Source organism: Chryseobacterium sp. 2VB, from assembly GCF_005503635.1.
In the GTDB taxonomy this organism is placed as follows: Bacteria; Bacteroidota; Bacteroidia; order Flavobacteriales; family Weeksellaceae; genus Chryseobacterium; species Chryseobacterium cupriresistens.
The window spans coordinates 115344-173014 of sequence record NZ_SCNC01000002.1 but is presented as its reverse complement, the minus strand read 5'-3'; the positions used below and the strand labels follow the sequence as shown (position 1 = coordinate 173014).

The window sequence follows — 57671 nt, the reverse complement described above, 5'->3', positions numbered from 1 at the left end:
AAGATCAATGAAACCAATTATGATACCATCAAAAAATATATTGATGCAAGAAACAGAGCAGAAATCCACAGCAGCCCTGATATTAAAATCAAAACGTCAAGTGACGGTATGAATTCTGAAGTGAAATTCTAATCGATATAAAATCTAATAGCCGGAGATCCGTAGTGTTATACTGCGGATCTTTTATGTTTGAAAAAAGTAAAAAATTTCGTATTTTCGTCTAATTATAGGCATGTGCACAAATGAGCTACGATTTAGAACAAGAGAATAAAGAGATCCTTGCCAGATATAAGGACCTGATCTCTAATACATACAGAACATTGGATGAGGAAAATAACAAGCTCATCCGAAAGGCATTCGATATCGCGCTGGATGCCCACAAGGATCAAAGGAGAAAATCCGGAGAACCTTACATCTACCACCCTATTGCCGTTGCTAAAATTGTAGCAACAGAGATTGGTCTGGGTGCTACTTCTATTGCATGTGCACTTCTGCACGATGTGATTGAAGATTCTGATTATACTTACGAAGACCTGAAAAAAATATTCGGAGAAAAGATTGCCAATATCGTGAATGGACTGACGAAAATCTCCATCATGAACCACCAGAATATCTCTGTGCAGTCTGAAAACTACAGAAAACTCTTACTGACTTTATCTGAGGATTTCAGAGTGATTCTAATTAAAATTGCAGACCGTCTCCATAATATGAGGACTCTGGAAAGCATGGCTCCGGATAAGCAGAAAAAAATTGCTTCGGAAACAGTGTATATCTATGCTCCGATGGCTCACCGTCTTGGATTGTATAATATCAAATCCGAGCTTGAAGATCTATCTTTAAAGTATAATAATCCGGAAGTCTATAACGAGATCACGGAGAAATTGGAACTGGCCAAGGAAAGCCGTGAAAGGTATATTGAAGAATTTAAGAAGGAAGTATCCGAAAGACTTCATGAAGAAGGCTTAAATTTTAAAATCAAAGGCCGCGCGAAAGCTATTTCTTCCATTTACAGGAAAATGCTGAAACAGGGAGTTTCCTTTGAAGAGGTTTTTGACAACTACGCCATCAGAATTATTTATAAATCGGATGCGAAAAATGAAAAATTCCTGGCCTGGAAAATTTACTCTATCGTTACGGATGTATACCACAGTAACCCTTCCAGAATGCGTGACTGGATTACCCAGCCCCGTTCTACAGGATATGAAAGTTTACATTTAACGGTTTTAGGTCCTGATAAAAAGTGGATTGAAGTACAGATCCGTTCCGAAAGAATGGATGAAATTGCTGAGAAAGGAGTTGCTGCACACTATAAATACAAAGAAGGTTACAAACAGAGTTCTGATGACAGAAATTTTGAAAAATGGGTAACTGAGATCCGTGAAGTACTGGAACAGCAGCAGAATCTTTCCACCTCGGAACTTCTGGATAATATTAAGCTTAACTTATATTCCAAAGAAGTATTTGTCTTTACGCCAAAAGGAGAAATTAAAATCCTTCCGACTAATGCTACCGCTCTGGATTTTGCTTTCTCTGTTCACTCCGATCTGGGAATGAAATGCTTAGGTGCCAAGATTAATGGAAAACTGGTTCCTATTTCCTACATCCTTCAAAACGGAGATCAGGTAGACATCCTGTCTTCTCAGAACCAGAAACCTAAATCAGACTGGCTGGAATTTGTTGTGACGTCTAAGGCCAAATCCAAGATTAAAAGTTATCTGAACTCTCAGAAAAACCAGCTGGTAGAAGAAGGAAAAGAAATTCTGCAGAGAAAACTTCGTCACGCGAAAATCAATTTTAATGATGATGAAATTAATAAACTTCAGAAGTTCTTTAATTTAAAATCTTCCCAGGAGCTCTTCCTTAAATTCCAAAGTAATGAACTGGATGTAAGCAGCCTGAGAAAATATATAGAAAGTAAAAACGTATTCAACAACTTACTTTCAAGATTCAGAAAATCACCCAATAAAAATCTGCATTTTGACGATCCGAAAGAGGAAAACCTTGATATGATTGTGTTTGGGAAGGACGAAGAGAAACTTAACTACACGTATGCAAAATGCTGCACAGTGATTCCGGGAGACAAAATCTTCGGATTCATTACAATTTCAGACGGGATTAAGGTACACAGTGACAACTGTCCGAATGCCATCAATCTGAGGGCACAGTACGATTACCGTGTTATTCCTGCCAAGTGGGTGAATGCGGAAAGCTTCAAAAACAGAGTAAAAATTGAAATTGAAGGGCTTGACAGAATGGGGATGATTAATGATATCACGACTGTCATCAGCGGAAGTATGGGGATGGATATGAAAAGTATGTCTATTGAATCCAACAATGGTGTTTTCACAGGAAATATCAACCTCGAAGTCAAAAATAAAGGTCAGTTGGAAGAGACCTTTAAAAAACTTAAAAATATTAATGGTGTTTCAAGAGTGAGACGGGTACAATCGTAAACATGAATTTATCTCTTTATTTTAAAAAATTTTTCAACAACAGTCAGTCCTCAGGAATTATTCTTATTTTCTGTGTACTTATTTCATTGCTTATTGCCAATTCGTCTGCTGCAGAGAACTTTCAGCATTTTTTAGACAAAGTGGTGGGAACGCATCTTTTTGGATTGGAATATCCTGTCAGCATCTGGATCAATGATGGTCTGATGGCAGTTTTCTTCCTTCTGGTTGGCCTTGAAATAAAACGGGAATTGGTAGAAGGTGAGCTTTCTTCTTTTAAAAATGCCTCCCTTCCTATTTTTGCAGCTGTAGGCGGAATGCTTATTCCCGCCGTTATCTACAGTATTTTCAATACAGGAACGGAATACAGCAATGGCTGGGGAATTCCTATGGCAACTGATATTGCATTTTCCCTGGCAATCATTTCGATGTTAGGTAAAAAAATCCCTAATTCTATCAAGATATTTTTGGCAGCATTAGCTATTGTAGATGACCTGGGAGCGATTCTCGTGATTGCGATTTTCTATACAGAGCAAATTCACTGGAGCTATCTCCTGCTATCCTTTGGGGTAACAGCTTTACTTTTTATTTTAAACTTTTTAAAAGTAACCAAAACAATATTTTATATCATTCCGGGACTGTTTTTATGGTATTTCCTTCATCATTCCGGAATTCATGCGACGATAGCAGGTGTTTTACTGGCATTTTCCATTCCTACCAATGCTTCGAATGTAGAAATCTCACCTTTGGAAAAACTGGAGCATCAGCTTCATATTCCGGTAAGTTTTCTAATTATGCCAATATTTGCTTTAACGAATACGAATATCACTTTTTCCAGTGAAATGGTGGCAGGAGTTACAAGTACTTTAGGACTGGGAATTATCTGTGGATTGGTTCTAGGTAAACTGATCGGGATCAATTTGTTTTCATTGATTGCTATTAAATTAAAACTCAGTTCCCTGCCTCAAAACAGTAACTGGCTTCAGATGATTGGTGTAGGATTGTTAGCCGGAATCGGGTTTACCATGTCTATTTTTATTGCATTGCTTTCTTTCAAAGGAGAAATTCCTATCCAGGACGAAGCGAAGTTTGCGATTCTTATTGCATCCTTTATTGCTGCTATTGCCGGATTTACCATACTGAGCATAAGCTCAAAAGAAAACCCTGAACTGGAAGAGAATTAATCTTTCTTCCGGTTCTCCAATTTTCTTTTGTGTTCCTCATCACTATCAAAGTCAGGTTCAGTAACCTGAGCATGATATTCTGAGGCTTCTTTCTTTATCTCATCAGACAGCAGCTTTTCTATTCTGAGTTTTCGGATCGCCATATTCAGCTCATTTCCGAATAACAGGAGATATACATTGACATTTACCCAAACCATCAGTAGAATCATACTGCCAATGGATCCGTAAAGAACATTATACCGGGCGATATCCTTTACATAAATGGCAAAAATATACGTTGTAACCACAAACAATACTGTAGTCAGAATAGCTCCCGGAACCGCTTGTCGGAATCTTGTAATCTTCACAGTGCCCAGCCAGTAAAATAAGGTCAGAAGTATAAAATAAAAAAGCGGAAAAGAAACAAATCCGATAATTTTAGAAAGGTTATCTACCAGCCAGGTTACATCATAAGCCGGCGTAAAAAGTTTCATCACGACCTCGGCATAATACACCCCGAACAGCGTTAAAAAAACGATGGTAATAAAGCCTATCGTAATAAAAAATGACAGGATAAACTCTTTTACGTCACTTAATTTTTCATCTGTATTTTCATTAAATCCATTGATCAGGGAAAATGTACCGTTCGTTGCAAAAACAAGAGCCAGAAGAATGGTCAGGTTACTGATTCCTTTCATATTTGGTATGATATTGCTTACAATGTATCCTTTCACGTCTCCTTCCATGTTGGATGGAAAAACATTATGCATCAGCACATCAAAAATATAGAACTGAAGTTCATCATACAGCGGCATATGAGGCAGTACAGAAAGCAAAAACAGAATAAACGGAAACAGACTTATGGTAAAACTCCACGAAATAGCCGCCGCTTTTCTCCCTATTTTGCCTTTAAAAATCCCGGAGATATAAATCTGAAACATCTGCCAAAGTGATATTCCCAAAACAGGAATATGGATGCTGTCAAAAAAATCTTGAATCTTTAAAATAAATTTAGGAACCTTTACACTCATCGATCTGTTTGTCTTTATACAAAGGTAGGGGAATTAAATTAAATGGGAAAAGATAGGTGGCAGATATTAGGTAGCAGGCATTAGGGATTAGGGATTTGAGAGTGGGAGAATTTGAGAGTTTAACGTTGAGAGTCAAAGGTTCATGATAACCCGCAACTAATATAACCTACAACTCGAATCCCGAAACCCGAAACAAATAACCTTGAATCCCGAAACTGCAACCCCAAAACCGGCAACAAATTAACCGGGAAACCCTATCTTTGCCCTCTGAAACTTCTTACAATGCGAATCAGCTTACTTTGTATCGGAAAAACAGATGATAAGGAAATTACCTCTTTAATCAATTATTATCTCAACCGTTTACCCAAACACTGGAATTTTGAAATTACAGAAATTCCGGATGTGAAAAATGCCAAAAACCTATCCCCAGACCTTCTTAAAAAGGAAGAAGCCAAATTATTCTTAAACCATATTGACAAAAACGATCTGGTGGTGATTCTTGATGAAAAAGGAAAACAGTTTACCAGCCGCGAGTTTTCACAGAAAATTGACACCTGGATGAATTCTTCTGTCAAGAAAGTACATATTCTGATCGGAGGCGCTTATGGCTTCGCCGAAGAAATCTACAGCAGAGCCAATGAAAAAATGTCTTTATCCAAAATGACTTTTACCCACCAGATGATCCGCCTGTTTATTGTAGAACAGCTTTATCGCGCTGATCAGATTTTGCAGGGCAAACCTTATCATAACGATTAAAACAAAAGGTATTATCTCAAAAGTCAAATAATTGTTTTTTGTCATTGACTACGTCGAATCTTCGATTTCTGACCAAGGAAGAATCTCATTGACAAACTGAAGCATGAGATTCTTCATTACATTTCATTCAGAATGACATTCCTGAAACAATCTCTTTTTTATTTCAGACTGATCTGCCTCTTGGCTTCACCCACCACAAAAGCAACGGAATTGGCAATATTAAAGCTCCTGATGAGTTTAGACATAGGAATGGTCAGATGATTTTCAAAACGGTCCAGAACCTCTTTACTCAATCCTACACTCTCCTTTCCGAAAACCAGCCAGTCTCCGTCCTGAAAATCAGTTTCAAGATATGACTTTTCGGCATGGGAGCTCATTAAAAAAACCCGTGACCTGTCAGGGATTGTACCGATCCATTCATCCACATCTGCATATTCAGAAACATCCAGATGCACCCAATAGTCTAATCCGGAACGCTTCAGGTTTTTATCATTAATGACAAATCCAAACGGATGAACAAGGTGTAATCTGCTTTCGGTTCCTACACACAATCTTCCGATATTTCCTGTATTATTGGGTATTTCGGGCTCTACAAGAACAATATTCAACATCTCTTTCTATCTCTTTATTTGTTTTAATGTGGATTTATTTTAATGATTTGGCAGAATATTTTTTTAAATTTATTTCTTTATACATTTAGCATAAGAATCACTGAGGATGGCTTTTTCATAGCCTAAAGCCACTGCTTTATCCAGGTTTTCACAGGCTTCCTTAAGTTTGGAAGTGTCCATCAGAATCATGGCTTTGCTTACATAAGACTGGGCAAATTTCGGATCTATGGAAATTGCTTTATTAGCATCTGCAAGCGCTTCCTTATATTTTTTCATTTTAAAATAGACGTCTGATCTTCCGTTATAAAGTAATGATTCCGGTTTTTCAGCAAGAAGTTGATTATAATCTTTCAACGCTCCATCCAGGTCACCATTATTTTTTTTCAGATTGGCAAGCCCTGTTTTTGCAAAAATGTTGTCCGGAGCGAAAGTGAGAATCTGATTAAGATCTTTAATGGCAAGATCTTTTTTCCCCTGGCTGTCGTATATTTTGGAACGGGTAAGATACAAATCTGCTGTTTCAGGATTTACTTTGAGTCCTTTCTCTACATATTCCAATGCCTTTACTTTGTTTCCTTTCTGGCTGTAAAGCGATGACAGATTCACATATACAGAAATTGACATAGGGTTTGCTTTTAAAGCAGAATCATAAGACTTAAAAGCCTGAGTCGTTTTTCCAAGTCTTCTCTGAGCTGTTCCGAGGTAATCGTAATATTCAGATTGAAATTTTTGGATCTGTTCTTTTTCTGCCAGTTTTAAATACTGTTCTTCTGCACACTTATAATCAGCTTTTTGGAAACATTCTTCCGCCAGTTTTTTATTCTGGGCATAGAAATGAAGAGCGAAAAAGAGGGAAATTACTGCTGGTAAAGTTTTTTTCATGAGTTTATAGTTTGTTTGTTGATCACTTTTTTGGCGAGTGCACCAAATATCACTCCCAATAAAGATCCAACAAACGCCCCCACCAAAATATCTATCGGGAAATGCACTCCTAAATATATCCGGCTGTAGGAAACCACCAGAGCCCATACAAATATAGCATATGGAAACCATTTAAGCTTATTTTTTAATAAAATACTTAAAAAGGATGCCAAAAAGAATGTATTGGAAGCATGAGCAGAATAAAAACCATATTGCCCACCGCATTTCACGATTCTCATATGATGTTCCAGTGTAGGGTCATGACAGGGTCTCAACCTTGCTACACCATATTTGAAAACACTGGCCAGCTGATCAGAAACCGTCGCACCGATGGCCAGAAATATAAGGATAAAAACTAATGATCTTAGTTGATGGTTTTTGTATAAAAAATAAAGAAATATAATATAGAGAGGTACCCAGATCCAGGTACTTGAAATCAGCATCCAAAACTGATCAAAAGATGAATCTCCCAAATTATTAAGGTAAAGAAATACCTTCTTATCTTCCTGAATGATTTCCTCCATGATTATCTGCTTACAGGTCCTTCATAAGTCTCATCATCTGCAGGCTTTGGTTTTGGCGGCTCATTGGAAGCAACAGAAGAAGAAGGTTCCGTCAGAATATCTTTTTGAATATCATTCATCGGATTGAAATCTTTTGCAGCATCTTTTACCTTCTCAATCTCACGTTTGATTTCAGAAACAGGATTATCTGTTTCTTTCATAATTTCAGTTTTAATATCTTCCACTGCTCCACGCATCTTTCTAACGCCTGCACCTAAGTCACGCGCAATCTGGGGCAGCTTATCCGGACCGAATAATACAACGATTGCAATGGCAATGAGTGCCATTTCTCCAATGCTTAATTCCATGGCGTAAAATTACGAAAGATTATTGCATTTATGGACTGTAAACTAAAAATTTAAACAAATTTTAAGATTTTATAATGAAGTTCAGGATTCAAAGTTCAAGGTTTAAGGTTTAATGTTTTTTAGACGGATTGCGGGTTTCGCGATTATTTTGGTGCAGGTTGCTTGGTAGCGAGTTTTTGGTGTTGTTACGAGGGCGAGTTGCGGGTTCTTTTTATTCCTGTTTACCCACAAACTTGAACTTAGAACTCTGAACCCTCAAACTCTTCCACTCTCAAACTCTCAAACGTAGCTCCTAACACCTGCAACCTCCACTTATTAATTAACAAATATTTAATTCAAAACAATGAGAATTAAATAATATTTATGTATATTTATAATACACAACCAAATCAATATTAATTATGAAAAAACTAGTAACTACTTTTAAAGTTTTTGCCGTGTTATCGGTAATGGTACTTCACAGCTGCCGGAATGAAAACAATGAGGTGAACCAGCAGGAAACCATTCAGGCTAAGGTAACCGTAGACGATCTGAAAAAAGAGATCACTCCTTCTTCTTCCCAGATGGTTCCTGAAGCAGTACAACATCAGTTGAATGAGTCCGGCAAAAATCTCGAAACCTATTTAAAAAATGATTTACAGATTACCGGAGTAACGGTGCTGGGAAAAATTTCAACCCAACAGGGTGTTGAACTTTCCAAAAGCCTTATTACGGATCAAAATCAGTTCATTGCTTCCGGGAACATAATGGATCCATCCTCTGTAAAAATCGGAAAAATCGGAGATTTGTATACCGGAGAGGATCTGACAACTGCACAACAAGGATTAAAAGAAGCCATCACCGAAGAAGTAAAACCGGGCACTCAGGTTATGGAAGTAACATGGAACGGAAAAAGCGGAAAATTTACCACATTGTGTTTTTATGGGGACTCAGGAATTATCTGGGACAATATCTTCGGAGGTCTTGTGATGATGGATACCCGGGGAAATTCAGAAACATCTGACAGCGAAGCTTCAAAAGTAGCTTCTACATGGTATAAACAGTGGTGGACAGCCAATTGGCTTTGGGGTTCTAAACGAGGTGAAGCCGGATATAAGATTACCATTTATTATTCAGGATCCACCGTTTCCAATGCAGATGTAAGTGATTGGGGATACATCAGCTTAGGAAAAGCGAAAAGTGAGAGTAAAATTATAAAAAGAACAGGTGCCTACGGACAATGCCGTTATGCCCTTGGACTTTGTACTCCTACAGGTTCTTTAAGCTTTAATTCCACTAATTTCTCTGTGTCATTCTCCGGATTGGGCAGCAATATTGTAAGTAACGGGACAAAATCCCTTTATCCATAGTTATTTTCATAAAAATCAGATTTTAATCAAAACGGGAAGCTCAGTGAGCTTCCCGTTTATTATATTTTATAAGTCTTACCAGATTTTGACTTTTGACTTTAGTGCTTCTATTGCATTTTCTTTAAGGCCGAAAGTATTCATCAGTATTTCATAAAGCTGTACATCATTTTCTATCGCTACAGCTTCTTTTTCACCATCGCCGGAGCGTATATTCAGCACGTGATCCGTATAGGTATAGCGGGCATTTTCATCTACTTTTGAAAGAATCAGTCTGTTTTTAAAATGGGAATCCGGATGGGTAGACAGATACCAGTTGGAAATATCCAGATCAATAAGTTCTACATGCTCAGGAATAAACCGGTACACCGGAAGCCACTGCTCTTTCGACATCCAGAGTGTATAGGTTTCTTCCTTGTGGGAAAGTTTAAATATTCCGTTGGGTGTTTGCTGCTGATCTTCTTTATTTAAAAGTATGGGTGAAGTAAGCGTAGCTGTTCCAAATCCGCAATCTACCACATATTGATCACCATCAAAATCCACAATAAGCAAGAGATGAGTCTGTGCCGCCATACTGTCTTCCTGCCTTCCCCACACTACCCTTCCAAGCTGAAGCTTTACATTGAAACCTAATGTTTTTAAAACTTCACTTAAAAGCAGATTTTGTTCATAGCAATATCCGCCTCTGGATTCGATCACCAGTTTTCTGAAAACATCATCTAACTTTAAAGAAGGAACCGTGCCTGTATAAGGATCAATATTCTCAAAGGGTATATGTTTCGGATGAAGCTGATGGATCCTTTTTAATGTTTCCATGCTCAATTCAGGAGTTCCGGAGAAATGAATCCGTTCCAAATACTTTTCCAGATCTGATGTATTCATAATTTGGTTTTTTGTTTCAAAATACATAAAAAAGACTTGTAAAATTATTGAAAGATAACCCGAAAATCAATTATAGCTCATCAATAGAACTATGACTTATGAAAATCCTTTTCCGAGGTTACATCAACTAAATTTTTATTTTTTTTCTGAAAAGCAGAATACGTAATCACAACACTTACTGCCATTAAAATAAAGGCTAAAAAGAAAGGTGCCCCTGAAAATTTGAATGGTGCTTCATCATGCGTGAAATAGTAAAACAAGTTCGTCATCATCGGAGGTCCGATAATGGATGTAGCACTCATTAAACTCGTTAATGCTCCCTGAAGTTCTCCCTGTTCGTTGGAAGGAACACTTTTCGTGATGACAGACTGTAAAGCCGGCCCACAGATTCCTCCCAGGCAGTAAGGCACCAGAAATACAAACATCATCCAGCCTTTTGAAGCAAACGCAAATAACAGCATTCCTACAGCATAGAAAGCCAGTCCGTAATAAATACTTTTCTGCTCTCCCAGCCTGGGCGTTGTATATCTGATAAGCCCGCCCTGTACAAGACCTACCAGCAAACCTACTACTCCCAATGAGATTCCTACCATTCTTTCTGTCCAGCTGAATTTATACATGGTAAAGAAGCTCCAGTTACTCTGTACAGCATGGCCTGCAATATAAATTAATATCAACGAAACAATAAGACCGGAAATTTCAGGATGTTTCCCCAGAAATTTAAATGAACCTATTGGATTAGCCCGTTTCCAGTCGAATTCTCTTCTTTTATCTTTATCCAAACTTTCAGGAAGGATGAAATATCCATACAAGAAGTTAAGCAGACACAGGCCTGCCGCAGCATAGAAAGGTACTCTTGCTCCGTAATGCCCAAGAACACCGCCCAGAACCGGGCCAATGATAAATCCAAGACCAAAGGCTGCCCCTATCAGTCCAAAATTCTTGGCACGGTCTTCATCAGTGGAAATATCGGCAATATAAGCACTGGCAGTAGTGACACTTGCTCCCGTAATCCCTGCAATGATTCTTCCTAAAAACAGCCACCAGATCGTGGGAGCCAGCGCAAGGAAAATATAATCTACTGCAAATCCGAAAAGAGAGATCAGAATGATGGGTCTTCGTCCGTATTTGTCACTGAGATTTCCGACTAACGGAGAGAATATAAATTGGGTAAATGCATAGGCAAATCCGAGCCAGCCACCATATTTTGCGGCTTCACTAATATCTGCATGAATAAGTTCCTCAATTAATTTGGGAACAACAGGAATGATGATCCCCCATCCTGTAATATCGATCAGTAAAGTAATAAATATGAAGCCTATAGCTGCTTTTTTCTTTGAATTTTCCATGATGGTGCAAAATTAATCAAATCTGAAAAATAATGATTCTAAATTATGATATGAATAGTTAATATGATTATTAAAAAAAAGTAAAGCCAACATGATCATGAATAGCTGCTCGTGATTTTTTGACTTTAACTTTAAAAAAAGGCCGTCTCTCTCGAAACGGCCCTTACTAATTTATTGTAGTTTGTATTACTTTGAAGCAAGCTCTTCTTTAGCAGAAGTGGACTTTCCATGTACCTCTTCTTCTTTTCCTGTTTTAAGGAAGTCGTAAGCAATTGCAGACGCAATAAAGATGGATGAGTAAGTACCGAATCCAATACCGATTAACATCGCAAACATGAATCCTCTCAAGTTATCTCCACCGAAAATGAAGATCGCAAGGATCACCAGAATCGTTGTAAATGAGGTGTTGAATGTTCTACCCAATGTACTTGAAATAGAGTCATCAAACAGACCTGCCAATGTTAAAGATTTTTTCTCTCTCAGGTATTCTCTAATTCTGTCGAAGATAATTACCGTATCGTTGATTGAGTAACCCAACACAGTAAGAATTGCAGCGATGAAATCCTGGTTGATCTCCATGTTGAACGGCATATATTTGTGAAGCAATGAATAGGCTCCTAAAATAATTACCGCATCGTGGAATAATGCAGCAACCGCTCCAAGAGAGAACTGCCATTTTCTAAATCTTACAAGAATATAGATGAAGATCATTGCTAATGCCGCTAATACTGCATAGATACCGTGAGTCTGGATATCATCAGCCACAGAAGGTCCTACTTTCTCAGAAGAAATGATTCCTGCGTGGTCTTTATCAGCAGATTTGAAATCTTTCAATGTCGTTCCTGCCGGTAAGTTTGATTTTAAACCTTCGAATAATTTCTGTTCGATAATCTGGTCAGCCTTTAAAGATTCATCTTCGATAAGGTAATCTGTAGAGATCTTTAATTGTTTGTTGTTTCCGAAAGTTTTAGCTTCTACAGAAGAGTTTTTACCATCTTCAGTTTTGAATAATGCTACTAATTTTTCTTCAACATCTTCAGCTTTTACATCTTTATCAAATCTAACGACATAGTTTCTACCACCGGTAAAGTCGATACCGTATTTGAAACCGTGTGTTGCGATAGAAATAATACATACAACTGTAAGAACAGCAGAAACGATGTAAGCATATTTTCTCTTTCCGATGAAATCGATCCATGTATTTCTGAACAGGTTCTTCGTTGCCGGAGTCCATACAGAAAGTCCTTTTCCTTTATTTAATCTTGAGAAGATCATTACTCTTGAAAGCAATACAGACGTGAATAATGTCATTAAGATACCGATCATCAACGTCAATGCAAAACCTTTAATAGGCCCTGTTCCGAAGAAGAACAATACAACTGCCGTTAGGAAAGTCGTAGTGTGGCCGTCAATAATCGCGTTTAATGCATGTTTGAAACCATCTTTGTAAGCTTCAAGAATACTTTTCCCGGCGAATAATTCTTCTTTGGTTCTTTCGTAAATGATAACGTTCGTATCGACCGCCACTGCCATCGTAAGAACGATACCTGCGATACCTGGAAGCGTAAGCGTAAAGTCTCCCGAATCCATAATACCGAAAATATAGAATAAGTTGATCACCATCGCAATTACCGCGTAAACCCCAGCTCCACCGTAGTAGAAAATGATATAAACAATGATAATCGCAAATGCAATGATGAACGACATTAAACCAGAATCAATAGCCTCTTGTCCTAAAGATGGACCTACAACCGTAGCCTGAACTACTTTTGCACCTGCAGGTAATTTACCGGCACCTAACACGTCTACCAGTTCTTTAGCTTCTTCCTGAGAGAAGTTACCAGAGATCTGGGTTCTACCGTTAGGGATAGCATTAACAACGTTAGGAGCTGTGTATACTCTGTTATCAAGAGTTACAGCAACTGGTTTTCCAACGTTTTTCTCGGTTAATGTTTTCCATTCTTTTGCTCCTTTAGAGTCCATCTGCATATCTACCACTACTCTGCTTAGTTCATCGTAGCTGATGTTTGCAGTTTCAACAGCACCGTCTACCGGAGCTTTTTGGTTGATGTTACCTCTGATCGCATACAATACTAAACTTTCAGTATCGGTAGCTTCAGGCTTGTAACCCCACATGAACTGTGTATATTTAATGTTAGCCGGACGTAAAGACTGACCTACTTTGCTGTTTAAGATTTTGTTTACAACAGCAGTATCGGATAATTTTACATTGGCAACACCATTTGTTCTTAATTTGTCAAGCTGTAAAAGGCTCATGAAGTTCACATTCTTTGCAACTCCCATAGAATCTCCTTTTGTAGCAACCATAGTTGTCAAAGTCTGGAAATAAGGTGCAATTTCAGGAACCTGCTGTACTTCCCAGAACTGAAGTTTTGCAGAAGTCTGAAGCATTTTCTTCACTTTATCGATGTCCTTCATACCAGGCATTTCTACAGAAATTCTCGCAGTACCAGGTACTCTCTGAACGTTTGGCTGGATCGCTCCAAGCTTATCAATTCTCGTTCTGATTACCTCGAAAGCGGTTCCTACAGATGCATCGATTTTTCTTTTAACAATGCTTTTCACCTGATCATCAGGTGTATTGTACTTCACTTCAGTAAGCGTTGTGTTTCCGAAAATTTCGGGATCTGCCAACTTCAGGTTGGTACCTTTAGCTTTGTTAATTACATCGAACTGCTCGAAGAAGTTGTCGATGTAAGGTTTGGTAGAATTCTTCTGTGCTTCATCAGTTTTGTTTAAAGCCTCAATAAGAACAGGATTTGTAGAATAATTAGTTAAATCATTCACAAGATCTCTTTGGTTAATTTCCAAAAGAACGTTGATCCCTCCTTTCAGGTCAAGACCAAGTTTCATTTCCTTGTCTTTGGCTTTAGTGTAATAAAGTTTTGTGAATCCTAAGTTCAAAGTATCCTTAGAAAGTCTTGCGATTTCTTTCTGATACTTCTCCGGATTGTCTCCTGCAAAAGCAGTCGCCTGCTTTTCAATTTTGCTGGCGTACCATGTTGGTAATAGCTCGTTTAAGCAAATCAACCCTAGTACAATAGCGACAATTGTAATAAGTCCTTTTCCTTGCATTTTGTTATAACTACGTTAAATTAAGTCGGCAAATATAATGATTTTCTTGTATTTTATGAATTTTTAACAACAGAAATGGTTTATTTCCAGATATATTGGTGTGGTGATTTCTATTTAAGATTTAACAATTTTTTCATGCTATCATAATGAAGTCTTCAAAATCGATTGGTATAAAATTTTCATTTACTTTTCCAACACACTAACTCTCAAAATATTATGAAAAAATTACTTTTTTGCATCAGTATTTTTTCTTCCTTAATTGTTAATTCTCAAAGCATTAATTTGGAAGAATTTGCCACAGGACTGACGAGTCCTGTAGAGATTACGAACGCCAATGACAGCCGTCTTTTTGTGGTTCAGCAGAACGGTATCATTAAAATCATTCAACCCAATGGGACAATCAACGCTACCAATTTCCTCAATATCGGAACAAAGATTGTTTTTGGCGGCGAAAGAGGCCTTCTTGGTCTTGCATTTCATCCTCAATACTCTGCTAACGGGTATTTTTTTGTGTACTACAACAACCCTTCTGGGAATATTATTGTTGCAAGATACAGCGTAAGTTCAACAAATCCGGATGTAGCTGATCCCGCTTCGGAAAAAATTCTGCTGAACATTCCCAAGCCATTCGACAATCACAATGGGGGAAGCATCCATTTTGCCCCTGACGGAAAACTCTGGATCATAACCGGAGACGGAGGAAGTGGCGGTGACCCGAATAACAATGCTCAAAACAAAAATTCACTGCTGGGGAAAATGTTGAGAATAGATGTAGATGCTACAGGCCCCTATAACATTCCTCCTGACAATCCTTTTGCAGGAGCCGGAGTGGATGGTGCAGACGAGATCTGGGCATACGGACTCAGAAATGCCTGGAAGTTTTCGTTTGATCTGACAACAGGAAACGCCATGATTGCAGATGTTGGCCAGGGAGCCATAGAAGAAATCAACAAAATGCCCATTACTACAGCCGGATTAAATTATGGCTGGCGATGTTATGAAGGGAATAATGCGTACAATACTGCAGGATGTGCCGCACAGTCCACCATGACCTTCCCTGTTGCCGTATACGACCATTCCGGTGGCAAATGTTCCATCACGGGCGGGTATGTCTACAGAGGAACGCAGTACCCGTCACTTCAGGGAAAATATTTTTTTGCCGATTACTGCTCTACCCAGATCGGAATTCTGGATAGCAATAATGCCATCACATGGACAACTCCTTATTCCGGAAATAACTTTTCCACTTTCGGAGAAGATTACCAAAAAGGATTGTACGTAGCTGCCGTAAACAGTGGAAAGATTTTTAAAATAACCACAGGTACTTTGGGAACCCAGGAAAGTAGTCCGGGAACCATAAAAGTTTATCCAAATCCGGCTTCCAAAGAAGTTTTCATTGATGGGGTGAAAGATAAAAAAGCAACCCTGGAAATCATCAGTGCAGAGGGAAGAAAAGTGATGGAAACGGATCAGATTATTAATGGCAAAGGAATTAATATTTCAGGGATTCCTGCCGGAGTGTATTATATTAATCTGAAATCCGGGGAACTGAAATCATATAGTCAGAAATTGATTATCAAATAGTAATAGCAGGTTTTAAGCGCAGACGAAACGCTAAGGTTTTTACATTCTATGAAAAAGGATCGCAAAGGCTTTTCACTAAGCAAAAAGCATTGGATATTTCATAAACCATTAAGAAGGATTAAGCAGTAAAGCATCGTTAAGTTAAGATAAATCATTCTGATTTTTAAGCTTAAAGCGAAGCTCATCTTAATACTCTAAACACCTTACTACAATCTTAATGTTTCAAAAAAGTTTAAACAAGTTCAAAATAAGCCCACGGGTCAATAAAAAAGCGGTTCAGAACTGAACCGCTTTTCCTTATATTGTCATGGAGAAAATCCTTGTTTCAGGTTTATTTCTCATCATTCTCAGGTCAAAAACCATGGCTACATTCCTTGTGAATGCTCTTCCGGCTTCTGTGATTTTAACTTCAGTTCCATTGATCTCAACCAAACCGTCATTTTCCATCTCTTTCAGCATTTCCAGTGCATTTTCAAGCTCAGGGAAAGAGTTGTTGATATCAAAAGTGGTTTCAAGCTGGCACATCAGATTCAGAATATGCCTTCTTACCGTAAGATCCTCTTCGCTCAGAACATGTCCTTTTACTACAGGAATTTCACCTTCTTCAACCATTTTCTGGTATTCTTCCACTGTTTTTATATTCTGGACAAAAGCATACCATGAATCCGAAATAGCAGACATTCCAAGTCCTACCATCAGCTGGGTTTTGCTTGATGTATATCCCATGAAATTTCTGTGAAGTTTTTTATGAATCAGAGACTGATACAGATCATCATGCTCAAGAGAGAAGTGATCCATCCCAACCTCAATATATCCTAAATCCTGAAGAAGCTTTTTCCCATCTTCATACAAACGGCGTTTTTCTTCACCGCTTGGAAGATCATTTTCATCAAATCCTCTTTGTCCGACACCTTTCACCCATGGAACGTGGGCGTAAGAATAAAATGCAAGTCTATCCGGCTTCAGTTCCATTGTTTTTCTGATGGTATGTTCCATTGCTTCCCAATTCTGGTGTGGCAATCCGAAAACCAGATCATGGCTGATTCCTCTGTACCCTATTTCCTTTGCCCATTCCGTAACATTTTTCACATTTTCAAAAGGCTGGATTCTGTTGATTGCTTTCTGAACTTTAGGATCATAATCCTGAACTCCAAAGCTCACTCTTCTGAAACCAAGGTCGTATAAAGTCTGAAGATGTTCTTTCGTTGTATTGTTTGGATGTCCCTCGAAAGAAAATTCAGGATGCTCTGCAATATCCACTGATGAAAAGATCCCTTCCAGCAATGTTCTTAAATTTTCAGGTGAGAAGAACGTGGGTGTTCCTCCTCCAAGGTGCAATTCTTTCAGTTTAGGTCTTTCAGTGAAAAGATCAAGATATAATTTCCATTCTTTTAAAACACTTTCAAGATAAGGAACTTCAACACTGTGCTGTTTGGTGATACGCTTATGGCATGCACAAAACGTACACAATGCCTCACAAAAAGGCAAATGGATATAAATAGAAATTCCCTCCTCTGCATTGCTTTCATGAAAAGACCTGATTACGGTTTCCTTCCATTTTTCCGGTGAAAATGTTGATTCATCCCAATACGGAACGGTAGGATAAGAAGTGTAACGCGGTCCGGGAATATTATACTTATCTATTAAAGAGTTCATTGTGAAAATTAAATTTTATAAGGGTATGAAATTTAACATAATTAAAATTCATCTTACAAAATTAACCATTAGTTATGAATTTTAACCTATGAATTATATTAGGTTCTATTTTATAATGAGTCTAAATACGTATGATCAGGCTTTTGGCCAATAGTGATAAATTCTATTCCTGATATTTAAAATTTTAATTTCATCACCGCAATTTTGCTATTTCCTGCAAGAACCACTTTATTAGCATCAATCCACTGGCAGACAAAGAATCCTTTTTCGTCAGAAATCTTTTTCCAGGTCTTCCCAAAATCTGAAGAATAGCTGATATGTTTATCTCCTACGGCAATGATTTCTTTTCCTTTTGATCCCGGTTTAATTTTCACACAGGTTGTATATCCTGCGTTCTGCCCTGAAGCCTGAATCTGCCAGGTCTCGCCGGCATCAGTTGTGGTTGCGATATTATTGATATTAGCATCCTGTTTGGTATAATCTCCTCCTACTGCTATTCCGAAACGGTCTTCATAAAAATCGATGGAATACATTCCCTGAGAAGATTCTCCTTGTATGATTGGGGTATTGAACACTTCTATTTTATCATCTTTCAGGTTCATTCTTAAGATTCTTGAAGCTTTTCCTCCAGTCGCAATCCATAAGTATTTTTTAGAGGATGAAATATTGGTATTGCTGGCGGCAAAAGCAGCTTCGCCATCATTTAACGTTACATTATTTTTAAACATGTTCCATTTCCCATCCTTATATACTGCCAGTTTCAGCAGGTGATCTTTATCTGCGTCACTGAAGGTATAGGCAAGTTTATCATTCACAAAATGCAAAGCATCATAAAACGCTGTTTTTGCAGTATCTTTAAAAATCACCTGTGATTTCAGATCTTTTTTATCAATTTTGAAAAAACGTGCCGGACTTTCAATATTGATTGCATAGAAAGAAGTTTTATTCTGTCCTAGTGTTCTGAACTGAAGTTTTTCTTCAGATAGCCTGATCTGTTTCTGGTTTTTATAGTCTTTAAGATCTACAAACCCGAATTTGGAATCCGTACCGCTGTACCAGACCTTGTTATCATATAATTCCAGCGCTCTGATACTGATTTTATCGTTAAGAATGGTTTCAAGGCTTTCCACCTGCTGGGAAAACGCGGTAAGACCTACGGATAGGAATACAATGGAAAAAAGTTTTTTCATATACTGATATTGGGACAAAAAAAACCGCCGAAGCGGTTTATATTATTATTAATCCTGATTCTGATATTTTTCAGGGTTGTTAAGTTTACTGTTTGATTTTCCGTAAAGGAAGTATACCAAACCTCCTAAGAATAACCATACTGCAGAAAGTTCCAATGCATGGGCACTTAGGTTAAAAATCAAATATAGGTTGATAATTACTCCTAATGCCACTACGATTTTATAAGCAGGAACTTTGAAAGGTCTGATCAGGTTAGGTTCTTTCTTTCTCATTACCCAAACTGCGATACAAACCAGTGTAAATGCAAACAGGGTTCCGAAACTTGTCATATCTGCCAATGTAGAAATTGGTGTAAATGCAGCGATTAAAGCTACTACAATTCCTAACAGGATAATTCCTTTGTAAGGTGTTTTTGTTTTTGGATGAAGCTGTCCGAAGAATTTAGGAATCAACCCGTCTTTTGCCATACCGATGAAGATTCTGGACTGCCCCATCATCATTACCATTACAACAGAAATCAACCCTACGGTAGCAGCAATCGTTACGATATTACTCGCCCAGTGCTTTCCTGCAATTTCAAAAGCATACGCAACAGGTGCTTTGATGGCATCCGGATATCTTCCTTCAGGATTAAAGTCTGTATAATGCATCATCCCTGTCAATACAAGAGATACATAGATATACAATGCTGTACAGATCAATAGTGAAGCGATGATGGCGAAAGGTACATCTTTTTTAGGGTTAATAGCTTCTCCAGCCTGTGTAGAAACAGCATCAAAACCGATATAAGCAAAGAAAATAGCTGCTGCTCCGGAAATGATCCCTTTAATACCATATGCCGAGACCATATCACCCTCGGAATTCTTGATCTTTATCGGATCCGGAATAAAAGGCTTCCAGTTTTTAACCCCATCTACAGCGTTATAAAGATCTGTATTAGAGAAGATGATATATACTCCGGCGATAATTACAAAGATAACCGCTGAAGTTTTCATTAAAACGATCAGGTTATTCGCTCCTGCTGCCTCTTTAGTTCCTTTTACCAATAATGCAGTAATCAAAAGAACAAGAATAAATGCAGGCAGGTTCATTGAAAATCCGTCTCCGGTATAACTTGCGGGATCTGAAGTCAGATAGGCAGGCAAATGAATATTAAAAATCTTCAAAAATTTATTAAAATATCCGGACCAGCTCACGGAAACGGCCATACTGGCCATGGCATACTCGAGGATGAGACACCATCCCATGGCCCATGCAAAAATTTCCCCTACAGTTCCGTATGCGTAGGCATATGCTGAACCCTCTACAGGAATAATAGATGCAAACTCTGCATAGCATAATGCAGCAAAAACGCAGGCGATCCCTGCGATGATAAAGGAAATTGCAAGTGCTGGCCCTGCATGATAATAGGCTCCTGTTCCGGTCAGAACAAAGATTCCACCACCGATGATAGCACCTACTCCAATTGCTGTTAAACTCCATTTACCAAGGACTTTTTTCAGCTCACTTTTCTTCATATCTGCCTCATAGGCACTTAGTGGCTTTTTAACCCAAATTTTCGACATGTTTTTTTATTTATTAAGGATTTACGAAAATATAAAAAATTTAGAAACTCTCACGTTAATCGTTAAACTTTCCTCATTTATTTTACATTAAAGGTTTAAAAACCTGAACAACACATTATATAATCCATTTTATAAAGTCCATATTTTTGCTTATTTTTGATTGCATGAATTTATATGATCTTTTTGTAAAGCCTTATGAAAGCTATGATTCTTTACAAATTATGTTGGAAGCATCAGGTGCAGTTTTCGGAATACTGAGCGTATTTTTTTCCATAAAGAAAAATATATGGGTGTATCCTACCGGCATTATTTCAACGCTGATCTATGTATATCTTCTTTTCAATGCCGGGCTGCTGGGAGACTGTATGATTAACATCTATTATACTGTCATGAGTATTTATGGATGGGTTCTATGGGCAAGAAATTCTGAAGATCATATTCATGTAGATGTTACCTGGGCTTTCAAAAAAGAGTGGATTTACGCCAGCCTGCTTTTTATACTGAGTCTGGCTCTTGTTACCCTTATCTATTATTATAAACCTTATATTGATAATCAGTTTTCGATGGAAGGAACCAGTTTTGGATTGTATCATCTGGATTGGGCCAACTGGATGGATGTTTTTACAACTTCAATATTTTTAGTGGGCATGTGGTTGATGGCCAAACAGCGCATTGAAAGCTGGATTTTCTGGATTATCGGAGATTTGATTTGCATCCCTATGATGATTTTTAAGGGACTTGGAATCACTTCGGTTCAATATTTGGTATTTACTATAATGGCGATCTTAGGATACGTCAATTGGAAAAAAAGTTTTAAAGAAAAAAAAGTACAATAAAGTCATGAAAAATTTATTTAAAATAGCATTCAGTATTTTTGCTATTACCAGTTTAACCTCTTGTTTAGCATATACCGACGGATACGGAAGCAACGGAAGCTATGGGTATGGAGATCCGTATTATAACAACGGGTATTACTATGCTCCGTCAGGATATTACGGAAGTGGCGGATATTGGGGTAATGATGGCTACTATTATAGAAACAATATTAATTATTACTATGATAATGGTATTCCTTATTACTATGATAGCTATAATAACTCCAGAAGAAAAGTATACGTAGAAAGAAGATCTTCTTCATCTTCGAGACCTGAAAACGGATTCCAGAATACGCGTACAACTAACAGTAACGGTTCATACAACAATAACGGAGGATTTAATAACAACAGAAACTCCAACAGCAACAGCGGATTCAGAAACCAGAATAATGGTAATCAAAACAATCAGGGTAACCAAAATAACAGCGGGTTCAGAAATTCCAATGGTAACAGCGGATTCAGAAACCAAAACAATGGTAATCAGAACAGCCAGAGAAACCAGAATAACAGCGGGTTCAGAAACTCCAATGGTAACAGCGGCAGATCAGAATCTTCCGGCGGTGGATTCAGGAATAGTTCAGGCAGCCAAAGCAGCAGTTCAAACAGACAGCAGAGCAGCGGAGGCGGCTTTAGATAAAACGATTATAAATAAGAAAACGAACAGCTAACACTGTTCGTTTTTTATTTTAAATATAGTAATTTTGCTTCTTCATTTAACAAAAAAATATGGAATTTTATAAATATCAGGGAACAGGGAATGATTTTGTAATGGTAGATAACCGGGATCTGCAGTTTACCAAAGATAAAGACAGTATTGAAAAATTATGCGACCGACGTTTCGGAATAGGTGCTGACGGTCTTATTCTTTTGGAAAACGATCCTCATTATGACTTCAAAATGGTGTACTACAATTCTGATGGCGGAGAAAGTACGATGTGTGGAAACGGAGGAAGATGCCTTGTCGCTTTTGCTTTTTTCCTTGACATCTTTGAAGACAAATGCAAATTCATTGCGACAGATGGTGAACATGAAGCTGAAATCCATAACGGAATCATCAAATTAAAAATGATTAATGTAGACACCGTTTCACAGGACGGAAATGACTTTGTGCTGAATACCGGATCTCCACACTACGTAAAATATGTAGACAATCTGAAAGATTACGACGTTTATGACGAAGGATATGGCATCAGAAATTCTGAAAAATATAAAGAAAAAGGAATCAATGTGAACTTTGTAGAAAAAATTTCAGATAATGAAATTTTTGTAAGAACCTATGAACGAGGCGTTGAGGACGAAACTTACAGTTGTGGAACAGGAGTTACAGCTTCCGCTTTAACTTTTCTGCAAAAACATAATCTAACCTCTGTAAAAGTTAAAACTTTAGGCGGAAACCTTAAGGTATATGCTGAAAAAAGCGGTGATGCATTCCAGAATATTTGGCTGGAAGGTCCTGCAAAGCAAGTTTTTAGAGGTAAAACAGATCTTCTTTAAAACAAAAAACTTTTAATCAACATTTAAGAATGAAAAAAGCTATTCTCATTATCATTCTGCTGGTTTTTGTAGTGGCAGGATTTTTTGGTTTGAGATTTTATAATAAATATTTAGGAAACAACGTAGAAAAAGATGGTTATGTTCTGATTCCTCATAGAGCAGGTTTTAAACAGATCCTGGATTCTATTGCTCCTTATATTAAAGACAGGGAATCTTTTGAAGCTGTGGCTAAAGAAAAAGGTCTTGATACCAATTTTAAAGCAGGACGTTATCACATCCAGAGCGGAACAGGCAATAAAAACCTTGTCAATATGATCAAAGCAGGTAACCAGACAGCCAACTCTTACAGAATCGGGGATTTTGGAGATATGTATCAGATGATTGGTAAGGTGACCAAAAAAACGGAAATTGATTCATTACATTTTGTGAATGATCTGGATGCCGTGGCACAAGAGAAAGGCTATAAAAATGTTGAAGATTTAAAAAAATATTTTTTCATCGATACGTATAATTTTTTCTGGACAGTAAGTCCGAGAGAATTTTTTGCGAAGTTCGAAAATCAGTATAATGATTTCTGGACAAGTGAAAGAAAGAACAAGGAGCAGCAGTCCGGGCTTACAAGAGATCAGATCTATGCTTTAGCTTCCATTGTCTATAAAGAATCAGGAGGGAAAAAGGATGAAATGAAAACCATTGCAGGATTATATTTAAACCGTTACAGAAAAGGAATGAAGCTTCAGTCCGATCCTACGGTGATCTATGCGATGAATAAACAAACCAATTTTAAAGAACCTATAAAAAGAGTATTATATAAGCATTTATCAACACCTTCACCTTATAACACTTATGCCAATGCAGGTATTCCTCCAGGACCGATCTGTGTAGTGGATAAGAATTCAATAGATGCTGTTTTAAATGCTGAAAACAACAATTATATATTTATGTGTGCCGATCCGACAAGATTTGGATACCACAAGTTTACGGCAAGTGCAGAAGAACACGCTGTAAATGCGAAGGCTTATCAGGATTGGCTTAACTCGAAAAATATAAAATAAGCTTAGAAAGCACCAGGAAACTTATACAGTTAGAAAACAATAAACAACCATAATGTTTTGGATATCAAGTTGATATGGATATTCAAAATATTAAGGGTTATCCTTTCACGATCTTATACAAAAAAATAACCTATGAAGAATAAGACAGAAATTGTCACTATTTTCACCAGAAAAACTTTAGGACTTACATTAGTACTTTCAGCGGCAGCGATGGCTTTTGCACAGGAGAAGGCTGGAGTTTCGGGAATCATCGTCAACAAAAAAAATCAACCCGTTCCTTACGCTTCTGTAACTTTCAGCAATAAGACCAACAAAACTTTAAGTGATGCCGTACTGACTGATGAAAAAGGACAGTATCAGCTGCAACTTATGCCCGGCGATTACGAAATTACAGTGGAAGCTATTGATTACAAAAAAAGTGTAGTCAGCAAAAATATTGCAACAGCAGGTAACATCGGTGCATTATCTATTGAAGCAGAGCCCTCTTCTACGGTTGATGGCAAAACAAAAGAAATTCAGGGTGTTGTTATTACTGCTTCAGCAGCAAAACCTTATAAAGTAGAGCTTGACAAGAAGACATATGATCCTTCACAGGACATTGTGAGCAAAGGAGGAAATCTTCAGGATGTTTTAACCAATGTTCCTTCAGTGTCTGTAGATACGGACGGAACAGTTTCTATGAGAGGAAGTACCAATGTGAAATTTCTGATCAATGGAAAGCCTTCTGCCCTTCTTGGAATAGATGACGGCGCTAATGCATTGCAGAGTATTCCGGCTGACCAGATTGAAAGAATTGAAGTAATTACCAATCCTTCTTCTAAGTTTGAAGCAAGCGGAACATCCGGTATCCTGAATATCATCCTTAAAAAAAACAAAAAGGTAGGATTTAATGGTAGTGTGGTAGGATCACTAGGATATTTTCCAAGAACATCCCTTAATACGAACCTTAGCTGGAGAAAAAACAACTGGACCTGGTTCCTGAATGGTGGCGGCGGCTACACGGAAAACAAGACGAAGAATAATTCGGAAACAACCTATCACAATCTCACATTTCCCAATGTGATTCCTTTCCAGCAGCCTAATGATGTTCTTGAACATCAATTGCAAAACTCCGAGAATAAAACGTATAATAAAAATTATAATGTAAGTGCAGGTTTTGTCTATGATTTATCTGATAAGACTTCAATCAATCTTACGGGATTGGTGAGAACATTTGAAGGAGACGGAAATGAACTTCTTGATACGTATGACAGTTTTTACAGGTTTTTCAGAGATTCACCGGATGCAAGTACTACAGCAGGAAAATGGAATTTATTAAATCCGTATGGAAGGAGAGATTCTAAAAGCGTCTTCAATAACCTTGCTTTCCAAGGAGATCTGGGATTAGATCACAAATTTGATGATAACGGGCAAAATTTATCCGTATCATTAAGTCTGCAAAGAAACAGAAGTAACAATAATGCGGATATTCTGGAAATATACGACCTTCGTCCTGATGTACAGGATATTACCAGAAGATATTCACTAAGTAAAACAATCATTGGTAAAGCTGACTATGAGCTGCCAATAGGAGAACAATCCAAGCTTGAAGCAGGATACAGATTGGATGTGAATGATAATACTTACGATAATTTTGTAAGCAGTACTTCCAACAATCCTTTTATTCCAAGCTACAATAACAATACAGATTATAAAGAAGTATTCAATGCTTTCTATCTGCAATTTAAGAGTAAAATCGGTGAAAAATTTGCTTATCAGCTCGGTTTAAGAGATGAACTTTCCAATGTAAAGATCAATTACATCAATCAAAATCCTAATGATCCGCAATTAAATAAAACAAAAAACTACAACAATTTATTTCCAAGTGTATTCTTAAGCTATGACGTATCTAAAAATAATCAGATTTTGCTTAATTATTCCCGTAGAATAGACAGACCAAGGTCATTCTTTATGGTTCCTTTCCCGAATTACAGCAACAGCCAGAATATTTTTGAAGGAAACATAGACCTGAATCCATCGTACGTAGATTCATTTGAAGTAGGATATAATATTACCCGAAAAAAATTCACGGTTAATCCTACCCTATACTACAGACACGCCACTGATGATACCAAAATGCTGGTATACAGACCTGATGAAAGCCTGGGTGTATTTTATACAAAACCAATCAACTTAGGAAATGATGACCGTTATGGATTGGATCTGAACTTTACTTATGATCCATTTGCATGGTTGAAAATCATGGGAAGTCTGGATATGTTCGGATATAAAACAAGTGGAATTGCTTATTACGATGCCATTGATAAAAATAAGCTGCAGCAAACCCGCAGTATGGATTTCACAGGAAACGGATTTTCTACCAGAGCACGTCTTAATACCACATTTAAGCTTGACAAAACTTTAAGTGTACAATTACAGGGATTCTATAGAGGAGCACAGAAAACGGCCAGCCAGAATACAGAGGATATGTATGCTCTGAATCTTGGTGCCTCCAAGACGATCTGGAAAGGAGACGGAACAATTTCCTTCAATATCCAGGATATATTCAATACAAGAAGCAGAGAAATATTCAGTTTCAATGATGATTATACACGAAGAAACTATATGCAGTGGCAGCCAAGACAGTTTGCTATTTCCTTAACTTACAGATTTAAGCAGGGAGAAAAAATCGAACAGCCTAAAAAGAAAAAGGATATCAATTCCAATGCAGCAGGTGATGACCAGCAAGGCGGCCCAATGTAATACAACAAAAATCCCGAAAGTAACTTTCGGGATTTTTTATTGTTGTTATTTTACAGGTTCTGCTTTCGAATATTTTTCTTTTTCAGCTTCGTAGATCCTTCTTCTCAGATCACTGGTGGAAAACCTATGGTCTCTCTTGTTGAAAAAAATTTCAATTCCTTTTTCTTCACAGTATTTTTTACCTGTAAAGTCTTTGTCCATATAATCATCTCCTATGATTCTTACATCAATTACAAATGATTTAAGAATATCCAAAAGGTCTTCTTCCGTGTAATAAGGAATGATCTCATCCACAGCATTCACAGCTTTCAGTTGAATATATCTTTCAACAATAGTCTGGCTTGGCTTATTTTTAGTAGGACGGTCGTGGGACGGATCAATTTGAAGTCCGACGATTAAATAGTCACATACAGTTTTAGCTTCTTCAAGCATTTTGATGTGACCCGCATGTAATAAGTCAAATGACGAAAATGTAATACCTATTCTCTGTGTCTTCATACTAATTTAAAATTAAAGCTTCACTGAATTCAATGTTTTTAGGATAACACTTACTCTTCAGGAAAATGTTTTGTAATTTGTTTTATGATCGTTTAAATTATTGTTTTGATGCAATTATTTCTCAATGCTAATTTACGAATTTCTGGTGTTCAGATATTTCTGCCATTCCCAAACTGTTCTCAAAGCCTCTTCCAGAGACGTTTCAGACTTCCAGTTGAGTTCTTTCTCTGCTCTTCCGGGATTGGCATATGCTATAGTAATATCCCCTTCTCTTCTCGCACAGATCTGATAAGGTACTTCCACATCATTAGCTTTTTCAAATGCTTTTACCACTTCCAGTACGGATGAACCTTTTCCTGTTCCCAGATTATAGGTATCAATCACTGCATCAGATGAAGAATCTTCTATCAGTTTCTTTAATGCTGCAACGTGCGCTTTTGCCAGGTCAACAACATAGATATAATCTCGAACAGCAGTTCCATCCTCTGTAGGGTAATCATCGCCCCAGATATTCAGTTTCTCACGCACTCCTGAAGCCGTCTGCATTACATAAGGCACTAAATTATTAGGAATCCCGATTGGCAATTCACCCAACTTTCCGGAAGGATGCGCTCCGATTGGATTAAAATACCTTAACAGTGATATTTTACTTTGATAGGCTTTGGCAAAATCAATCAGGATCTGTTCGCCCATTTGTTTTGTTTTCCCATAGACACTTTCAGGGGTTTTCAACGGAGTATTTTCATCGATCGGCATTACATCTGCCTGTCCGTATACCGTACATGATGAGCTGAAAATAAAGTTGGAGATCTTTCTTGTTTTAAATTCCTGAAGAACATTAATCAAGGAAAACAGATTATTCTCATAATAATCTACAGGTATGATCTGACTCTCTCCTACTGCTTTAGAAGCTGCAAAATTGATACAACCATCAATCTGGTGAGCATCAAAAACCTGAGTAAGAAGCTCTTTTCTTCTCAGATCAAAAGGATAAAAAACAGGTTTCTTACCCGTAATTTCCTCAATATTATTTAAAATAAACCTTTCTGTATTGGATAAATCATCAACAATAACAACTTCAAAGCCGTTATTAATAAGTTCTACCACTGTGTGAGAACCAATATATCCAAGTCCGCCGGTAACAAGTATTGCCATTTTTATTTTTTAATCTTCGTGTTTTCCTATGTGTTCTATTTCCTTTGCTCCGTCATTTTTTTTCACCTTAAATACATTTACAATTAATAAACACAATATAAATATGATTAAAAATCTAAAAGTAAAATGTTCTAAAACAGAATATCCGTTTAAAAATCCAAACAATAAAGGATAACCTAAAACAATTATGGATAATAATAAACTGAGATTTAGAAACAAAATTGCTTTATCATATTTTTCAATCAGATTAACAAATGCAAATGCATTAATAACTAACGAAATAACAATAAATAATATTTTAAATAGGCTAAAGTCATTAAATATTTCAAGAATCCAAAATGCAGATATTATAAAAAGTAGTAAGCTGGTTATTACCGCGATATAGTATACCAGCTTATATTTAAATATCTTTCTTTTCATTAATTATCCCATAAACTCAAGGACAGCATCCGTAATATACTTCAGCTGCTCTTCGTCTAATTCCGTATGCATCGGTAAAGAAATTACCTGATCCAAAAGCTTATCTGTATTCACAAAATCTGCAGCATTACTTTCCTGGAAGTATGCTTTTTGCTTTCTTAATGCTACCGGATAATAGATCATTGCAGGAATATCTTTTTCCGATAAAAACTTCTGAAGCTCATTACGCTTTCCGTTCAGAATTCTTAACGTATACTGGTGGAATACGTGAGTAGAGTTTTCCGCTCTTTTTGGAGTCAGGATATCCGGATGACCAGCAAATGCTTCATCATAAAAATCTGCTGCTTTTCTCCTTGCTTCGTTGTAAGAATCCAGGTGAGGAAGTTTTTTTCTTAAAACTGCAGCCTGAATGCTGTCCAGACGTGAGTTTACCCCTACCTCGTCATGGTAATATCTTTCATACATTCCGTGGTTTACAATTCCTCTTAAACGGTGAGCTAATTCATCATTATTGGTAAAAATAGCACCTCCGTCTCCGTAGCATCCCAGGTTTTTGGAAGGAAAGAAAGAAGTTGTTCCCACTGTTGCCATTGTTCCTGCCTGTTTTACTGTTCCGTCGGAGAAAGTATATTCTGAACCGATTGCCTGGGCATTATCTTCAATAACATATAAATTATGCTCTTCAGCAATTTTTAAAATTTCTTCCATATTGGCACACTGTCCGAAAATATGTACCGGAATAATTGCTTTTGTCTTGGGTGTAATTGCTTTTTTAATCTGTTCTGTAGAAATTGTGAATGTATCATAATCAACATCTACCAATACAGACTTTAATTTAAGCAAATGAATTACTTCTACTGTTGCAGCAAAAGTAAAATCAGCCGTGATAATTTCGTCTCCTTCTTTCAGATCCAAAGCCATCAGGGCAATCTGTAATGCATCTGTACCATTGGCACACGGAATCACATGTTTTACGTCTAAATAAGACTCCAATTCATTCTGGAAAGACTTTACTTCAGGACCGTTAATAAATGCCGCAGAATCCATTACATTCAAAACTGCATTGTCTACATCATTCTTTATTTTGTAATACTGACTTTGCAAATCAACCATCTGAATTTTTTTCATATACTAAATATTTCTGTAAAAATAAGGAATTTAAAATCCTATCAAAAATTTTATTGATTTTGTTTTTATCTTTATACAAATAAATTTTATGAAAAAACTTTTACTCTTTTGTTTCCTAACAGGTTACCTAACCATTTCCGCACAAACGGAGCTCGTTTTTGTTTACTTCACGGATAAGCCTAATAAAGCTGCTTTTTATGCAAATCCACTGTCAGAACTCAGCCAGAAATCACTCAACAGGCGTACCGCACTGGGAATTCCGCTTAATGATCAGGATGCCCCTATTGAACAGTCTTACCTTCAGAATCTTCAAAATTTGGGATTTGTTGTGACAGATTATTCAAAATGGCTTAACGGAGCTGCGGTAAATGCCACTCCGGCACAAAAAACTTTATTACAGGCCCAATCTTATGTTTTGTCTGTTGAAAGTTTTGCCAGAAACAGTTCTACTACCGTGAAAACAGCACCGGGAAAATGGAAAGACGATGCAAGTATCAATAAAACACTTACTAACTTCAATTATGGATCAGGAGCAGGACAAATTGATCAGGTCAATATCCGGCCGCTTCATCTGGCAGGCTATACAGGCACAGGAGTTTCCATTGCGGTCATTGATGCCGGATTCCCAACGGTGAATACAGGAACTGCTTTTGCAAGATTATGGACCAATAATCACATCAAAGCATCCTATGATTTTGTAACCAAAACCGGAGATATTTATAATACTTCACTCAGCACACATGGCTCTGTCGTGTTAGGAGTTATAGGAGGATATCTGCAAAATGTTTTTGTAGGAGCAGCACCGGATGCTGATTTTTATCTTTACCGCAGTGAAAATGCGGCTGTAGAAATTCCCGAAGAAGAGCTATACTGGATTGAAGCAGCTGAGGAAGCAGACCGTAAAGGGGTTGACATTATCACCTCATCATTGGGGTATAATGTTTTTGATGAAAGCCGTTACAATTATACGTATGCCAATATGGATGGTAACACGTCCTTCATTGCCCGCGGAGCTGGTATTGCGGCTGAAAAAGGTATTTTTGTTCTTGCTGCTGCCGGTAACTCCGGACAACAGCCGTGGCATTATCTTATGACACCGGCTGATAACGCTAAAGTATTTTCTATCGGATCTGTAGATTCAGCCGGAAATGCTTCAGCTTTTTCTTCTTTCGGACCTAATGCTCTCGGGGTGGTAAAACCGGACGGAAGTACCCAGGGAACCGGTACGACAACTGTTTATGATAATACTACCTTAATCGTGAATGGAACTTCAATTGCTACTCCTATTGCTGCCGGCGGTGTTGCATGTCTTATTCAGGCATTTCCAGCGATGAACAGAGAGCAGATGAGAGCAAAGCTGAGACAAACTGCTTCACTATATCCTGCCCATACCGATCAGATGGGATATGGTATTCTCAATTTCGGAAGTTTATATGATCTCGTTCTGAATACCTCTGAGACTGTAAAAAAAGACAGGTTCTCCATATTCCCGAATCCTGCAAAAAATATCCTGAATATTGTATCAGAGCAAGAAGTTCAATCGTTAGAAATATATGATAACCTTGGAAGACTCATCAGGAAAAGCAACAACCAGAAATCTATAAAAGTGGAAGATTTTTCCAAAGGAACTTATTATCTGAAGATTCAGATGAAGGACAAGGTTTTCTACGAAAAATTCTTAAAGGAGTAATTTTTTGTTTCCCTCAGATTGTGCAGATTGATTACAACATAAACATCTGTGCAATCTGTGGGAGATATATTACTATTTTGTGTCGTATTACAACATAAAAATAAGTTTGAGCTAAAGCTCATTGAATGGTTTATAAAAAAAACGGGCTTTAGCCCGTTTCTATTGATATTGATTATCATTCGTTATGATCATTCTTATTTTAAAAATAGCTTATGCCGAATTTCTGCTGGCATTAATATTACCAAATAAAGAACGGGTCACCAGCTTTTCATAAGCTTCTTTGTTTCCTTCTCCTTTCTGAATTTTCATCAACGCATACTGCTGGATACTTAGCAACGGAAGGACGATCTTCTCACGGATCTTCACAGATTTTCTGGATAACGGGTCTTCTTCCTGAAGCATTTTAAATCCTGTCAGTTCCAGCATAATGTCTCTGGAAAGCTCATATTCATCAAAAAGCACATTCCAGAAAGCACCGAACTTCGGATTATTTTTGATATAGTAAGTCAATGGGAAGTAAGACTTGTTCATACTCATCATGGAGTTCAGAACTAAAGTTTTAAAGAAATCTGAACCTTTATACAGCTCTCTTACTTCTTCAAATCTACCCTGTTCTTTCATCTTTTGCATCGCATATCCAAAACCGAAGAACCCAGGTACGTTTTGCTTCAGTTGTGACCATGATCCTACAAACGGGATGGCTCTCAGATCTTCAAATTTCAGTTCGCTGCCATTTCCCCTTTTGGATGGACGGCTTCCGATATTCGTTTTTCCGTAGTATTCCAGTGTACTCATTTCCTGAAGGTAAGGAACAAACATAGGGTGCGCTTTCAGATCTGAATATTTTTTATAGCTGATATCCGCCAACTCAATAATCAAAGCTCTTTCTTTTTCTGTAAGTTCTTTTTTTGAATTTTTGAATACGTCATTTTCAACACCAGCCGTCAGAAGCTGTTCAAAGTTGTATTTTGCCTGCTCTTTGTTTCCGAAAATACTGGTAATGGTCTGCCCCTGAATGGTTAATTCAATCTTATTATTGGCAATCGTTTTTCCCTGGGAAGCATAGAAATCGTGGGTTTTTCCACCTCCTCTTGCCGGCGGGCCTCCTCTGCCATCGAAAAATACGACTTTGATATTATTCTGCTCGGAAAGTTTTGTCAGTACTTCTTTGGCTTTATAAATTTCCCAGTTGGCTTTTAAATAACCTCCGTCTTTGGTTCCATCAGAGAATCCGAGCATGATTGTCTGCTGATTTCCTCTTTTTTCAAGATGATTTTTATAAACAGGATCATGATACAGCTCATTCATTACATTTTCTGCATTGGCAAGCCCTTCCATGGTTTCAAAAAGTGGAACAATATCCATATTGATCGCTTCATCCTGATAACCGCAGATTTTAAAGAAGGCATATACATTCATAACATCTTTTACCGCGTCAGAATTGGAAATAATATAGCGGTTCATTCCTCTTAATCCGTTCAGATGCTGGATCTCCTTAACCTGTGAAACCGTTAACAAAGTATCTTTCACAATGTCTTCAAAATCTTCGGCAGCTACCGTTTCTGAAATCTGAATAAGCTTATTGAATTTCTGTTCGTAATCAGCGTCTTCATTTCCGTATACTTTTGCATAAACCTCATCAATAACTTTCTGATGAATTCTGCTGTCCTGGCGGATATCCAGCGTAGCAAAGTGAGTTCCGAAGATCATCACACGATCCCTGAAATTTACCAAAAGATCTAAAAACAAAGAGTTATGCTCATTAACCAGTATTTTTTCTGCCTCAGCAGCTTTATTTAAAATATCTTCTGCTTTAATGCTCTTTCCGTCAAAAATGGCTGCATACAATTCTTCACTTAATTGAGTCAGCACTTCAGAAACACCTCTGAAACTCAATCTTCTCCTGATAAATTTCAAATGGCTGTAGTATGATTTCAGAATCGCTGAACGCAGTTCTTCCGCTACTCTTTTCGTTACATCCGCTGTTACAAAAGGATTTCCGTCCCTGTCTCCTCCCGGCCAGAAACCAAGCTGGATAATATCTTCATGAAGATGAAAATGGCCGTTTCCGAAAGTCTTTTTGATCTTCGTAAACAATTCGCCAATGGTATCATAATATACATATCTCAGGTAAGAAATAATACTCAGCGCTTCATCTACCGGAGTAGGTTTTTCTTTATTGACAAAAGGAGTCTTCCCCAGCTGCTGCAGAAGCATATCAATCTGCGTCACCGAATCACTGGTAATAGCCCCTCTCAAATCCTGAATAATTCTTTGTACCGAACTTGGATAAAACTGAGTCGGGTGTGCCGTAAATACGACCTTAACGCTAAAGTCTTTTAATTTCTCGCGTACTTTTTCAATTTTATGATCCTGAAAAGAACGTTCAAAAAGATTGGTTACTGTTCCATTATCACTTTCTGAATGAAGATTAGGAAATGCAGCATCCTCAATACTGTCAAACAAAACGACCTGTCTTTCTATATATTGTATGATCTTGAAAAGCAATTCCAGTTTCTGCTCTTCCGTCTGGAGATCGGTATGGTTTTTAAAGAATTCTTCGACGATATTTTCAGGAGTTTTCCCTGCTTCATAGCCGGTCCTGCTTTCCTCATAAAGAAATGGAAGCAGCATTCCGATATTCGTCATTTTATCATAAGGCAGGCTCATAAATAATGAATTATAGATCTGGAACTTATTTTCCACAATCTGCCTGAATTTTTCTGCGCGTTGGTCATGTATCATACTAACAAATGTAAGCGATTTTCAAATTAGTTGGGTTGACAAATGGCAAAAATTAAGTACGAAAATCAAAAAAAAGATATTTACATTTTATAAGTACTTTTCAGAATAAACGAACGGTTAATTATAAATATTTGTGCAGTTTTAAATTCATAGAAATCTGTTTTACTCATTCAGGATTAATATAATTTTGATTAACTTTACTGTTAACGCTATCCATAATCCATGAAAAAAATATTTACTTTTTTACTCGTAGCCCTTCTGTTCATCTCTTGTGAAAAAGATTGTTACAATGCACCATTACCCGTCATTTTTGAGTTCGTCAATTCCAATAATGAAAATCTTATCACCAATGGAACATTAACAACGTATTCTGTTCAGGATGAAAATAATGTCAGTGTACAATTATCCAAAACATCCGAGAACAGAATTCTTTTAGAAAATGTAGGCGCTTATAACGGAACAAAAAATTACAAATTTTATTCTAATATCAAAGATATCGACTTTTCCATCCAGTCATCGGAGTTTAATGGAGGCTGTGATGGTTATCAGATCAATAAACTGACTTTTACAGGTATAGATATTGATGTAACTGCTGAAAAAGGATATTATAAAATTGTACTGGAATAATTCTCTTTCTTACATTTGCATCGGAAACCCACTCTCTATGAAAGTAATCATCGCATTTTCCCTGATTCTCTCCAATCTGCTTTACAGCCAGATCAAGGTTCCTGATGATTATAAAAAAATTCCCGATATTCTTGATACTGCAGAATACCTCTACCCTTTCATTATTCCTGATAAAGGGTATGCATACTGGCGTGTTCTCAGCAATGATATGGATTATGAAAAAGCAGTTATCTATGAAAGCCAGGCTCCTGATTTTATGACGATCAATGAACCTGTTCCTGAAAGAGGCTTTTTCCAGAAATGTATCGGGAACAACTGTTTTACATACATTCTGGCGTGTAAGAATGAAAGATCAGTATATTTTTCCAATGAACAGCAACTGAGAGATTTTATCGGAGCAGTAGACAATCTTCCGGAGGCTATTTTACTGGCTAAAACATATGGGTATTCTGTGGATACAGGCAATCGCTTTACCGGATCATATAAAATTGAAGACCGTCATATTTCAATGTACCTCATGCAATCTAAGGGTTGTCCCGCTGTGAAAGAATCTTTTTGGGTTAAAATCAATAGAAAAACAGGAAAGCTGGAAGCAAAAAGCAATGGAGTTTATGCCAAGGATGAAAACTGTACTTCTTTGTAACTGAATTAAAAAAACGCCAAGGCGTAAATTAATTTATCAACATACAGCTTTAAGGCGCGAGGATTTTATCTGCGATAAAATTTACAAACTGCTAATGTAAACCATTAAGATTTTTTAAGTTGATAAGGATAGTTAAGGGAATAGCTAAAGTTATTTTTTAGCAAGATTTTTTTCTTCATCTAAGATGAATCTTAATTATTCTTATTCTTCACAGATCTTAATGGTTTAAATTTTAATAGTACTTCTTTATATATTAATGGCGCCTTGTCCGGAGGCAATCAGGTAAGCTTCCTTCAACGTTTCGGAATAGGTTGGATGCGCATAGGAAATACGGAACATATCCTCGGCGGTCACTTCATATTCCTGAGCTATGACCCCCTGTGCAATCAAATCGGCAGCTCTGGCTCCAATGATGTGAACACCCAGCACTTCGCCATATTTCGGATCCACCAAAACTTTCGCAAAACCTTCCATATCCATTGAAGCACGGGCTCTTGCACTGGCAGAAAATGGAAATTTCCCTACATTGTATGCAATGTTATTTTGTTTCAGATATTCTTCGGTGTAGCCTACTGAAGCGACTTCCGGCCAGGTATACACCACTGAAGGAATACGGTTATAGTGAATCGGTCGTTTGTGCCCGTTAATGGTTTCAACTACAAAAACACCTTCTTCTTCAGCTTTGTGAGCCAGCATTGCACCGCCAATAACATCACCAATCGCATAGATATTGGATGCAGAAGTCCGGCTGTTTTCATCCACTTTAATAAATCCTCTCTCATCCAGCTGTACATCAGTATTTTCAAGACCCAAACCTTTTACATAAGGACTTCTTCCCACCGCTACCAATACATAATCTGCTTCCAGCTCACCTTCTGTTCCGTTTTTATCTTTAAAAAACACTTTAGCAGCAGATCCGGTATTCTCGGTTTTATACACTGCATGATTAAGGCGGATATCAATACCTCCTTTTTTCAGGATTTTCTGAAGGCTTTTCCCCAATTCATGATCCATAGCAGCGATCAGATGATCAGCATATTCAAGGATAGTGACTTTTGTTCCGATGCGGTTGAAAATAGAAGCCATTTCCACCCCGATTACTCCCCCGCCTATGATTACCATAGATTCCGGTTTTTCCTTTAATGACAATGCTTCTGTAGACGTAATAATTCTTTTTTTATCAATCTCTACTCCTGGAATAGTTGATGGTTTTGAGCCTGTAGCAATGATATAATTTCGGGCAGTTATTTCTTTAACTTCAGATCCGTTTACAACTCTGATGGTAGAATTATTGATAAATCCAGCCGTTCCCTGTAATCTTGTAATATTATTTTTACTCATTAAAAAATCCAGGCCTCCTGTATTTTTTGAAACTACATCTGCTTTTCTTCTGTACATCTGAGAAAAGTCCAGTTCTATATGATCCAGCTTAATCCCATGTTCATTGAATTGATGCTGTGCTTCTGAATAATGATGTGTACTGTCCAATAAAGCTTTAGTCGGAATACAGCCCACATTGGTACATGTTCCTCCCAGAGTATCATATTTCTCGATAATCACGGTTTTATATCCCAGCTGGGCGCTTCGTATCGCCGCTACATATCCGCCGGGTCCTGAGCCGATTACGGCAATGTCATAATGATCCATTTGATTTATTAATTTTTTATGATTAAATTTACTTGCAAAACAAAAGCAAATTTAAATTAAACACTTTCAATTTGCAAGTATTATTATTAAATTAACAAAATGAGTAAAAAAAGATCAGACTGCCCCATCAGCTGCTCACTTGAAATGTGGGGAGACAAATGGTCTCTGTTGATCATAAGAGATCTCATGCTGAAAAAGGAATGTACTTACGGAGACTTCCTTAAGGCTGATGAAAAAATTGCAACAAATATTCTGGCTGCAAGACTTCAAAACCTGTTGGACAATGGAATCATTGATAAAAAAGACCATCCGGACAGTAAGCTGAAAATTCTTTATTTTCTGACTCAGAAAGGAATTGACCTGATTCCTGTAATCGTTGAAATCAATCTTTGGGGTGATCAGTATCTTACGATTCCTGATGACCGGAAAAAATTGCTGGACGAGATTAAAAAGGATAAGGAAGGCTTTATAAAAAGAGCAAAGGCCTTTCTTTCTTCTTAGATATAATACATGTTACAAGAGAATCGGAAATAGGAATCGGAAAAACTGAAAGCAATAGCTTTCATAAAATGGAATAATAGCAATTTTAAAATTTCATTAACCTACTTTTCTTTTTTCATTCCGTAAATTTGACTTAAAATAAATTTAGAACAATGCTTAATTTCGAGTTTAAAAACCCTACAAAAATACTTTTTGGGAAAGGCGAAATCGCTAAAATTTCCAAAGAAATTCCTCAAGACGCAAGAATATTAATGATTTACGGTGGCGGAAGCATCAAAAACAATGGTGTTTACGATCAGGTAAAAGAGGCTTTAAAAGATCATGAATTATACGAGTTTGGCGGAGTTCCTGCCAACCCTGAATATGAAGTTCTGATCAATGCTTTAAGCTTTATTAAAGAGAAAAACATTACTTACCTTCTTGCTGTAGGCGGCGGATCTGTCATTGACGGTACAAAATTCCTTTCTGCAGCAGCCAATTATGACGGTGAGCCATGGGATATCCTGAGAAAATCCGTAAGAACTTTTGAAGGAGAAGGAATGCCTTTCGGAAGTATTTTAACACTGCCCGCAACGGGATCAGAAATGAATTCCGGGTATGTGATCTCCAGAAGGGAAACCCATGAGAAATTATCTTCAGGAGGACCGGGACTTTTCCCACAATTTTCTGTACTGGATCCGGAAGTAATCAGATCTATTCCAAAAAATCAGATTGTGAACGGAATCACAGATGCCTATACTCACGTATTGGAACAATATATGACCGCTCCTTCTTCTGCCGACCTTCAGGAAAGAATTGCAGAAAGCATACTGATCAGCCTGCAGGAAACGGCTCCAAAAGTATTGGCTGATGATTTCAACTATGATGCTGCAGGAAACTTTATGTGGTGTTGTACAATGGCGTTAAACGGACTGATCCAGAAAGGAGTTATTACAGACTGGGCCGTGCATGCAATGGGACATGAGCTGACCGCTTATTTCGGAATTGATCATGCAAGAACACTGGCCATTATTGCTCCTTCTCATTACCGTTACAACTTTGAAGATAAAAAAGGAAAACTGGCTCAGTATGCTGAGAGAGTTTGGGGAATCAAAGACGGAAGTGTAGAGGAAAAAGCTGAACTGGGCATTAAAAAGCTGGAAGAATTCTTCCACAGTCTTCATATCAAAACCAGGCTTTCCGAATATACGGAGGACTTTAAAGGAACCGCTGAAAAGGTTGAAAAAGCCTTTACAGACAGAAAGTGGCTAGGCCTTGGAGAATATAAAAAACTGACTCCGCAGGATGCTTATAAGATTGTAGAGATGAGCTATTAAGGGATTCGGGGTACGAGGTTTGAGCTATGCAGTTTCAAGATTCGGATGAAGCGCTTATCTTCATTTTCAGTTTGAAAATATATAACCCGAAACTCGCATCCCGTATTGCAACCTCTATAAAATTATTTAATTTACAAACATTCGTTTAAAAATTCACTATTTCATTACATATATTTCAAATTTATTTATATTTTAGCATATTCTTAAATTTGTGAAAATGAAAAAACAGCTACTTTTATTTGCCTTTTCTGCCTTGGCACTTACTTCTTGTAAAGATGACAATCTCGAAGCTTATGATATGGAAATCATGAAGGGAGATTGGAAGGAAGTTAAAAGGGAAGTAATTTCCGGAAAAGATAATAAAACAGTGCTTTATACTGAAACTTTAACAGGATGTGCAGCTAAAAATACTCTTTTCTTCAGAACAGATTATTATGTAAGCTATACAGCGTATACGGGAGAAGGTGCAGACTGTACCCCATCGCCAAAAACTGAAGGAACATTTACCTACGATGCCGATTCAAAAATCATTGGAATTAAACTTGGTGACGAAGGATCAGTAAACTACAGAATTGATATTCTGACAGCCAAAGATCTTAAACTTGCCCAGCAGTCAGGAATCTTTGATATGGATGGAGATAAAATACCGGATGTCCCTTACGTAACCTACAAAAGATAAATTATAACTCCCGCTAATCGGGAGTTTTTTATTACTTTTATATCTAATTTAAAACTGAATATAATGAAGAAGATTCTATCAGCATTTCTATTGCTGTATTTTGCTATTGCCTTTTCACAGGAGAAAAAACCGATGTTCTGGCAGGACATCCAGGAGTTTAAAAAGCTGGACCAGCAAAACCCGCCTCAAAAGGATGCTATTTTATTTATCGGAAGCTCATCATTCACAAAATGGACTGATGTAGCAGATTATTTTCCTGGTAAAACAATCATCAACAGAGGGTTTGGAGGATCCAGACTTACAGATCTTAATGATTTTGCGAATGACCTTTTAGCACCTTATCAGCCCAAACAGATCATCATTTACTGTGGTGAAAATGATTTTGCAGATAATCATAAGCTAAAAGCCAAAGTAGTCGTTGACCGATTCAAAGCTTTCTACAAAAAAATCCGTGAGAGGTTTCCTGATATTGAAGTAGATTATATCTCCATCAAATATTCGCCGAGCCGAGAAGTGATCTGGCCACAGATGAAAGTTGCCAACAAAAAGATTGCTGCGTTCATGAAAAAGGAACCTAATGCGGAATTCATTGATGTGACAAAAGCTATGGAAGATGAGAATGGAAAGGTGAGAAAAGATATCTTTGTGGAAGACATGCTTCATTTTAAGCCGGAAGGATATAAAATCTGGGCTGAGGTGATCACTCCTTATATGAAGTAAGCTCAATGATGATAAAAACAATAATATCAAATTCGATTAAAAATAAAAAACGATTCCTGAAATGGGAATCGTTTTTTTATTTTATTTCTTTCTTTTCGATTTAGATTTTGCCTTCTGCTGCGCTCTGTTGGCTCCAAACTTCTTAGGAGCTTTTCTTTTGGAAGGACCACCCCAGTTTTCTTTGGTATTTTTAGCCTTTTTCTCGTGGAAAGCTCCTCCTCCTTCATTCAGTTTTACCTGTACAGGATTTTTCATGACTACCTGATCTTCTTCGGCAGCAATCTTTTTAGGATTGATTTTAACTTCCTCAGGGAAATCATTAAATTTCAATTCCTTATCCATCAACAGCTCAATATCAAGAAGCAAAGGTTCTTCTTTTTTCGTTACAAAAACCAAAGCTTTCCCTTCTTTGTCTGCTCTACCTGTTCTACCGATTCTGTGGATATACTGCTCCGGAATATCAGGCGTTTCAAAATTGATGACGTGTGTAATGTTCGAGATATCCAGACCTCTTGCCATGACATCTGTGGTAATCAAACCTCTGATCTCTTCGTTTTCAAACCTCTTCATCGCTTTCAGTCTGTAATTCTGCGATTTATTAGAGTGAATTACATCAAACTGTTCAGGGAAAAGCTCATCGATTTTAGTAAAGAGAAGGTCTGCATGTTTTTTATTGTTATTGAAAATCAATACTTTGGACATATCTGCATCACTTTTAAGCAAATGCTCCAGTAAATTGATCTTGGTATTAAAGTTTTCTACTTTGTAACCAATCTGCTCAATTTTCTCAAGTGGTGTTCCTGATTTAGCCAATGAAATTTCAATCGGATTGGCAAAATAAACATCCAGCATTTCGTCTACCGCTTCCGTCATGGTTGCAGAGAAAAGAATATTCTGTCTCTTCTCCTTCATCATTTCAAAAATATGGGTAAGCTGTGGTCTGAAACCAAGGTTAAGCATCTCATCAAACTCATCGATGATCAGCTTCTGAACTTCTTTCAGAGAAATTGCGTTGTCTATGGAAAGATCCATCACTCGTCCCGGTGTTCCTACCAGAATATCACATCCATCATTAAACAATAGTTTTTGAGTATTGATATTTTTTCCACCGTATATCCCGATTACTCTTGCCGTAATATTTTCTGTCAGTTTTTCAAGGATTTCTGTTACCTGTACCACCAGTTCTCTTGTGGGAACAAGCACCAAAACAGTTGGATTTCCTGTCTTGCTGTATTTCCATGTTTTAAGAACAGGTAAAAGATAAGCTAATGTTTTCCCGGTTCCTGTCTGCGCAATTCCCATTACATCTCTTCCCGAAAGTATAGGCTTTAAGCTCTTCTCCTGAATTGGAGTAGGTTCAAATAATTCCAGATCCGCTAAAACATCGAGAATTTTAACCGGAAGGTCAAAATCCGCAAAAGTGAGTTTTTCCATTTTGCAAAGATAGGTATTTAATTTTGTAGTATGGAAGCACGAAGTCTGAAGCTGGAAGATTATCAAACGTTCTTTTTAATTTTTTGAATGTACAATGAAACAGATTAATGTATTAACACAGGTCATTTCCTTCTCTCTTCCAACCTCAAGCGATTGTAATCAGTTCACTTTTACACTTTTACTACTGATTTTAATATCATCATCTTCCCATTTGCTGGAGGTAACAATAACGTATCCTTTCTTTTTCGGATCTTTTTTAATAGGAAACTGATCTTCTTCCCACTGATTACAATGGGTTGAGATAGAAGGTAATAATGGCTTCCAACCCGTTTTACCTAAAGTGTACACATAGAACGGATGCCAGCAGCTGGTGCACCAATTGGGATAAAAACCGATCTCTTCTTTTCCGTCGCCATTAAGGTCTCCTAAGTTATACAGACTTCCCTGGTTTGCAGGAGTAATGGTGATCGGCTGTATATTTTTATCGCTGAAATAAATGGTGGTTTCACACTTTCCTTCACATTCATCGCCACAGTCGCTGACTTTTGTGTAAGCGTATTCTTTTGTTCCGCTTCCGTCAAAATCTCCCTGAAGTTTTTCTTCATTTCCTTGTTGAGCCATACAAAGTGAGCTGAATAAGGTGATGGATGTTATAATAAGTGTTTTCATTGTTTTGGGTTTAAATACGGGGTGGCGGGATTTGAGTTACGGGGTGACGGGATTCGGGTTGCGGGTTACGAGGTGTGGGATTTGCGTTTATACATTCCTCCAGTTCAAAGTCAACTTCCTTTTTATTTTCTGGTTACTCTTAGCAGAAGGATAATGACTAAAAGAATTGAAAAAATAAAACCTAAAACTGCAACTAACGACAGTTCTCCGATTCTTGGTCCGGATTCTGAGGAAAAAACGATAGCCGTGGCAATGATATTCGCTCCTAAAACCATGGCTAGAATCAGATTGATGACACTGGATTTGATGAGCTGGTTGGTCTTCTCTATATTTTTGATTTCGCTGGAAACAGTGAATTTATTATCATCCAGTTTTTGAAGAACGGAACGAAGTTCTTTCGGAATTTCATCTACATTATCCGTGAAATTCATCATACGGTCCATCCCTGTTTTTAAAAGATTTTTAGGGCTGATTTTCTTGGTAAAAATCTTTTTGGTGTAAGGATGAAGACTTTTAACAATATCAAGATCAGGATTAATGCTCCTTCCCACTCCTTCTATCAGGCTGATTCCTTTGAACAGAAGATAGAAATAATCCGGCATATAAAGCCTGTTGTCTTTTAAAATGTCTTTCATCTTATTGATGATTACCTGTACATTAATGTCCTGTAATGACGAACTGTGTACAAAATTCAGAATTTCTTCCACATCATTTTCAAAGCGTCTTTCATCAGGTATTTCATAGCTGATTGCCATTTTTTTGAGTGAACGGACTATTTTATGCGAATTTTTAGCGACAAAGCTTACGATAAGGTTTTCAAGAATTTCTTTATCGTTTGGCTGAATTTTCCCTACCGCTCCAAAATCAATGAAAACAATTCTGCCATCTTTTTTTACCAGAATATTTCCGGCATGAGGATCGGCATGGAAAAATCCATAATCTAAAATCTGCGATACAAAAAGCCTTAGTCCTTCTTCCGAAACTTTTACAGGATCAATACCATTGGCCAGCAAAACAGATTTGTCGGTTACTTTGATCCCATCGATAAACTCCATACAAAGAATATTGTTGTTGGAAAATTCTTCGTAGACTTTAGGAACATAAGTTTCTTTATTGTTCTTGAAATTCACACGGAACTGCTGGATATTGTTTTTTTCATTAATCAAAGAAACTTCTTCCAGTAAAGATTTTTCAAAGGTAGAAATGGCCTGTTTCAGATTCAGTTTTTCTCCTATTTCCGAGTAAGCGGATATCAGTTTTTCAATATCTTTTATCAACAGTAAATCATCTTCAATGACGGACTGTACATCGGGTTTTCTCAATTTTAAAATCACAGGGCTGCCATCCAGCAGAACAGCTTTGTAAACCTGAGCAATGGAAGCTGTAGCCAAAGGCTTTTTCTGAATTTCATGGAAATAATCTTTCACAGAAATATTAAATTCACTTTCCAGTGCTTCCTCCACATTCATATCTACTGTTTCCACTTTGTCCTGAAGTTTCTGCAGTTCCTGGATCATTTCCGGCGGCAATAAATCTTCCCTGTTACTAAATGTCTGACCCAATTTTACAAAGGTAGGCCCAAGCTCCTCAAGAGCCAGTCTGATTCTTTCGTAAACGGTTCCTTTTGAGATGATTTCATCTGAATGACCGGAAACTTCTTCCTGCTTATTTCCGTTCATTCTGGCCAGAAGATCTTTGAATCCATATTTACTGAGTACGGAAATCAGTCTTGCGGATCTTTTCAGTTTTCTTTGAGGTTTATCAAACATAGTGTATCAATAGTAGGTGCAATTTACTCCAAAAATTGTTCCTTTATGAAAACAATTATGACAACAACGCCAACAAATAAAATTAAAAATAACAACACATAATCAGTATTTTAAAGAATAAAATACACCAATATCAATAAAAACACATCATACATTGTAAAAATTAATATATTTACAACGTACAAATTAAAACAAATCAAAAGTATTAGAACATGAAAAATTTACGCAACAACAAACTTTCAAGAGAGCAATTAAAAGGAATTGCAGGAAGCGGAATCATTATCGGAAACTGCTCAAACCAATGCTGCCCTACAGACGGAAGACCAAAATGTCCTGGACTGATCTGCCCTGCTGTAGTATGCCCTCAGTATATGTAAGCTGCTCAAAAAAATTTTAGGTAAAATAAAAACAGAATGCTTTCGCATTCTGTTTTGTTATTTAAGATAAGTCTCATAAAGATCTTTTCTGCGGTCTTTCATCACCTGAACAGAACCGTTGTGATGGAGATCTTTCAGGAGGTTCAGATCTACATCCACAATCAGGGTCATTTCTGTATTGGGAGTTGCTTCTCCTTTCACGGCATTGGATGGGAAGGCAAAATCGGAAGGGGTAAATACGGCAGCCTGTCCGAACTGAATATCCATATTATTGACCTTCGGAAGGTTTCCTACGCAACCGGCAATAGCAACGTAACATTCATTTTCAATGGCTCTTGCTGCGGCACAGTGGCGTACTCTCATGTACGCATTCTGAGTGTCTGTAAGATAAGGAACAAACAGAATTTTCATTCCCTGATCGGCCAGAATTCTTGGTAACTCCGGAAATTCCACGTCATAGCAGATGACAAGACCTATTTTTCCGCAGTCGGTATCAAAAACTTTGATTTCATTTCCGCCTTTCATTCCATAATATCTCTTTTCATTCGGAGTAATATGAATTTTTCTATATTCATCCATACGGCCGTCACGGTGAAGAAGATAGCTTACGTTGTACAGTTCATTATTTTCAAAAACAGGCATACTTCCCGAAATAATATTGACGTTGTAACTGATGGCCAGCTCTGAAATTTTTTCTTTGATTTCCTCTGTCAACTTAGCCAGTTCTATCATACTGTCCCTTTCGGAAAGATTATTGAAGGGTGCCAGCAAAGGCGTGTTGAACAGCTCCGGGAAAAGGACAAAATCAGATTTGTAATCTCCCATTACGTTTACAAAGAATTCTACCTGCTCGTAAAAAGCTTCAATATCTTTAAAATGCCTCATCTGCCATTGCACCAATCCGAGACGGATAATGCTGTCCTGCATGGTATTCGGTTTTCTGCTGTAATAAATATTGTTCCATTGCAAAAGAACTGCATTTTCTCTGGAAGCTTCATCTTCCGGAAGATATTTTTTCAGGATTTTTATCGGAAGAAAATTATTGGAAAGCTGGAAAGACAATACCGGATCATAGATCTCTTTATCTCTTACTTTTCGGATATAATTTCTTGCAGAAAGTTCGTGGCTGTATTTGTGATAATTGGGGATTCTGCCTCCAAGAATAATCGATTTCAGGTTTAATAACTCACAAAGTTCTTTTCGTGCATCGTAAAGCCTTCTTCCCAAACGTAATTCACGAAACTCAGGATCTACAAAAACTTCAATTCCGTAGAGAACATTCCCCGTTGAAGTATGGGTATTGAATGTATAATTTCCTGTAATATCACTATAGGTATGGTCGTCCCCGAATTCTTCATAATTGACGATAATGGAAAGCGCTACAGCAGCGAGTTTTCCGTCAACCGTGATACAAATTTGTCCGTTAGGGAATATTTTGGTCAGTTTATCAATACTTTTTTTGGACCATATAGACTCCGACATCTGTGGGTAGGCCCTTTTCATCGTTTCCGCCAGTTCATCATAATCCTGAAGGGTCAGGTTTCTTGTTTCTATTTGCATTTGATGTAATTTTACTTAAATTTAGTGAAAATTTGCTTTAATAGGGTATTACCAAGCAAAACATTAACCAAACAGTAATTCGGAATGGCAATAATTTTTCTGAATCAAAGCGAGTGTCCTATTTGTAAAAAACTTTAGATAAAGGACAGGATATAGTTTTATTTCCTCCTTTCACCTCGGACAAGAATCATCAATTTTACTTATTTAATGATGAAGGAGCTCATCGTTCTTGTTTGCAGAAAACAAAACTTGGAACAGAAGCCTTAAAATTTTTAGAAATAATCTCCGATATAAATAAAAAATCCCACCCAAAGCGGGCAGGATTTATATAAGTAAATTCAAGTCAAAAATTATTCCCACTCAATGGTTGCAGGCGGTTTGCTTGAAATATCGTAAGCTACTCTGTTGATTCCTCTTACTTCGTTGATGATTCTGCTGGAAACGGTATCCAGGAACTCGTAAGGAAGTCTGCTCCATGTTGCTGTCATGAAATCGATGGTGTTAGCAGAACGAACTACAGCGGTGTATTCGTAAGTTCTTTCGTCACCCATTACTCCTACAGATTTTACAGGAAGAAGGACTACAAATGCCTGAGATACTTTTTCGTAAAGGTCATTTTTGTATAATTCTTCGATGAAGATATCATCAGCTTCCTGAAGGATTCTTACTTTCTCAGCATCTACCGCTCCCAATACTCTGATTCCTAATCCAGGACCAGGGAAAGGGTGTCTGTATACCAGGTGATGAGGAATACCCAATTCTTCTCCTACTTTTCTTACTTCGTCCTTGAAAAGCTCTCTTAAAGGCTCCAATAACTCGAATTCCATATCTTCAGGAAGTCCTCCAACATTGTGGTGAGACTTGATTACTGCAGATGGTCCGTTGACAGACTGGCTTTCGATAACGTCAGGATAAATGGTTCCCTGAGCTAAGAACTTAGCGCCCTCAATTTTATGAGCTTCTTCGTCAAATACGTGGATGAATTCGTTTCCGATGATTTTTCTCTTTGCTTCAGGATCGTCTACTCCGGCTAGTTTTGAAAGGAATCTTTCTTTAGCATCCACCATTTTAATATTCATATGGAAATGCTCTCCGTACTGATCCATTACTTTTTTCCCTTCATCCTTTCTCAATAATCCCGTATCTACGAAGATACAAGTTAACTGATCACCGATGGCTTTGTGGATCAAAACAGCGGCTACAGAAGAGTCTACACCTCCTGAAAGTCCAAGGATTACTTTGTTGTCTCCTACTTTCTCACGGATTTCCTCAACTGTTTTTTCGATATAGTTAGTCAGTTTCCAGTTTTTCTCTGAGTTACAGATGCTGAAAACGAAATTTTCAAGCATTTTCCCTCCTTCTTCTGTATGAGAAACTTCCGGGTGGAACTGAACGCAGAAGATTTTTTTGTCTTCATTGGAGATAGAGGCAATTACACCTGATTTTGCATTTAATTCAAAACCTGCAGGCAATTCTCCTACTTCGTCAAAATGGCTCATCCAAACAACAGAGTTCTGAGTTACCCCTTTTAATAAAGAGCTTTCTTTAACGATCTCTAAGTTGGCTTTACCATACTCTCCTTTTTCTCCTTTGTTTACTTTTCCTCCTAAAAGGTGCGCCGTCATCTGCATTCCGTAGCAGATTCCCAATACAGGAACTCCCTGCTCATATAATTCTTTTTCAACCAGGTGGGCATTTTCTGCATTTACAGAACTTGGTCCACCGGAAAGGATGATCCCTTTTGGCTGTTTTGCTAAAATATCTTGTAATGGTGTATTGTAAGGCAAGATTTCAGAGTACACACCCATCTCACGGATTCTTCTTCCGATAAGCTGGTTGTACTGGGATCCGAAATCTAAAATAATAATACCGTTGTTCATTTTTGATAATTGATAAATGATGATTGATAAATGATAGAGCTAATGGCCACTGGCTAATGGCTTCTGGCCTGGAAATAATTTCCCAATTTCACTTTCAGCAATTAAATTTCTAACCTCTAGCTTCTAATTTCTAATTATTAACTGTTTTACAAAAAAAGACTTGGAATGACTCCAAATCTTTTTTCGTGATTTTTATTAAAACTTTCCGATGTCTTCTCTATAGAAGCCGTAATCGAAATGTACGTGCGCTGCATCTTCGTAAACTTTTTTGCGGGCATCTTCGTAGGTAGCTCCTGTAGCCACAATGTTCAGTACTCTACCTCCATTGGAAACTACTTTATCACCTTTCGTGACTGCTCCTGCATATAAAAGTTTACTATGTTTCAGTTTGTCTTCTCCTGTAATTTCGAAACCTATTTCGATATTTCTCGGATATCCTCCTGAACACATAACAAGGCAAACTGCTTTTTCGTCTTTAAACTTAAGCTCAATGTCTTTCCCTTCCATACAGTCCTGGATAACATCTAAAAGATTGTTTTCCATTAATGCCATCAATACCTGAGTTTCAGGATCTCCGAATCTCATGTTGTATTCAAGAAGGTAAGCTCCGTTTTTCGTCACCATCAATCCGAAGAAGATGATTCCTTTAAATCCGAAACCTTCAGCTTTAAGACCTTTAACAGTAGGTTCCAGAATATTTTTCTCAAAATCTGCATAATGCTCCTGAGTAAATTCCGGGCTTGGCGCTACTGAACCCATACCTCCCGTATTAGGTCCTGTATCTCCGTTTCCCGCTTTTTTATAATCTTTTGCCGCTACACAAGGGAACAATTTTTCCCCGTTAGAGAATGCAATGATTGAAGCTTCAAAACCTTGTAAATATTCTTCGATAACTAAACGAATACCAGCATCACCATAGATTCTTCTGATCATGAAATCGTGGATTGTAGCTTCAGCTTCTTCAAGGTTGTCACAGATAACCACCCCTTTTCCGCCTGCTAAACCACTAGCTTTGATTACCAAAGGATACTGCTGTGTCTGCACATATTCTTTAGCATCATTGTATGAATCAAATACGACAGCCTTCGCTGTTTTGATATCATAGGTCTGCATAAATTTCTTAGAGAAAGCTTTACTTCCTTCCAGGCTCGCTACTTTCTGAGTAGGCCCGAAAACTTTAAGATCATGCTTTTTAAATTCGTCCTTGATACCCGCTACAAGAGGAGCTTCAGGACCTACGATCGTAAGATCAATTTTTTCTTTAATCGCGAAATCTCTAAGTTCTTTGATTTCTGATAAATGAACATTTTTCCCTATTACATCGGTAGTAGCATTCCCGTTGGCAAAAAACATTTTAGAAATTCTTGGGTCATTCTGAAGCTTTGCCGCTAAAGCAGATTCTCTACCGCCTTCACCTATGATTAATATTCTCATACTTTATTTATTATCTAGTCTTATTTTACAAATATATAATTTTGAATGCTAAAAATACAATCCCTAATTATTTTTTTAATTCTATTTTAATTAGTGGAAAAAGTGTCTGACACCTGTAAACATCATCGGGATTTTGTGCTCATTGGCAGCCTCTATACTATCCTGATCTTTTACACTTCCACCAGGCTGAATAATCGCCTTGATACCTTCCTGAGCGCAGAAATCTACCACATCACGGAAAGGGAAAAATGCATCTGAAGCCAGTACTAAATCTCCTGAGAATTTTTCTTTTGCTCTTTCGATCGCCTGCTGTGTTGCCCAGATTCTGTTTACCTGACCGCCTCCGATACCGAATGCCTGAATTCCGTTGGAAACTACAATCGCATTAGACTTCACATATTTTACTACTCTCTGAGAGAAAAGCAATGCTTTTTTCTGCTCTTCTGTAGGCTGTACTTCAGTAACTACTTTAATATCGTCAGAGAAATGGGTATCATTATCCTGAACAAGGATACCTCCGTCTACTTTCACCCAGGTCTGTTTGTCTGAAACAGGGTTTACGATTCTGATGATTCTCAGGTTTTTCTTTTTTCTTAAAATTTCAAGGGCTTCTTCATCAAATTCAGGAGCCATTACAATTTCAAGGAAAGTTTTATTTAATTCTTCAGCTGTAGCTGCATCAATTGTATAGTTCATTGCAACAATTCCGCCAAAGATGGAAACCGGATCACATTCGAAAGTTTTCTGATAGGTTTCCAAAGCTGAAGTTCCGATCGCAACGCCACAAGGGGTTGAGTGTTTTACCGCACAACAAGCCATTTCTTCTTTGAACTCAGTGACAACTTTCCAGCAAAGGTCCATATCACGAAGATTGTTGAAAGAAAGTTCTTTACCTCCAAGCTGTTCGAAATCTTTCATTGCTCCGTTTTCGAAAGTAGAAACGTAGTAAGCTGCTGTCTGGTGAGGGTTTTCTCCATATCTTAGATCTGCTACTTTTTTATAAGAAGCATTCAGGTAAGTAGGATATTCTTCATCTAAAAGCATTCTGGAAATAGCCGCATCATACGCAGAGGTAAGGTTGAATACTTTTCCTGCAAGCTTTTTACGGGTTTCGATGTATGTATCACCGTTTTGCTCCATTTCAATTTTCACTGCTGCATAGTCTTCTACATCAGTGATTACCGTTACAGAATCAAAGTTTTTCGCTGCAGAACGAAGCATTGAAGGACCTCCTATATCGATAAACTCTACTTTTTCATGTAAAGAAATGTCTTTGTTTACATTTTCAAAGAAAGGATAAAGATTTACGATCACCATGTCAATCAGACCAATTCCGTGTTCCTGAACGGTTTTCATGTGCTCTTCATTGTTACGAACAGCCAGCAATCCACCGTGAACTTTAGGGTGCAGAGTTTTCACTCTTCCATCCAACATTTCAGGGAAATTGGTAACCTCATCAATCTGAATAGGATTTAAACCAGCGTCTTTCAAATGTTTGAACGTTCCTCCTGTAGAGATCAACTCATAATTCTGAGCTTCCAAAAACTGTGCGAATTCTATTAATCCACTTTTGTCAGAAACACTGATTAAAACTCTCTTTTTACTCATTTTACTTTCAATTTTTTACTTTTTACAGCTATTTCAAACTGTGTCCGGGTCTTTCACCTCCGAACTTACTTTTATTTTACTTAGATTTCTTTTTATTAATGTAACAATGTATCAGTCCAGCAATGTAACAATACCTTCAACATTGGTAAATTGGTACACTGGTGCATTGTTATATTTATTCATTTCCCAGGACCTTATTGATCGCGATCGGGAATATTTCATATTCAATCTGGTGAACTTTCTGAGCCAGCGTTTCAGGAGTATCCTCAGCGGTTACTTCAAAAGACTTCTGAAGAATAGCTTCTCCTTCATCAATCCCTGGTGTCACAAAATGTACAGTTGCCCCACTCTCTACTTCTTTGGCTTCAATAACTGCATTGTGAACGTTCATTCCCCACATTCCTTTTCCTCCGAATTTCGGAAGCAAAGCCGGGTGAATATTGATTATTTTACCATTCCAGTTTTCACAGAATTCAGATTTTAAGATGGATAAAAACCCGGCCAATACAATAAGATCTGTATTTTCAGGGATTACTTTAGCCAACTCACTGCTGAAGTTCTTTCCTCTTGGAATAAGAATGTTTTCTATATTGTGATTCTTTGCTCTTTCCAGTCCGAAACATTCTCTGTCTGCTACCACCAGAGTTACTTTTGCATTCTGGATTTCTCCTGAGTCAATAGTATCAATGATTCTCTGCAGATTGGTTCCTGAACCGGACACGAGTACAACGATGTTCTTCATATTAATAATGTAACAATGTATCAGTCTATCAATGTAACAATGATTTAATTGGTACACCGGTACATTGTTATATTGTTATATTATTATATTGATAAATTAATTTTCTCTGCTCCTTCAGTGATTTCACCGATTTCGTAAGCGTCATCTAAAAGGTGTAATACTTTTTCAGCATGTTCAGCATCTACAACGATTACCATTCCTACGCCCATATTGAATGTTCCGTGCATTTCTTTACGTGTCACTCCACCTCTTTTTTCAAGCTCAAGCATCACACTAGGAATTCTGATTTTTGATTCGTCGATAGAAGCACAAAGTCCTTCAGGAATAATTCTAGGAACGTTTTCGTAAAGACCACCTCCTGTGATGTGGGCAATTCCTTCTACTCTTACTTCTTCCAGTACTTTGTGAATATCTTTGTAGTATAGTCTTGTAGGAACTAAAAGTGTTTCATATAATGGTTTTCCTTCAAACTCTTCTTCAAAGTTCGGGAATACTTTTCTTACTAAAGAGAATCCGTTTGAGTGGAATCCTGAGCTTGGTAACGCAATAATTTTGTTCCCTGCTTTGATCTTAGAACCGTCAATGATCTGATCTTTTTCTACGATTCCTACACAGAATCCTGCAACATCATAATCTCCAGGCTGGTACATCCCTGGCATTTCAGCAGTTTCACCGCCAATCAGTGCACAGTTGTTATCCTTACAAGCAGCAACCATTCCTAAAACGATTTCTGCAGCAATTTCCGAATCAAGCTTTCCGCAAGCCAGATAATCTAAGAAGAATAAAGGTTTTGCTCCGTGACAAAGAATATCGTTGGCACACATTGCGAAGCAATCTACCCCGATAGAATCGTATTTTTTAGTATCTAAAGCTACTTTCAGCTTTGTTCCTACTCCATCTGTTCCTGATACAAGAACCGGATTTTTGTATCCTCCGATTTCATAGAAAGCACCAAAACTTCCCAAGTGGTTCAGTACATTGGAATTGTGGGTTTCACCGACCGCTTTTTTGATCTTGTCAACCGTTTTGTATCCTTCTTCTTTGTCTACTCCTGCTGATTTGTAAGTGTTGCTCATGTCTAATAATTTATAATAATCTAACAATGTAATAATCTAATTAGTGTAACAATAAATTGAATTGTTAGATTGATACATTGATCAATTGGTACATTATATATTTACTTTTATACTCGATTTTAGAAAACAAAAAAGCCGACAATCTTTTCAGATTATCGGCCGTTATTTTATCTCAGAATTTCAGAGCCCACAACTTTCCCTTTATGAGAAAAACATTGTTTATAGGAGGTCTGAATTTTCATCTCTTTTCTTTTTGCAAAAATAGTAATTTTAAATGAATATTCAAATTCTATTTTTCAAGGATTGTTTCAATGGCTGCAATCTTCTTAATTTTTTCTTTTAACTCACTGTCTTTCTCTTCATTAGAAATTTTCTGAGCGGCTTTATCAAAGTTATCATTAAAGAAAGGAAGTGAAAATGTTTCCACCACATTTCCTCCGTGGAAAGGGAAACGCTTTGAGGCAGCTTCCAAAACACCTGCTCCACCTCTACCGCCCGGAGATGTAGACATCAATAGCATTGGTACTTCGTTCCAAACCGTTCTGTCTTTGATTCTGGATACCCAGTCGAATACATTTTTGAATGCTGTAGAATACGTTCCGTTGTGCTCTCCCAAAGAAACCAGTAATACATCAGCACCGTCAATTTTTGCTGCGAAATCATGTGCTTCCTGTGGAACACCGCCTGCTAATTCTCTTTCGTGTTTATAGATAGGCATTTCGAAAGGATTCAAATCGATCACTTCTACGTCTGCATTTTCAAATAACGTTGATGCATAGGCTACCAACTGCTTGTTCATTGAAACTTCTGAATTACTTCCTGCTATTGCTAAAATTTTCATAGGTGAGGTTTATTTTTTAAGATTACAAATTTAGTTTTTTATTTAAGATAAGAAGGCAGTTCCATTGGGACTTCCATTAATAATACTTCAGTGTCTTCTACGGCTTCGATATTAAAGCTCTGCGTATCCCAGATTCCCAATCCGTCTCTTTCATTCAGAACACGGTCTCCGATTTTTGCACTTCCTTTTAACACAAATGCATAGACTCCGTTTCCTTTTTTGTTAAGCATATAATTTTTGCCATTTCCTTTTTTAAAGTTGGCCAAGTTGAACCAGGCATCCTGATGAATCCAAACTCCGTCATCATTTTTATTGGGAGATAAGATCTGCTGGAATCCATTGATTTTTTCCCCTTCTTTGATACTTTTCTGATCGTATCTCGGTTCAACATTCTGTTCTTTTGGGAACACCCAGATCTGAAGGAATTTTACTTCTTCATCTTTATTTTTATTGTATTCGCTGTGCATAACACCGGTTCCGGCACTCATCACCTGAATTTCTCCTTTTCTGATCACCGCTGTGGTTCCCATGGAGTCTTTATGTTCCAGATCTCCTTCCAAAGGAATGGATATAATTTCCATATCTCTGTGCGGGTGTGTTCCGAAGCCCATTCCCTGAGAAACGGTATCATCGTTCAATACTCTTAAAACGCCGAAGTTTGTTCTATCTCTGTTTTGATAGTTCGCAAAACTGAATGTATGGTAAGAATTTAACCATCCGTGATTAGCATGGCCTCTTGAATCTGCTTTATGATATACTGTTTTCATTTTCTGTGATTATTTATGGTACAAATGTACGGGATGTGAACGTTTAAAAAGTTGATGTAGGTTAAGAAAGGAAATTGTAGAAGTAAAAATGGTGAAAAAGTGAAAATATAGGCTAGGTTGGATTACGCAAAGACGCAACTTTTTTCACATTTGATATGTTTTTACGGCGCAAGGATTTTATCTGCGATAAAATTTTATACTGGATATTTTTTCTTCCAATGAGTAAACAAGTGCAAGCATCTGTGATATCTGTGCATCTGTGATATCTGTGAGAATCTGTGGGAGATTATTGCAATCTTAAGATCAAAAAAAATAATAAGCATACGCGAAAGGTAGATTTTAAGTTTTGGCTCCTATGCCAATTGATGAATGTTTAAAAGAAAAGCGGGCTAAAGCCCGCTCCTATTGATATTTTGAATTTAAACCTATTAACTTATTCCTTTAATTTAATACTCGATATTAATGATTACAAAGTTTTTCATATTGATAACCCTTCGACAGGCTCAGGGTAACACTCCGAATACCTACCGGAATTTTTAACCGGTGTCAGGCTGAGCCTGTCGAAGGTACTACTAAAAGGATAAGTCAGTAAAACTATTTATTTTTAAAAGTGTACCTGCTTGATTTCCTCTTCAATTTCCTTAGGCGTTTCATCTTCTGATTTCACAAAAATCATGGTTACTACAGCTCCAATCAGCATGCAAACGCCTCCTACCACAACATAATCCATCGCCTGTTTTCCGAAAATCCCGCTTACGATTGGACCTCCGAACAAACCATTGATGATCTGCGGAATCACGATAAAGAAATTAAATATTCCCATATAAACGCCCATTTTCCGTTGTGGAATCACCTCAATAAGCATTGCATAAGGCATTGCTAAAATACTTGCCCAGGCAAAACCTAATCCAATCATGGAGATCCATAAATTGTTGACATCCTTAATGAAATACATGGAAACCAGTCCCAAACCTCCACACAATAAAGCTAAAGCATGAGTCTGTTTTTTACCAATCAGTTTAGCGATAGGTGTTAACAGAAATGCAAACGGAATCGCCCAGAGATTGTACATTCCGAAGAGCTTTCCGGTAAGGTCACCTGCATCATTAAATGCCTTGGAATGGGTATCTTCCGGGGAAAGTCCAAAATGATGGGTTGCCAGCGCACTGGTGGTAAATACCCACATGGTAAATAAGGCAAACCATGAGAAAAACTGAACAATTCCCAGTTTTTTCATCTGCAAAGGTATTGCTGCAAAGTCTTTAAAAATATCTGAAAACTTAGAGTTATGTTGGTCTGCGTCTTTTCCATCTTCAAAATCAGCAAATTCCTGTGGGGAATATTCTCTGGTTGTCATGATGGTGTATAGAATTGATATGATAAGCAATCCCGCACCGATATAAAAAGAATAAATCACATTATCTGCTACAAATCCTGCCTGTGCTTCATTGGAAATCCCCATTTTCGTTAACCAATCCGGAAGATAAGAGCCTAATACCGCTCCGATTCCAATAAGAATTGTTTGTACAGAAAATCCTATCGTACCCTGATGTTTCGGGAGCATATCTCCTACCAAAGCTCTGAAAGGCTCCATCGCAATATTCACCGAAGCATCCATCATGGCCAGAAATATTACGGCTAACAAAAGCGCATTGGCCGCAAACATCTGAGTAACAGAAGCTGCATTCGGAAGTAAAACCAATCCTATTGCACACAAGACAGCTCCGATCAGGAAATAAGGTTTTCTTCTTCCCAACGGACTCCAGGTATTGTCTCCCATGTGACCGATGATAGGCTGGACAATCAGACCTGTAATGGGAGCTACCAGCCAGAACCAGGATAATTCGTGAACATCTGCTCCTAAATTCCCCAAAATACGGCTTGCATTTCCATTTTGTAGTCCGAATGCCATTTGAATTCCCAGGAATCCCATGCTCATATTGATAATCTGGAGCATGGATAGGTCTGGTTTTTTCCTTTTTCCTACCTTCCCAGTATCATATTTCCCCATCATTATTGCCATTACAACTTCAGTTTTTGAATTAATGCATCTTCGATAGGTGTCTTCTCAATAACCACTTTATCTACCACCTCATTCGGCACTGTCACAGAAAGAACATATTGCTTAACCTTCCAGTTTCCGTTGATTTTCTCTACCACTCCTGAGCCTCTGCAGATCTTCATCTGGGTATCCAGTAATTCATCAAACCATGCCAGTTTTCCGTCTTTGCTGAAGTAAATATTTCTTTTAAGAGCTTTAAAATTCCAGGTTTTCTTTTTATCAAAATAAGGTTTTGCCCAGACCATAAATGCTTTTTTATCCCAGATTTCGGTAGCATCTGTTCCGATGAAGGTAGATTCATCCGCAAAGAGGTTAAAATACGCATTGTAATCTGCTTTTGCCGCCATTGCATTGAAGGTATCAAGCATGATAGTGATTTCCGATTTTTCTTTTTCAAATCCGATTTTCGACTGTGCTGTAAGTAAAGAAAATCCCAGTAAAAAAAGGATGAGTGTATAAGCAGTCGTTAGTTTTTTCATATGTATTAATTATTTTTCCAGTTCAATAATCAGTGGAGTTTTTGCAGGAATATTCATTGTATTTTGCAATGAAATTTCTTTGTCTGAAATGATTTCTTTTCCTTTTGTAAATCCATTCAGTGATTCTGCAAACCGTTTCAGATCTAACGTCTGATCTTTTTCATTATTGTTGATGATGACCATTACACTTTCTTTTTCATTGTATCTGAAATAAACAAAAACGCCATCCTGAGGTACGAAATTTTTAGTTTTTCCATGATGTATCACGTCTTTGCCTTTTCTCCAGTTCAATAACTTCTGAGTAAACCGGAAAAACTCTTTCTGCTCCGGAGTCTGAGTAGATGGATTGAAAGCATTCTGAGAATCAGTCTTCCAGCCTCCGGGAAAATCCCTGCGGATGTCCGCATCACCACCGGTCTTTTTATCACCTCTCATTCCTATTTCTGATCCGTAATAAATCTGAGGAATTCCTCTTACTGTCGAGATCAGAGTGAGTGCCATTTTATAGGCATCTGGATTTGCATTAAAGATTTCGTTCCATCTTTCGGTATCATGATTTTCAAAGA

Annotated in this window: 50 protein-coding genes (2 of these 50 cut by a window edge); 19 read left to right on the top strand and 31 right to left on the bottom strand. The window is 37.5% G+C overall.

Annotated features, from left to right (window positions below):
- The 3 genes from FFS26_RS02835 to nhaA form a co-directional block, all read left to right on the top strand.
- Window positions 1-132: the final stretch of a hypothetical protein gene (locus FFS26_RS02835; protein WP_110011120.1), read on the top strand. 234 nt of this gene lie to the left of the window's left edge; only the last 132 of its 366 coding nucleotides appear in the window; its start codon lies off the left edge, out of view; it ends in the stop codon at window positions 130-132.
- Window positions 133-242: 110 nt separating this feature from the next.
- Window positions 243-2453 (top strand): RelA/SpoT family protein, encoded by a 2211-nt coding sequence (locus FFS26_RS02830; RefSeq protein WP_137904224.1) that lies wholly within the window; start codon window positions 243-245, stop codon window positions 2451-2453.
- A gap of 2 nt (window positions 2454-2455) precedes the next feature.
- On the top strand, window positions 2456-3634 hold the full coding sequence (gene nhaA / locus FFS26_RS02825) for a Na+/H+ antiporter NhaA (protein WP_110011122.1): 1179 nt from the start codon (window positions 2456-2458) through the stop codon (window positions 3632-3634).
- On the opposite strand, the gene FFS26_RS02820 is transcribed toward nhaA, so the two are convergent.
- Window positions 3631-4644, bottom strand: coding sequence for a YihY/virulence factor BrkB family protein (locus FFS26_RS02820; RefSeq protein ID WP_110011123.1), 1014 nt, complete (start codon window positions 4642-4644; stop codon window positions 3631-3633). The two genes, nhaA and FFS26_RS02820, sit on opposite strands and share 4 nt — an antisense overlap.
- Window positions 4645-4926: 282 nt before the next feature.
- On the opposite strand from FFS26_RS02820, the gene FFS26_RS02815 reads away from it, so the two are divergent.
- Window positions 4927-5400, top strand: coding sequence for a 23S rRNA (pseudouridine(1915)-N(3))-methyltransferase RlmH (locus tag FFS26_RS02815; RefSeq protein ID WP_110011124.1), 474 nt, complete (start codon window positions 4927-4929; stop codon window positions 5398-5400).
- A gap of 158 nt (window positions 5401-5558) precedes the next feature.
- On the opposite strand, the gene FFS26_RS02810 is transcribed toward FFS26_RS02815, so the two are convergent.
- The 4 genes from FFS26_RS02810 to FFS26_RS02795 all read right to left on the bottom strand — a co-directional run bounded on the left by FFS26_RS02810 (window position 5559) and on the right by FFS26_RS02795 (window position 7803).
- A complete protein-coding gene (locus tag FFS26_RS02810) occupies window positions 5559-6011 on the bottom strand; it encodes a tRNA (cytidine(34)-2'-O)-methyltransferase (RefSeq protein ID WP_137904223.1) in 453 nt (150 codons plus the stop codon).
- 69 nt (window positions 6012-6080) lie between these two features.
- A complete protein-coding gene (locus FFS26_RS02805; protein ID WP_137904222.1) occupies window positions 6081-6893 on the bottom strand; it encodes a tetratricopeptide repeat protein in 813 nt (270 codons plus the stop codon).
- On the bottom strand, window positions 6890-7456 hold the full coding sequence (locus tag FFS26_RS02800; protein ID WP_110011127.1) for a phosphatase PAP2 family protein: 567 nt from the start codon (window positions 7454-7456) through the stop codon (window positions 6890-6892). The genes FFS26_RS02805 and FFS26_RS02800 overlap by 4 nt, the downstream gene beginning before the upstream one ends.
- Window positions 7457-7458: 2 nt before the next feature.
- Window positions 7459-7803 carry a twin-arginine translocase TatA/TatE family subunit gene (locus FFS26_RS02795; RefSeq protein WP_110011128.1) on the bottom strand — a complete coding sequence of 115 codons (345 nt, stop codon included), beginning with the start codon at window positions 7801-7803 and terminating at the stop codon, window positions 7459-7461.
- A gap of 401 nt (window positions 7804-8204) precedes the next feature.
- On the opposite strand from FFS26_RS02795, the gene FFS26_RS02790 reads away from it, so the two are divergent.
- Window positions 8205-9152, top strand: a complete 948-nt coding sequence (locus FFS26_RS02790) for a hypothetical protein (protein ID WP_110011129.1) — start codon at window positions 8205-8207, stop codon at window positions 9150-9152.
- Window positions 9153-9227: 75 nt separating this feature from the next.
- On the opposite strand, the gene FFS26_RS02785 is transcribed toward FFS26_RS02790, so the two are convergent.
- From FFS26_RS02785 to secD, 3 genes are all read right to left on the bottom strand, one after another.
- On the bottom strand, window positions 9228-10031 hold the full coding sequence (locus tag FFS26_RS02785) for an arylamine N-acetyltransferase family protein (RefSeq protein WP_171006222.1): 804 nt from the start codon (window positions 10029-10031) through the stop codon (window positions 9228-9230).
- A gap of 89 nt (window positions 10032-10120) precedes the next feature.
- Entirely contained in the window at window positions 10121-11380 is a 1260-nt protein-coding gene (locus FFS26_RS02780) for a TCR/Tet family MFS transporter (protein ID WP_137904221.1), read from the bottom strand.
- A 186-nt stretch (window positions 11381-11566) separates the two neighbouring features.
- Window positions 11567-14476, bottom strand: a complete 2910-nt coding sequence (gene secD, locus FFS26_RS02775; protein ID WP_110011132.1) for a protein translocase subunit SecD — start codon at window positions 14474-14476, stop codon at window positions 11567-11569.
- Window positions 14477-14692: 216 nt separating this feature from the next.
- Between secD and FFS26_RS02770 the strand changes: the two genes are divergently transcribed.
- Window positions 14693-16060, top strand: a complete 1368-nt coding sequence (locus FFS26_RS02770; RefSeq protein WP_137904220.1) for a PQQ-dependent sugar dehydrogenase — start codon at window positions 14693-14695, stop codon at window positions 16058-16060.
- Window positions 16061-16357: 297 nt separating this feature from the next.
- Here the strand turns inward: FFS26_RS02770 and hemN are convergent, their stop codons facing one another.
- The 3 genes from hemN to FFS26_RS02755 form a co-directional block, all read right to left on the bottom strand.
- Window positions 16358-17716 (bottom strand): oxygen-independent coproporphyrinogen III oxidase, encoded by a 1359-nt coding sequence (hemN, locus tag FFS26_RS02765; protein WP_137904219.1) that lies wholly within the window; start codon window positions 17714-17716, stop codon window positions 16358-16360.
- 176 nt (window positions 17717-17892) lie between these two features.
- On the bottom strand, window positions 17893-18906 hold the full coding sequence (locus FFS26_RS02760) for a WD40/YVTN/BNR-like repeat-containing protein (RefSeq protein WP_137904218.1): 1014 nt from the start codon (window positions 18904-18906) through the stop codon (window positions 17893-17895).
- Between the two features lie 48 nt (window positions 18907-18954).
- Window positions 18955-20472: an amino acid permease gene (locus FFS26_RS02755; protein ID WP_137904217.1), complete on the bottom strand. Its 1518-nt coding sequence runs from the start codon at window positions 20470-20472 to the stop codon at window positions 18955-18957.
- Window positions 20473-20636: 164 nt separating this feature from the next.
- Between FFS26_RS02755 and pnuC the strand changes: the two genes are divergently transcribed.
- The 5 genes from pnuC to FFS26_RS02730 all read left to right on the top strand — a co-directional run bounded on the left by pnuC (window position 20637) and on the right by FFS26_RS02730 (window position 26638).
- Entirely contained in the window at window positions 20637-21308 is a 672-nt protein-coding gene (pnuC, locus tag FFS26_RS02750) for a nicotinamide riboside transporter PnuC (RefSeq protein WP_137904216.1), read from the top strand.
- Between the two features lie 4 nt (window positions 21309-21312).
- On the top strand, window positions 21313-21984 hold the full coding sequence (locus tag FFS26_RS02745; RefSeq protein ID WP_110011138.1) for a hypothetical protein: 672 nt from the start codon (window positions 21313-21315) through the stop codon (window positions 21982-21984).
- A gap of 89 nt (window positions 21985-22073) precedes the next feature.
- On the top strand, window positions 22074-22841 hold the full coding sequence (gene dapF, locus FFS26_RS02740; protein ID WP_137904215.1) for a diaminopimelate epimerase: 768 nt from the start codon (window positions 22074-22076) through the stop codon (window positions 22839-22841).
- Window positions 22842-22870: 29 nt separating this feature from the next.
- Complete coding sequence (mltG, locus tag FFS26_RS02735) at window positions 22871-23896, top strand: endolytic transglycosylase MltG (RefSeq protein ID WP_137904214.1); 1026 nt, start codon at window positions 22871-22873, stop codon at window positions 23894-23896.
- Window positions 23897-24028: 132 nt separating this feature from the next.
- The gene (locus FFS26_RS02730) at window positions 24029-26638 is read left to right on the top strand and encodes a TonB-dependent receptor (protein ID WP_137904213.1); all 2610 of its coding nucleotides are present in this window, start codon (window positions 24029-24031) and stop codon (window positions 26636-26638) included.
- 45 nt (window positions 26639-26683) lie between these two features.
- Here FFS26_RS02730 and FFS26_RS02725 read toward each other — a convergent pair whose 3' ends face one another.
- The 4 genes from FFS26_RS02725 to FFS26_RS02710 all read right to left on the bottom strand — a co-directional run bounded on the left by FFS26_RS02725 (window position 26684) and on the right by FFS26_RS02710 (window position 29839).
- Window positions 26684-27136 (bottom strand): adenylyltransferase/cytidyltransferase family protein, encoded by a 453-nt coding sequence (locus FFS26_RS02725; RefSeq protein ID WP_110009329.1) that lies wholly within the window; start codon window positions 27134-27136, stop codon window positions 26684-26686.
- Between the two features lie 132 nt (window positions 27137-27268).
- Entirely contained in the window at window positions 27269-28291 is a 1023-nt protein-coding gene (galE, locus tag FFS26_RS02720) for a UDP-glucose 4-epimerase GalE (RefSeq protein ID WP_110009330.1), read from the bottom strand.
- 9 nt (window positions 28292-28300) lie between these two features.
- Complete coding sequence (locus tag FFS26_RS02715; protein WP_137904212.1) at window positions 28301-28711, bottom strand: hypothetical protein; 411 nt, start codon at window positions 28709-28711, stop codon at window positions 28301-28303.
- A 3-nt stretch (window positions 28712-28714) separates the two neighbouring features.
- Complete coding sequence (locus FFS26_RS02710; RefSeq protein ID WP_110009332.1) at window positions 28715-29839, bottom strand: DegT/DnrJ/EryC1/StrS family aminotransferase; 1125 nt, start codon at window positions 29837-29839, stop codon at window positions 28715-28717.
- Window positions 29840-29927: 88 nt separating this feature from the next.
- Here FFS26_RS02710 and FFS26_RS02705 point away from each other — a divergent pair, with 88 nt between their 5' ends.
- Entirely contained in the window at window positions 29928-31529 is a 1602-nt protein-coding gene (locus FFS26_RS02705) for a S8/S53 family peptidase (RefSeq protein ID WP_137904211.1), read from the top strand.
- 210 nt (window positions 31530-31739) lie between these two features.
- Here the strand turns inward: FFS26_RS02705 and FFS26_RS02700 are convergent, their stop codons facing one another.
- Entirely contained in the window at window positions 31740-34274 is a 2535-nt protein-coding gene (locus FFS26_RS02700; protein WP_137904210.1) for a phosphoenolpyruvate carboxylase, read from the bottom strand.
- Window positions 34275-34496: 222 nt separating this feature from the next.
- On the opposite strand from FFS26_RS02700, the gene FFS26_RS02695 reads away from it, so the two are divergent.
- A complete protein-coding gene (locus FFS26_RS02695; RefSeq protein WP_110009335.1) occupies window positions 34497-34901 on the top strand; it encodes a hypothetical protein in 405 nt (134 codons plus the stop codon).
- A 37-nt stretch (window positions 34902-34938) separates the two neighbouring features.
- Window positions 34939-35544, top strand: coding sequence for a hypothetical protein (locus tag FFS26_RS02690; RefSeq protein ID WP_228406467.1), 606 nt, complete (start codon window positions 34939-34941; stop codon window positions 35542-35544).
- Window positions 35545-35790: 246 nt separating this feature from the next.
- Here the strand turns inward: FFS26_RS02690 and lpdA are convergent, their stop codons facing one another.
- Entirely contained in the window at window positions 35791-37191 is a 1401-nt protein-coding gene (gene lpdA / locus FFS26_RS02685; RefSeq protein ID WP_110009337.1) for a dihydrolipoyl dehydrogenase, read from the bottom strand.
- 99 nt (window positions 37192-37290) lie between these two features.
- Between lpdA and FFS26_RS02680 the strand changes: the two genes are divergently transcribed.
- The 4 genes from FFS26_RS02680 to FFS26_RS02665 all read left to right on the top strand — a co-directional run bounded on the left by FFS26_RS02680 (window position 37291) and on the right by FFS26_RS02665 (window position 40407).
- Window positions 37291-37692, top strand: a complete 402-nt coding sequence (locus FFS26_RS02680; protein WP_110009338.1) for a winged helix-turn-helix transcriptional regulator — start codon at window positions 37291-37293, stop codon at window positions 37690-37692.
- 152 nt (window positions 37693-37844) lie between these two features.
- Window positions 37845-39008: an iron-containing alcohol dehydrogenase gene (locus FFS26_RS02675; protein ID WP_110009339.1), complete on the top strand. Its 1164-nt coding sequence runs from the start codon at window positions 37845-37847 to the stop codon at window positions 39006-39008.
- Window positions 39009-39225: 217 nt separating this feature from the next.
- A complete protein-coding gene (locus tag FFS26_RS02670; RefSeq protein WP_110009340.1) occupies window positions 39226-39687 on the top strand; it encodes a lipocalin family protein in 462 nt (153 codons plus the stop codon).
- Between the two features lie 63 nt (window positions 39688-39750).
- The gene (locus FFS26_RS02665) at window positions 39751-40407 is read left to right on the top strand and encodes a GDSL-type esterase/lipase family protein (RefSeq protein WP_110009341.1); all 657 of its coding nucleotides are present in this window, start codon (window positions 39751-39753) and stop codon (window positions 40405-40407) included.
- An 81-nt stretch (window positions 40408-40488) separates the two neighbouring features.
- Here FFS26_RS02665 and FFS26_RS02660 read toward each other — a convergent pair whose 3' ends face one another.
- The 3 genes from FFS26_RS02660 to FFS26_RS02650 form a co-directional block, all read right to left on the bottom strand.
- Window positions 40489-41841, bottom strand: a complete 1353-nt coding sequence (locus tag FFS26_RS02660; RefSeq protein WP_110009342.1) for a DEAD/DEAH box helicase — start codon at window positions 41839-41841, stop codon at window positions 40489-40491.
- A gap of 159 nt (window positions 41842-42000) precedes the next feature.
- Complete coding sequence (locus FFS26_RS02655) at window positions 42001-42510, bottom strand: hypothetical protein (protein ID WP_228449377.1); 510 nt, start codon at window positions 42508-42510, stop codon at window positions 42001-42003.
- A gap of 122 nt (window positions 42511-42632) precedes the next feature.
- On the bottom strand, window positions 42633-44279 hold the full coding sequence (locus FFS26_RS02650) for an ABC1 kinase family protein (RefSeq protein ID WP_110009344.1): 1647 nt from the start codon (window positions 44277-44279) through the stop codon (window positions 42633-42635).
- Window positions 44280-44491: 212 nt separating this feature from the next.
- Between FFS26_RS02650 and FFS26_RS22390 the strand changes: the two genes are divergently transcribed.
- Complete coding sequence (locus FFS26_RS22390) at window positions 44492-44656, top strand: hypothetical protein (protein WP_167497813.1); 165 nt, start codon at window positions 44492-44494, stop codon at window positions 44654-44656.
- 57 nt (window positions 44657-44713) lie between these two features.
- Here FFS26_RS22390 and FFS26_RS02645 read toward each other — a convergent pair whose 3' ends face one another.
- The 11 genes from FFS26_RS02645 to FFS26_RS02595 form a co-directional block, all read right to left on the bottom strand.
- Window positions 44714-46216, bottom strand: coding sequence for a carbon-nitrogen hydrolase family protein (locus FFS26_RS02645; RefSeq protein ID WP_062670801.1), 1503 nt, complete (start codon window positions 46214-46216; stop codon window positions 44714-44716).
- Between the two features lie 350 nt (window positions 46217-46566).
- Window positions 46567-48114 carry a glutamine-hydrolyzing GMP synthase gene (guaA, locus tag FFS26_RS02640; RefSeq protein ID WP_410493494.1) on the bottom strand — a complete coding sequence of 516 codons (1548 nt, stop codon included), beginning with the start codon at window positions 48112-48114 and terminating at the stop codon, window positions 46567-46569.
- Window positions 48115-48291: 177 nt separating this feature from the next.
- Window positions 48292-49530: a phosphoribosylamine--glycine ligase gene (gene purD, locus FFS26_RS02635; protein WP_137904208.1), complete on the bottom strand. Its 1239-nt coding sequence runs from the start codon at window positions 49528-49530 to the stop codon at window positions 48292-48294.
- Between the two features lie 90 nt (window positions 49531-49620).
- A complete protein-coding gene (gene purH, locus FFS26_RS02630) occupies window positions 49621-51138 on the bottom strand; it encodes a bifunctional phosphoribosylaminoimidazolecarboxamide formyltransferase/IMP cyclohydrolase (protein ID WP_110009350.1) in 1518 nt (505 codons plus the stop codon).
- 175 nt (window positions 51139-51313) lie between these two features.
- Window positions 51314-51880: a phosphoribosylglycinamide formyltransferase gene (gene purN / locus FFS26_RS02625; RefSeq protein ID WP_110009351.1), complete on the bottom strand. Its 567-nt coding sequence runs from the start codon at window positions 51878-51880 to the stop codon at window positions 51314-51316.
- Between the two features lie 83 nt (window positions 51881-51963).
- Window positions 51964-52956: a phosphoribosylformylglycinamidine cyclo-ligase gene (gene purM, locus FFS26_RS02620; RefSeq protein WP_110009352.1), complete on the bottom strand. Its 993-nt coding sequence runs from the start codon at window positions 52954-52956 to the stop codon at window positions 51964-51966.
- Window positions 52957-53245: 289 nt separating this feature from the next.
- The gene (locus tag FFS26_RS02615; RefSeq protein WP_110009353.1) at window positions 53246-53797 is read right to left on the bottom strand and encodes an NADPH-dependent FMN reductase; all 552 of its coding nucleotides are present in this window, start codon (window positions 53795-53797) and stop codon (window positions 53246-53248) included.
- A gap of 38 nt (window positions 53798-53835) precedes the next feature.
- Window positions 53836-54564: a pirin family protein gene (locus FFS26_RS02610; RefSeq protein ID WP_034696330.1), complete on the bottom strand. Its 729-nt coding sequence runs from the start codon at window positions 54562-54564 to the stop codon at window positions 53836-53838.
- A gap of 604 nt (window positions 54565-55168) precedes the next feature.
- The gene (locus FFS26_RS02605; protein ID WP_110009354.1) at window positions 55169-56587 is read right to left on the bottom strand and encodes an MFS transporter; all 1419 of its coding nucleotides are present in this window, start codon (window positions 56585-56587) and stop codon (window positions 55169-55171) included.
- Entirely contained in the window at window positions 56587-57105 is a 519-nt protein-coding gene (locus FFS26_RS02600; protein WP_110009355.1) for a nuclear transport factor 2 family protein, read from the bottom strand. Before FFS26_RS02600 ends, FFS26_RS02605 begins: the two co-directional genes overlap by 1 nt.
- A 9-nt stretch (window positions 57106-57114) precedes the next feature.
- On the bottom strand, window positions 57115-57671 hold the final stretch of the coding sequence (locus FFS26_RS02595; RefSeq protein WP_110009356.1) for a glycoside hydrolase family 13 protein. Its footprint extends 1303 nt past the window's final position; the window shows 557 of its 1860 coding nt (coding positions 1304-1860); its start codon lies beyond the right edge, outside the window; the stop codon is at window positions 57115-57117.

Excerpts from the sequence above, each read along its gene's own strand:
- FFS26_RS02790 (WP_110011129.1), top strand. The coding sequence starts at position 8,205 with ATGAAAAAACTAGTAACTACTTTTAAAGTTTTTGCCGTGTTATCGGTA.
- FFS26_RS02675 (WP_110009339.1), top strand. The coding sequence starts at position 37,845 with ATGCTTAATTTCGAGTTTAAAAACCCTACAAAAATACTTTTTGGGAAA.
- FFS26_RS02805 (WP_137904222.1), bottom strand. The coding sequence starts at position 6,893 with ATGAAAAAAACTTTACCAGCAGTAATTTCCCTCTTTTTCGCTCTTCAT.
- FFS26_RS02780 (WP_137904221.1), bottom strand. The coding sequence starts at position 11,380 with ATGGAAAATTCAAAGAAAAAAGCAGCTATAGGCTTCATATTTATTACT.
- FFS26_RS02705 (WP_137904211.1), top strand. The coding sequence starts at position 29,928 with ATGAAAAAACTTTTACTCTTTTGTTTCCTAACAGGTTACCTAACCATT.
- FFS26_RS02615 (WP_110009353.1), bottom strand. The coding sequence starts at position 53,797 with ATGAAAATTTTAGCAATAGCAGGAAGTAATTCAGAAGTTTCAATGAAC.
- mltG (WP_137904214.1), top strand. The coding sequence starts at position 22,871 with ATGAAAAAAGCTATTCTCATTATCATTCTGCTGGTTTTTGTAGTGGCA.
- FFS26_RS02680 (WP_110009338.1), top strand. The coding sequence starts at position 37,291 with ATGAGTAAAAAAAGATCAGACTGCCCCATCAGCTGCTCACTTGAAATG.
- galE (WP_110009330.1), bottom strand. The coding sequence starts at position 28,291 with ATGGCAATACTTGTTACCGGCGGACTTGGATATATTGGTTCTCACACA.
- FFS26_RS02715 (WP_137904212.1), bottom strand. The coding sequence starts at position 28,711 with ATGAAAAGAAAGATATTTAAATATAAGCTGGTATACTATATCGCGGTA.
- FFS26_RS02600 (WP_110009355.1), bottom strand. The coding sequence starts at position 57,105 with ATGAAAAAACTAACGACTGCTTATACACTCATCCTTTTTTTACTGGGA.
- FFS26_RS02610 (WP_034696330.1), bottom strand. The coding sequence starts at position 54,564 with ATGAAAACAGTATATCATAAAGCAGATTCAAGAGGCCATGCTAATCAC.
- FFS26_RS02695 (WP_110009335.1), top strand. The coding sequence starts at position 34,497 with ATGAAAAAAATATTTACTTTTTTACTCGTAGCCCTTCTGTTCATCTCT.
- FFS26_RS02745 (WP_110011138.1), top strand. The coding sequence starts at position 21,313 with ATGAAAAATTTATTTAAAATAGCATTCAGTATTTTTGCTATTACCAGT.
- FFS26_RS02725 (WP_110009329.1), bottom strand. The coding sequence starts at position 27,136 with ATGAAGACACAGAGAATAGGTATTACATTTTCGTCATTTGACTTATTA.
- FFS26_RS02810 (WP_137904223.1), bottom strand. The coding sequence starts at position 6,011 with ATGTTGAATATTGTTCTTGTAGAGCCCGAAATACCCAATAATACAGGA.
- FFS26_RS02665 (WP_110009341.1), top strand. The coding sequence starts at position 39,751 with ATGAAGAAGATTCTATCAGCATTTCTATTGCTGTATTTTGCTATTGCC.
- FFS26_RS02730 (WP_137904213.1), top strand. The coding sequence starts at position 24,029 with ATGAAGAATAAGACAGAAATTGTCACTATTTTCACCAGAAAAACTTTA.
- FFS26_RS02655 (WP_228449377.1), bottom strand. The coding sequence starts at position 42,510 with ATGAAAACACTTATTATAACATCCATCACCTTATTCAGCTCACTTTGT.
- FFS26_RS02670 (WP_110009340.1), top strand. The coding sequence starts at position 39,226 with ATGAAAAAACAGCTACTTTTATTTGCCTTTTCTGCCTTGGCACTTACT.
- FFS26_RS02700 (WP_137904210.1), bottom strand. The coding sequence starts at position 34,274 with ATGATACATGACCAACGCGCAGAAAAATTCAGGCAGATTGTGGAAAAT.
- purN (WP_110009351.1), bottom strand. The coding sequence starts at position 51,880 with ATGAAGAACATCGTTGTACTCGTGTCCGGTTCAGGAACCAATCTGCAG.
- secD (WP_110011132.1), bottom strand. The coding sequence starts at position 14,476 with ATGCAAGGAAAAGGACTTATTACAATTGTCGCTATTGTACTAGGGTTG.
- FFS26_RS02820 (WP_110011123.1), bottom strand. The coding sequence starts at position 4,644 with ATGAGTGTAAAGGTTCCTAAATTTATTTTAAAGATTCAAGATTTTTTT.
- FFS26_RS02645 (WP_062670801.1), bottom strand. The coding sequence starts at position 46,216 with ATGCAAATAGAAACAAGAAACCTGACCCTTCAGGATTATGATGAACTG.
- FFS26_RS02815 (WP_110011124.1), top strand. The coding sequence starts at position 4,927 with ATGCGAATCAGCTTACTTTGTATCGGAAAAACAGATGATAAGGAAATT.
- FFS26_RS02710 (WP_110009332.1), bottom strand. The coding sequence starts at position 29,839 with ATGAAAAAAATTCAGATGGTTGATTTGCAAAGTCAGTATTACAAAATA.
- lpdA (WP_110009337.1), bottom strand. The coding sequence starts at position 37,191 with ATGGATCATTATGACATTGCCGTAATCGGCTCAGGACCCGGCGGATAT.
- purM (WP_110009352.1), bottom strand. The coding sequence starts at position 52,956 with ATGAGCAACACTTACAAATCAGCAGGAGTAGACAAAGAAGAAGGATAC.
- pnuC (WP_137904216.1), top strand. The coding sequence starts at position 20,637 with ATGAATTTATATGATCTTTTTGTAAAGCCTTATGAAAGCTATGATTCT.
- FFS26_RS02770 (WP_137904220.1), top strand. The coding sequence starts at position 14,693 with ATGAAAAAATTACTTTTTTGCATCAGTATTTTTTCTTCCTTAATTGTT.
- FFS26_RS02800 (WP_110011127.1), bottom strand. The coding sequence starts at position 7,456 with ATGGAGGAAATCATTCAGGAAGATAAGAAGGTATTTCTTTACCTTAAT.
- FFS26_RS02755 (WP_137904217.1), bottom strand. The coding sequence starts at position 20,472 with ATGTCGAAAATTTGGGTTAAAAAGCCACTAAGTGCCTATGAGGCAGAT.
- FFS26_RS02760 (WP_137904218.1), bottom strand. The coding sequence starts at position 18,906 with ATGAAAAAACTTTTTTCCATTGTATTCCTATCCGTAGGTCTTACCGCG.
- purD (WP_137904208.1), bottom strand. The coding sequence starts at position 49,530 with ATGAGAATATTAATCATAGGTGAAGGCGGTAGAGAATCTGCTTTAGCG.
- dapF (WP_137904215.1), top strand. The coding sequence starts at position 22,074 with ATGGAATTTTATAAATATCAGGGAACAGGGAATGATTTTGTAATGGTA.
- FFS26_RS02690 (WP_228406467.1), top strand. The coding sequence starts at position 34,939 with ATGAAAGTAATCATCGCATTTTCCCTGATTCTCTCCAATCTGCTTTAC.
- FFS26_RS02660 (WP_110009342.1), bottom strand. The coding sequence starts at position 41,841 with ATGGAAAAACTCACTTTTGCGGATTTTGACCTTCCGGTTAAAATTCTC.
- FFS26_RS02830 (WP_137904224.1), top strand. The coding sequence starts at position 243 with ATGAGCTACGATTTAGAACAAGAGAATAAAGAGATCCTTGCCAGATAT.
- hemN (WP_137904219.1), bottom strand. The coding sequence starts at position 17,716 with ATGAACTCTTTAATAGATAAGTATAATATTCCCGGACCGCGTTACACT.
- FFS26_RS02605 (WP_110009354.1), bottom strand. The coding sequence starts at position 56,587 with ATGGCAATAATGATGGGGAAATATGATACTGGGAAGGTAGGAAAAAGG.
- FFS26_RS22390 (WP_167497813.1), top strand. The coding sequence starts at position 44,492 with ATGAAAAATTTACGCAACAACAAACTTTCAAGAGAGCAATTAAAAGGA.
- purH (WP_110009350.1), bottom strand. The coding sequence starts at position 51,138 with ATGAGTAAAAAGAGAGTTTTAATCAGTGTTTCTGACAAAAGTGGATTA.
- FFS26_RS02795 (WP_110011128.1), bottom strand. The coding sequence starts at position 7,803 with ATGGAATTAAGCATTGGAGAAATGGCACTCATTGCCATTGCAATCGTT.
- FFS26_RS02650 (WP_110009344.1), bottom strand. The coding sequence starts at position 44,279 with ATGTTTGATAAACCTCAAAGAAAACTGAAAAGATCCGCAAGACTGATT.
- FFS26_RS02785 (WP_171006222.1), bottom strand. The coding sequence starts at position 10,031 with ATGAATACATCAGATCTGGAAAAGTATTTGGAACGGATTCATTTCTCC.
- nhaA (WP_110011122.1), top strand. The coding sequence starts at position 2,456 with ATGAATTTATCTCTTTATTTTAAAAAATTTTTCAACAACAGTCAGTCC.